Annotated in this window: 34 protein-coding genes and 1 tRNA gene; 20 read left to right on the forward strand and 15 right to left on the reverse strand. The window is 65.0% G+C overall.

Translation table 11 applies throughout. The features are described from left to right. Both RIF85_RS03605 and RIF85_RS03610 read left to right on the forward strand, forming a co-directional pair. Positions 1 to 863: bifunctional 3'-5' exonuclease/DNA polymerase (locus RIF85_RS03605; protein ID WP_309070545.1), on the forward strand; the 863-nt coding region annotated here is incomplete at its 5' end. 79 nt (positions 864 to 942) lie between these two features. After that, positions 943 to 1,401 carry an SRPBCC family protein gene (locus RIF85_RS03610; RefSeq protein WP_309070546.1) on the forward strand — a complete coding sequence of 153 codons (459 nt, stop codon included), beginning with the start codon at positions 943 to 945 and terminating at the stop codon, positions 1,399 to 1,401. Here the strand turns inward: RIF85_RS03610 and RIF85_RS03615 are convergent. From RIF85_RS03615 to RIF85_RS03625, 3 genes are read right to left on the reverse strand one after another with little or no spacing between them, the layout of a single operon-like run. Next, positions 1,398 to 2,081 (reverse strand): CoA pyrophosphatase, encoded by a 684-nt coding sequence (locus RIF85_RS03615; protein WP_309070547.1) that lies wholly within the window; start codon positions 2,079 to 2,081, stop codon positions 1,398 to 1,400. The two genes, RIF85_RS03610 and RIF85_RS03615, sit on opposite strands and share 4 nt — an antisense overlap. Continuing rightward, positions 2,078 to 2,857: an endonuclease III gene (nth, locus tag RIF85_RS03620; protein ID WP_309070548.1), complete on the reverse strand. Its 780-nt coding sequence runs from the start codon at positions 2,855 to 2,857 to the stop codon at positions 2,078 to 2,080. The genes RIF85_RS03615 and nth overlap by 4 nt, the downstream gene beginning before the upstream one ends. Positions 2,858 to 2,902: 45 nt before the next feature. After that, positions 2,903 to 4,210 (reverse strand): hypothetical protein, encoded by a 1,308-nt coding sequence (locus RIF85_RS03625; RefSeq protein WP_309070549.1) that lies wholly within the window; start codon positions 4,208 to 4,210, stop codon positions 2,903 to 2,905. Between the two features lie 299 nt (positions 4,211 to 4,509). On the opposite strand from RIF85_RS03625, the gene acs reads away from it, so the two are divergent. The 4 genes from acs (at position 4,510) to RIF85_RS03645 (ending at position 10,205) form a co-directional block, all read left to right on the forward strand. After that, positions 4,510 to 6,492, forward strand: a complete 1,983-nt coding sequence (gene acs / locus RIF85_RS03630; protein ID WP_309070550.1) for an acetate--CoA ligase — start codon at positions 4,510 to 4,512, stop codon at positions 6,490 to 6,492. Between the two features lie 138 nt (positions 6,493 to 6,630). Beyond that, positions 6,631 to 7,929, forward strand: a complete 1,299-nt coding sequence (locus RIF85_RS03635) for an MFS transporter (protein WP_309070551.1) — start codon at positions 6,631 to 6,633, stop codon at positions 7,927 to 7,929. A gap of 52 nt (positions 7,930 to 7,981) precedes the next feature. Then, positions 7,982 to 8,458 carry a type II 3-dehydroquinate dehydratase gene (gene aroQ, locus RIF85_RS03640; protein ID WP_309070552.1) on the forward strand — a complete coding sequence of 159 codons (477 nt, stop codon included), beginning with the start codon at positions 7,982 to 7,984 and terminating at the stop codon, positions 8,456 to 8,458. Between the two features lie 4 nt (positions 8,459 to 8,462). Further along, the gene (locus tag RIF85_RS03645) at positions 8,463 to 10,205 is read left to right on the forward strand and encodes an ABC transporter ATP-binding protein (protein ID WP_309070553.1); all 1,743 of its coding nucleotides are present in this window, start codon (positions 8,463 to 8,465) and stop codon (positions 10,203 to 10,205) included. 77 nt (positions 10,206 to 10,282) lie between these two features. On the opposite strand, the gene RIF85_RS03650 is transcribed toward RIF85_RS03645, so the two are convergent. The 4 genes from RIF85_RS03650 to RIF85_RS03665 form a co-directional block, all read right to left on the reverse strand. Then, entirely contained in the window at positions 10,283 to 11,230 is a 948-nt protein-coding gene (locus RIF85_RS03650) for an ABC transporter permease (RefSeq protein ID WP_309070554.1), read from the reverse strand. Next, complete coding sequence (locus tag RIF85_RS03655) at positions 11,227 to 12,231, reverse strand: ABC transporter permease (protein ID WP_309070555.1); 1,005 nt, start codon at positions 12,229 to 12,231, stop codon at positions 11,227 to 11,229. The genes RIF85_RS03650 and RIF85_RS03655 overlap by 4 nt, the downstream gene beginning before the upstream one ends. Before the next feature lie 88 nt (positions 12,232 to 12,319). Then, the gene (locus RIF85_RS03660; protein WP_309070556.1) at positions 12,320 to 14,014 is read right to left on the reverse strand and encodes an ABC transporter substrate-binding protein; all 1,695 of its coding nucleotides are present in this window, start codon (positions 14,012 to 14,014) and stop codon (positions 12,320 to 12,322) included. Between the two features lie 178 nt (positions 14,015 to 14,192). Further along, positions 14,193 to 15,377, reverse strand: a complete 1,185-nt coding sequence (locus RIF85_RS03665; protein WP_309070557.1) for a MarP family serine protease — start codon at positions 15,375 to 15,377, stop codon at positions 14,193 to 14,195. A 220-nt stretch (positions 15,378 to 15,597) separates the two neighbouring features. Here RIF85_RS03665 and RIF85_RS03670 point away from each other — a divergent pair, with 220 nt between their 5' ends. After that, the gene (locus RIF85_RS03670; protein WP_026544229.1) at positions 15,598 to 16,275 is read left to right on the forward strand and encodes a Crp/Fnr family transcriptional regulator; all 678 of its coding nucleotides are present in this window, start codon (positions 15,598 to 15,600) and stop codon (positions 16,273 to 16,275) included. Positions 16,276 to 16,380: 105 nt separating this feature from the next. Here RIF85_RS03670 and RIF85_RS03675 read toward each other — a convergent pair whose 3' ends face one another. The 3 genes from RIF85_RS03675 to RIF85_RS03685 are packed head-to-tail and all read right to left on the reverse strand — an operon-like array spanning position 16,381 to position 17,937. Then, the gene (locus tag RIF85_RS03675) at positions 16,381 to 17,292 is read right to left on the reverse strand and encodes an NUDIX hydrolase (protein WP_309070558.1); all 912 of its coding nucleotides are present in this window, start codon (positions 17,290 to 17,292) and stop codon (positions 16,381 to 16,383) included. 4 nt (positions 17,293 to 17,296) lie between these two features. Next, positions 17,297 to 17,779, reverse strand: coding sequence for a RidA family protein (locus tag RIF85_RS03680; RefSeq protein ID WP_309070559.1), 483 nt, complete (start codon positions 17,777 to 17,779; stop codon positions 17,297 to 17,299). Next, the gene (locus RIF85_RS03685) at positions 17,779 to 17,937 is read right to left on the reverse strand and encodes a DUF4177 domain-containing protein (RefSeq protein ID WP_309070560.1); all 159 of its coding nucleotides are present in this window, start codon (positions 17,935 to 17,937) and stop codon (positions 17,779 to 17,781) included. The genes RIF85_RS03680 and RIF85_RS03685 overlap by 1 nt, the downstream gene beginning before the upstream one ends. Positions 17,938 to 17,974: 37 nt before the next feature. On the opposite strand from RIF85_RS03685, the gene RIF85_RS03690 reads away from it, so the two are divergent. The 5 genes from RIF85_RS03690 (at position 17,975) to RIF85_RS03710 (ending at position 25,236) form a co-directional block, all read left to right on the forward strand. Then, positions 17,975 to 20,308, forward strand: a complete 2,334-nt coding sequence (locus RIF85_RS03690) for a transglycosylase domain-containing protein (RefSeq protein WP_309070561.1) — start codon at positions 17,975 to 17,977, stop codon at positions 20,306 to 20,308. 2 nt (positions 20,309 to 20,310) lie between these two features. Continuing rightward, entirely contained in the window at positions 20,311 to 21,243 is a 933-nt protein-coding gene (locus RIF85_RS03695) for a metallophosphoesterase (protein WP_309070562.1), read from the forward strand. A 116-nt stretch (positions 21,244 to 21,359) separates the two neighbouring features. Next, the gene (locus tag RIF85_RS03700; protein ID WP_309070563.1) at positions 21,360 to 23,186 is read left to right on the forward strand and encodes an ABC transporter ATP-binding protein; all 1,827 of its coding nucleotides are present in this window, start codon (positions 21,360 to 21,362) and stop codon (positions 23,184 to 23,186) included. Next, the gene (locus tag RIF85_RS03705; protein WP_309070564.1) at positions 23,183 to 25,054 is read left to right on the forward strand and encodes an ABC transporter ATP-binding protein; all 1,872 of its coding nucleotides are present in this window, start codon (positions 23,183 to 23,185) and stop codon (positions 25,052 to 25,054) included. The genes RIF85_RS03700 and RIF85_RS03705 overlap by 4 nt, the downstream gene beginning before the upstream one ends. 105 nt (positions 25,055 to 25,159) lie before the next feature. Then, positions 25,160 to 25,236, forward strand: a tRNA-Pro gene (locus RIF85_RS03710). A 97-nt stretch (positions 25,237 to 25,333) separates the two neighbouring features. On the opposite strand, the gene RIF85_RS03715 is transcribed toward RIF85_RS03710, so the two are convergent. Both RIF85_RS03715 and purD read right to left on the reverse strand, forming a co-directional pair. Further along, positions 25,334 to 26,200, reverse strand: coding sequence for a phosphoribosylaminoimidazolesuccinocarboxamide synthase (locus RIF85_RS03715; protein WP_309070565.1), 867 nt, complete (start codon positions 26,198 to 26,200; stop codon positions 25,334 to 25,336). Between the two features lie 2 nt (positions 26,201 to 26,202). Then, entirely contained in the window at positions 26,203 to 27,504 is a 1,302-nt protein-coding gene (gene purD, locus RIF85_RS03720; RefSeq protein WP_309070566.1) for a phosphoribosylamine--glycine ligase, read from the reverse strand. Between the two features lie 135 nt (positions 27,505 to 27,639). Here purD and RIF85_RS03725 point away from each other — a divergent pair, with 135 nt between their 5' ends. The 7 genes from RIF85_RS03725 (at position 27,640) to purM (ending at position 35,206) form a co-directional block, all read left to right on the forward strand. Further along, positions 27,640 to 29,241, forward strand: a complete 1,602-nt coding sequence (locus RIF85_RS03725; protein ID WP_309070567.1) for a molybdopterin-dependent oxidoreductase — start codon at positions 27,640 to 27,642, stop codon at positions 29,239 to 29,241. Positions 29,242 to 29,328: 87 nt separating this feature from the next. Continuing rightward, a complete protein-coding gene (locus tag RIF85_RS03730) occupies positions 29,329 to 30,333 on the forward strand; it encodes an asparaginase (RefSeq protein ID WP_309070568.1) in 1,005 nt (334 codons plus the stop codon). Continuing rightward, on the forward strand, positions 30,330 to 30,716 hold the full coding sequence (locus RIF85_RS03735) for a sterol carrier family protein (RefSeq protein WP_309070577.1): 387 nt from the start codon (positions 30,330 to 30,332) through the stop codon (positions 30,714 to 30,716). The genes RIF85_RS03730 and RIF85_RS03735 overlap by 4 nt, the downstream gene beginning before the upstream one ends. Continuing rightward, positions 30,713 to 32,161, forward strand: a complete 1,449-nt coding sequence (locus tag RIF85_RS03740) for a DUF2079 domain-containing protein (RefSeq protein WP_309070569.1) — start codon at positions 30,713 to 30,715, stop codon at positions 32,159 to 32,161. The genes RIF85_RS03735 and RIF85_RS03740 overlap by 4 nt, the downstream gene beginning before the upstream one ends. Before the next feature lie 18 nt (positions 32,162 to 32,179). After that, positions 32,180 to 32,470, forward strand: coding sequence for a hypothetical protein (locus RIF85_RS03745; RefSeq protein WP_309070570.1), 291 nt, complete (start codon positions 32,180 to 32,182; stop codon positions 32,468 to 32,470). A gap of 52 nt (positions 32,471 to 32,522) precedes the next feature. Further along, entirely contained in the window at positions 32,523 to 34,082 is a 1,560-nt protein-coding gene (gene purF / locus RIF85_RS03750) for an amidophosphoribosyltransferase (protein WP_309070571.1), read from the forward strand. Next, the gene (gene purM / locus RIF85_RS03755; RefSeq protein ID WP_309070572.1) at positions 34,079 to 35,206 is read left to right on the forward strand and encodes a phosphoribosylformylglycinamidine cyclo-ligase; all 1,128 of its coding nucleotides are present in this window, start codon (positions 34,079 to 34,081) and stop codon (positions 35,204 to 35,206) included. The genes purF and purM overlap by 4 nt, the downstream gene beginning before the upstream one ends. Before the next feature lie 203 nt (positions 35,207 to 35,409). On the opposite strand, the gene RIF85_RS03760 is transcribed toward purM, so the two are convergent. Further along, a complete protein-coding gene (locus RIF85_RS03760; RefSeq protein ID WP_309070573.1) occupies positions 35,410 to 35,637 on the reverse strand; it encodes a DUF3073 domain-containing protein in 228 nt (75 codons plus the stop codon). A gap of 277 nt (positions 35,638 to 35,914) precedes the next feature. Here RIF85_RS03760 and RIF85_RS03765 point away from each other — a divergent pair, with 277 nt between their 5' ends. Beyond that, positions 35,915 to 37,399 carry a septum formation family protein gene (locus tag RIF85_RS03765; RefSeq protein ID WP_309070574.1) on the forward strand — a complete coding sequence of 495 codons (1,485 nt, stop codon included), beginning with the start codon at positions 35,915 to 35,917 and terminating at the stop codon, positions 37,397 to 37,399. A 31-nt stretch (positions 37,400 to 37,430) separates the two neighbouring features. Here RIF85_RS03765 and clpB read toward each other — a convergent pair whose 3' ends face one another. Together clpB and RIF85_RS03775 are read right to left on the reverse strand one after the other, a co-directional pair. Then, positions 37,431 to 40,028 (reverse strand): ATP-dependent chaperone ClpB, encoded by a 2,598-nt coding sequence (gene clpB, locus RIF85_RS03770; RefSeq protein ID WP_309070575.1) that lies wholly within the window; start codon positions 40,026 to 40,028, stop codon positions 37,431 to 37,433. A gap of 136 nt (positions 40,029 to 40,164) precedes the next feature. Next, a partial coding sequence (locus RIF85_RS03775) for an aldo/keto reductase (protein WP_309070576.1) occupies positions 40,165 to 40,737 on the reverse strand: 573 nt, incomplete at its 5' end.

Consider the following 40,737-nt stretch of genomic DNA (forward strand, 5'->3'; position numbering starts at 1 on the left):
TGATGGCAGCGAACGGCTGGACCTGGCTGGACACCTGGGTTCGCGACGGCAGGTTCCGACCGGAGTACGTTGTGGGCGGCAGCATGTCCGGACGGTGGGCGTCCCGCGGCGGCGGCGCGCTGCAGATCCCCCACCAGGTACGCGATGCCGTCCGCGCGGACCCCGGCCATGTGCTCATCGTCGCGGATGCAGCCCAACTCGAACCGCGCGTACTCGCCGTGCTCGGCAAGGATTCCGCGCTGGCGACAGCGGGACGCGGCCTGGATCTGTACCAGGGCATCGCCGATCAGGGATTCGGTGGGGACCGGGCCAAGGCGAAGGTGGCCATGCTCGGAGCCATGTACGGCGCAACCACCGGCGAATCCGGCCGCCTCATGCCACAGCTCACCCGCACTTATCCGCAGGCGATCTCTGTGGTGGAGGCCGCTGCGCGCACGGGCGAGGGAGGCGGCGTCGTCGCGAGTTTCCTCGGCCGCGGCTGCCCTCCGCCGTCGGAACGCTGGCTCGCCGCCCAGCGCACCAGCAGCGCCGCCGAGCAGCAGCGCGCGGATGCGCTTGCCCGGTCGCGGGGCCGTTTCACACGCAATTTCGTGGTTCAGGCGACGGCCGCGGAATGGGCCCTGTGCTGGCTGGCTGAATTACGACGGCGGTTGCGTGCCGCCCCGCCCGGCTTTGCTCAAGCGCACATTGTGTTCTTCCTGCATGACGAGGTCATGCTGCATGTACCCCGTGAGCTTGCGGGCGAGGTTTCCACCATGGTGAACGAGTCGGCGCGCGCCGCTACCCACCTGATGTTCGGTCGGATTCCGGTCGAGTTCCCCGTGAACGTCGTGATGGCGGACTCATACGCCGACGCAAAATAGCTGATTCACAAAGACAGATTCACAACAAGCAGGGCGCGCGAACCTGCGAATCGTCAGGGGCGGTGGCTAGGCTCGACGCATGGATCACAGCACCAGCCTCACCCAGCACATCAACGCTTCCCCCGAAACGGTCTGGTCCGTTATCTCAGACATCCCAGGCTCGGCAGCAACCCTATCCGGGGTTCAGTCGGTGCAGATGCTCAGTGACGGACCGTACGGGAAGGGCACCCGGTGGAAGGAAACCCGCACCATGATGGGCCGCTCGGAAACCGTCGAGATGTGGGTGGAGCAGGCGGACCCGCCGCGCAGCACAACGGTCAAGGCACTTCAGAACGGTGCGGACTACACCACGCACTTCACGCTCGCGGAACGCAATGGCGGAACTGATCTGACCCTGACTTTCGGTGCCCAGGTCGTCGAGCCCACCATGGCCGGCCGAATCATGCTCGCCCTGTTCGGCAAGATCGGGATGAAGATGACGCGCAAGGCACTGGCCAAGGACCTGGCCGAGATCGCGGCGAAAGCCGAATCGCTCTAGAGCGGCGCGTCGCGCTCGCGGGACTCATCCCAGGGCTGCGTCCAGCCCAACCCATCGAACAAGCGTGACAGTAACAGTCCGGTGAACCCCCAGATCGTGATGTCATCGACCATGAATGCCGGTGTGCTGTGCCTGCGCCCGTTGCGCCGCACAACTGCGGTGAACCGTGCCTCGGGCGAGAGAAGCTCCGCCACCGGCGCACGGAAAACGTGTGATGATTCGGCGTGGTCCACTACCCGCACGGGCGTCGGCGAGGCCCACCAGCCGAGCACGGGCGTCACGAGGTAATTGCTGAGCGGGAGCCCCACTTCCGGCAGCTCCCCCAGGACTTCGACGCCCGCAGGATCGAGGCCTGTCTCCTCCTCAGCTTCCCGCAGGGCTGCAGCGGCGGGATCGGCGTCGTCGTCGTCGATTCGTCCGCCCGGGAACGCCACCTGGCCGGGATGGCTGCGCAATGTGCCGGCGCGGGTCACAAACAGGACGTCCAGGTCATCCGGCACAGCTGCCGAGTGGATACGTGCAGGACGGTCATCAAGGTGTCCGAAGAGAATGAGGACAGCGGCCGGCCTGGCGGTTGCAATATCTATCCCGACTACCTGCCATGACTCCGTCTTGTCCCTGCCCGGGCCGATGGGCGCCGCGCTCTCGGCGAAGGCCTTGAGTTGGGAGTACGCGCTCATGCGCTCAGGGTATGGCCGGCAGCCAGCAACTCGGCGCGCGAAGCGCCCTCCACCATACGGCGGTGGAGCTCCTCGCGGCCCGGGGCGAGCTCGTACTTCAGGAGCTTCCGTGCCTTGTCCGGGTCGACCTCTCCTTCGCCGTAGGACGGGCACAGCGAGGCCACCGGGCACACACCGCACGCGGGCTTCTTGGCATGGCAGATACGGCGGCCGTGGAAGATTACCCGGTGCGAGAGCATAGTCCAGTCCCTGCGCTCGAAGAGAGCGGCGACGTCGAACTCCACCTTCACTGGGTCCTCCTCCGTGGTCCAGCCGAAGCGGCGGGAGAGGCGGCCGAAGTGCGTGTCCACCGAAATGCCCGGTACGCCGAACGCGTTGGCCAGCACCACGTTCGCCGTTTTACGGCCTACTCCGGGAAGGGTCACCAGATCCTCCAGGCGACCGGGCACCTCACCGTCGAAATCGTCGACGATGCGGGTGGCCAACGCGAGCAGGCTGCGGGACTTCGCCCGGAAAAAGCCGGTGGGGCGAATCATCTCCTGCAACTCATCTTCCGCAGCTTCAGCGAGGCTCCGGGCGTCCGGGTATCGCGCAAACAGGGCCGGGGTGGTCAGATTCACCCGCACGTCGGTGGTCTGGGCTGAGAGGACCGTAGCCACCAGCAGCTCGAAGGGGTTCCGGAAATCCAGTTCCGCTACAGCGTATGGGTACGTCTCTGCGAGCACGCGATGGATCCTACGCGCCCGGCGCTTCAGCGCGATCGGCGATACATCCACGATGACCCGGTTTCCCTTTCCGTTTCCGCCCGCCCGTGCCGCCTGCTATCCCTCGCGGGGTGCGCGTTCGATGTTGCGCAGGTCCCGCATGACACCAATGCGGCCAGTGCGCTTGTCCTGAACGAGGAACTCATGCCCGCGGTCCTCGATGCCAACTTCCCAGTCACCGGGCTGGAGCACGAACAAGGGTGCCCCGGTCTGCTCGTCCACTACCGAGCGGGGAGTTCCGACGGCGAACCAGAATGCCTCGAGCACCGGCTCATCATCCTCGGCATCCCGGGTAGCGGAGATGGATTCGGTCCGCGGGTGCGCGGCTTCCTCGGTGCTGCTGTCCGTCTGCCGCACAGTCTGCTGCGCCATGGTCCGCTCCGCGGCCTTCTCAACTGCTGGCTGCGCAACAGTGGCAGCGGGAGCAGCGGCTTCTGCGGCTGCTCCCGAGCTGGACACCGCGTGTGAGCCGGAGCCGCGCGGCGCTTCCGGCTGCGCTGCACCTGCACTGGGAGCTGCAGGCTCCGCCTCCCTTGTCTCGGTGGGGCGGGCGGTGCTCTCAGTGTGCGGAGCGGAGTCCTGCTTGGCTGCGGGAACCTGCGCGTGCTCTGTTGCAGGAGTCTGCGCCTGCCCCGCCGCGGAGCCGTGCGAGGCACCGGAGCCCTGGCCTGCAGCGTAATCAACGACGGCATACCCGGCGCTGTAGCCGGCGCTGCTCGGCCCGCCAGTGACGGACTTGCCTGCCGAAGAATCATTCCATCCCGTCACGGTCTCTGCAGGAACCGGCTTCGGCGGACGCGGCTTGGCGGGCAACGCCTCCCGGGCGATCCGATGGGCGGACGACGACGGACGACCCGCGAAATCCGGCTTGAAGACGCCGAGGTGGGGACCGCCGACCGTTGCGACGAAGAACCCGACCGATCCGAGCAACGCGATGAACGCACCGACCTCGAAAGTGGTAACGGTCTGCAGGAAGAAGAATGCGGCGGCGAACGCTGCGGTCACCGAGGCGAACTGGTCGACAGAGAGCGATCCGACGCGCAGGCTCTTGGCTCCCAGCCGGCGGCCCACGATCAGCGACAGCGCCGCAACCGGAAGCAGGATCCCGATGCCCAGGAAGAAGAGGGAGAACGTGCGCCACAGATTGACGCCGTCCACAAAGGGCAGGATTGTGCCGACGAACATCACCAGCACCGAGACACCGATGACCGTTTCACGCAGGGTGAAGGGCCCTGCTACAGCCTCGGGCCCGCTGTGCCCGGCGGTAGCGGAGGCATCTGCAGGTGTTTCGGACCGGCCTGATTGCTGCACCGGCGAGCTGTGCGCGGTGTCTGCGCCGCCGTCGTACTGGCGCTGTTCGGTCATGTCTGGATTCTCCGTTTCATAACGGCGGCTTCTGCCGCAGTCAGGTGCCGAGGGCGTTGAGCCGGATTCGGATTTCTTTGATAACCCTAGTCAACGCCTACTTCCTTTCCTACCAATGATGGGACATGTCGGCGTCCCGCGCTCACCGCTCATCGCAGAATCAGTGCCTTTCGCATCTACAGTGTGACCACCAGCACACCGATCGGGTGGCGCCCCCACTAATGTGGGACACAGCACATCAGCGGCTTGAATTGTCTGTTCGGGTCCGCCTCCGCACTGAATGGCCGAAGGGGTTCACAATGTCTGAAGACACCCAGGTTTCCACGGGTGACGCATTCGAAAATCTGCTGCATGAGGAGCGACGCTTCCCGCCGAGCGAGGACTTCGCGGCCAGCGCCATCGCGACGGCCGAGCTGTATGAGCAGGGGAAACAGGGCCCCGAGTTCTGGGCGAGCCAGGCCCGGGAGTTGCTGACCTGGCACCAGGATTTCTCACAGGCCCTGGACTGGTCTGAGGCGCCGTTCGCCAAGTGGTTCGTCGGCGGAAAGGTCAATGCCGCGTACAACGCTCTGGACCGCCATGTGGAGCAGGGCCGCGGCGACCGTGTGGCGATCCATTTCGAGGGCGAACCCGGTGACACGCTTACCTACACCTACGCAGAGCTGACAACGGCGGTGAAGAAGGCCGCCAACGCCTTCGAGTCCCTGGGCGTGACCAAGGGCGACCGCGTTGCCGTCTACCTGCCCATGATCCCTGAGGCCGTCATCACCATGCTGGCCTGCGCCCGCATCGGCGCGGTCCACTCCGTGGTCTTCGGAGGATTCTCGGCCGATGCCCTGCGCAGCCGGATCGACGACGCCGAAGCGAAGCTGGTGGTCACCTCCGACGGCACCTACCGCAGGGGTAAGCCGAGCTCCCTCAAACCCGCCGTGGACAGCGCACTGGAGCGCCCCGGCCATACCGTCGAGAACGTCGTCGTGGTCAAGCGCAACGGGGAACCGGTGGAGTGGGTGGAAGGCCGCGACCGCTGGTGGCACGACGTCGTCGGTGAGGCCTCCGATGAGCACACCGCCGAGGGCCACGATTCCGAACACCCACTCTTCATCCTCTACACCTCGGGCACCACCGGTAAGCCCAAGGGCATCCTGCACACCACCGGCGGGTTCCTGACCCAGACCGCATTCACCCAGAAGTACACCTTCGACCTGCACCCTGAGACCGATGTCTTCTGGTGCACGGCCGACATCGGCTGGGTGACAGGGCACAGCTACGTCGCGTACTCACCGCTGGTCAACGGCGCCACCCAGCTCATCTATGAGGGCACGCCGGACACCCCCCACCAGGGCCGCTGGTGGGAGCTCGTGGAGAAGTACAAGGTGTCGATCCTTTACACCGCGCCCACCGCCATCCGCACGTTCATGAAGTGGGGGCGCGACATTCCCGCGAAGTTCGACCTCTCCTCCATCCGCGTCCTCGGTTCGGTGGGTGAACCCATCAACCCCGAGGCGTGGATGTGGTACCGGGAAATCATCGGCGGCAACGGCGGGCGATCAGAAACCCGCGCACCGATCGTCGACACGTGGTGGCAGACCGAAACCGGCGCGCACATGATCTCCCCGCTCCCCGGCGTGACTGCCTGCAAGCCGGGATCGGCGCAGGTGGCCATGCCCGGCATCGCGGTGGATGTGGTGGACGAGATGGGTCAGTCCGTACCCAACGGCTCCGGCGGCTACCTCGTGATCCGTGAGCCCTGGCCGTCCATGCTCCGCGGGATCTGGGGTGACCCGCAGCGGTTCAAGGACACCTACTGGTCCCGGTTCGACAACATGTATTTCGCGGGAGACGGCGCAAAGCGCGACGAGGACGGCGACATCTGGCTGCTCGGCCGGGTGGACGACGTCATGAATGTCTCGGGCCACCGCCTGTCGACGACGGAAATCGAGTCCGCGCTTGTGAGCCATCCGTCGGTGGCGGAGGCCGCCGTCGTCGGTGCTTCCGACGAAACCACCGGCGAGGCTGTGGTCGCCTTCGTGATCCTGCGCGGTTCCGCTGCCCAGGACGACGACGTCGTCACCACCCTGCGCAACCACGTCGCCAAGGAGATCGGACCAATCGCGAAGCCACGCAACATCCTGGTGGTGCCGGAGCTGCCCAAGACACGCTCGGGCAAGATCATGCGGCGCCTGCTCAAGGACGTGGCGGAGGGCCGGGAGGTCGGCGACGCCACCACCCTGTCCGATCCGACGATCATGCAGCAGATCGCGGCATCGCTGAGAAAGTAGTCTCTTTCGCTCCCTGCTGTCCGGCTGCCGCTTTTCAAGCGGCAGCCGGACAGGAACTGTGATGCAGGTCTACCGACACTGTGATGTTGACCGGAATTGCTGGCCGCTCGGGTCTGGCTGCGAGGACAATTCTGAACCGTGTCCACCTCTACCGCACCCCGCCCGACGCCGGCCACCCGCCCCGGAATGGCCCGAAAGACAGCCGCTGCGTCCTTCGTCGGAACCGCCCTTGAATCCTACGACTTCTATGTCTTCGGCACCGCTGCCGCACTCGTCTTCAATGAGGTCTTCTTCGCGGAGCAGGATCCGCTCGCCGGAACCCTGTCCGCATTCCTGATCTTCGCGATGGGCTTCGTCGCCCGCCCGCTGGGTGCCATCCTCTTCGGTCATCTCGGGGACCGGATCGGCCGGAAAAAGACGCTCATCTGGACCATCCTGCTGATGGGACTGGCCACCGGCGCCGTCGGGCTTCTTCCCGATTACAGTGTGATCGGCGTCTGGGCACCCATCATCCTGACAATCCTCCGCCTGCTGCAGGGCCTGTCGCTGGGCGGCGAGTGGGGCGGCTCCATCCTGATTGCCACTGAACACGCAAGCGGACGCAAGCGCGCGCTGTACGCCGCAATCCCCCAGCTGGGCTCCCCCGTCGGCACCATGCTGATCTCACTGATCTTCCTCATCCTCACGGTGATGGTTCCGGACATCATGACGACCTGGGGCTGGCGCATCCCGTTCCTGCTCGCCTTCCCGTTCCTCGCCGTCGCCCTCTACCTGCGGCTCGCGATTGACGAGACACCGGTTTTCCAGACGACCAGGAAGGTACGCGTTCCGCTGCTGAGCGTCCTGCGCTCCCAGCCCGTCGCCGTTGTTGTTGCTGTTGCGTCAGCGGTGCTGGGTATCGGCTCCTACTTCCTCATGGTGTCCTACACCCAGGCGTACGGGACCGAGCGGTTGGGTCTGTCGGAAGCCACCGTCCTCAACGCCGCGCTGATCGGTTCGCTGCTGCAGCTCGCCACCATTCCCGCGTTCGGCTGGCTGGCCACGCGGATCGGCTCGGCGAAAGTAGTCGCGGGCGGCGCTCTCGGAACGGCACTGATCAGTTTCCCGCTCTACTGGGTCATCAGCATCGCGGATGCGCCCCTGTACGTAGCGGCGATCCTGCTCGGCGGCATCCTGCCGACCGCAAGCTGGGCGGCGCTCGGAGGGCTCATGGCGGATCTGTTCGATCCGAGCACAAGCTTCACCGCCCTGTCGTTCTCGTACAGCATCGCCGCTATTGTGGCCGGCTTTGCTCCGTCCATCACCCAGATGTTCGGAGAGGCCACTGACGGCGCCTGGTGGCATCCCGGTGTCGTGCTGGCCCTCATGAGCCTCGTGACTCTCGCGGGTGCGACGGCGGCAGTGCGCCTCCGCCGGCCGGCGCCCGCGCTGGGCTGACATCCCGGGCAACGCCGCGGGCTAAGCCTGGGCGATCAGGCATAGTTAAGCCATGGCGACCACTACCCTGCTGATCCTCAACGGCCCCAACCTGAACCTGCTTGGTACCCGCGAGCCCGGGGTCTACGGATCACACAGCCTGGACGACGTCGAGAAGCTGTGTGAGTCGGCCGCGGGTGCCCACGGTTGGGCGGTCACGTGCACCCAGTCCAACCACGAGGGTGAGCTTGTCGACGCCATCCACGCCGCTGCGGGAACTGCCGATGGGATCGTCATCAACGCCGCCGCGTACACCCACACCTCAGTCGCCCTCCGGGATGCAATCAGTGCAGTCGGCCTGCCCACGGTCGAGGTGCACATCAGTAACGTGCACAAGCGTGAGGAGTTTCGGCACCACTCCTACCTGTCTGCGGTGGTTGACGCCGTCATCGTGGGAGCCGGGGTGGACGGTTATCGGTTGGCCATCGATCATCTTGTGCGGAAACTGACGCGGCATGACCTGATGCAGGGCGGTTATGAGGGACGATAGTCCCATGACGCACATCACACCCATGGATGCCTCAGGCAGTGCCGCCGATCCCGCCGAGAATGCCCCCATGCTCCAGGTGAAGAACCTGGCGGTCAGCTTTCGAACCACCTACGGCGAAGTGCATGCCGTAGAGGACGCCAGCTTCACCCTCCATCGGGGGAAGACCCTGGCGATCGTGGGTGAGTCCGGTTCCGGCAAGTCGACGACGGCGATGGCCTGTATCGGGCTGCTCCCCGGCAACGGGCGGGTCACCGGGGGAAGCATCCTGTTCGAAGGCCGTGATCTGGTGCCGCTCCCCGAGTCGGCCATGCGCACAATCCGGGGACGCTCAATCGGACTGGTGCCGCAGGACCCGATGTCCAACCTCAACCCGGTGGCGAAAATCGGGACCCAGGTAGCTGAGACCCTGCTGGTGCACGGGCTCGCGGACAAGAAGAACGTCAAGGATCGCGTGGTCGAGGTGCTCTCAGCTGCAGGCCTCCCGGACGCACGTGAACGAGCCAAGCAGTACCCCCACGAGTTCTCCGGCGGCATGCGCCAACGCGCCCTGATCGCCATCGGCATGGCCTGCCGCCCGCGGCTCCTGATCGCCGACGAGCCCACCAGCGCTCTGGACGTCACGGTGCAGCGCACCATCCTCGACCAGATCGACACCATGACGGAGCAGCTCGGCACGTCGGTCCTCCTGATCACCCATGACCTGGGGCTCGCGGCGGAGCGCGCATCGGAACTGGTGGTAATGCACCGCGGCCGCGTCGTGGAAACAGGTCCGGCGGCACAGCTCCTCAACGACCCCAGGCACCCCTACACGCAGTCGCTGGTTCGTGCCGCGCCGAGCGTGGCGGCGATCAGGCTGCGTCCCGGCGCCTATGCAGACGACGCCGGGAAGCGCGTCGCCGTGGCGCAGGCCGCCTTCGAGGAACACCAGGCTGAAGCCGACGCTGCAGTAGACGCCGCTCCGACCAACAACATCGTCGAGATCCGGGACCTGACGAAGATCTACAAGCGACGCGGCAGTTCCGAGGACTTTTACGCCGCGAAGAACGTCACTCTGGACATCCCGCGCGGGCAGACCGTTGCCATCGTCGGCGAGTCCGGCTCCGGCAAGACCACGACGGCGCGCATGCTCCTCAAACTCATCGAGCCAACCTCCGGCACCATGACCTTCGACGGGATGGACGTGGCGACGCTCGACAAGAAGCAGCTCGACGACTTCCGGCAGCGCGTCCAACCGGTATTCCAGGACCCGTACTCGTCACTGAACCCGATGTTCACGATTGAACGGATTGTCGAGGAACCCCTGAACGCCTACAAGCGGGGCTCCCGGACAGAGCGCGCTGCCCGCGTGCGCGAGCTCATGGACCAGGTATCCCTGCCGCACAACGCGCTGCGGCGCTACCCCTCCGAGCTCTCCGGCGGGCAACGCCAGCGTGTCGCGATCGCCCGGGCCCTGGCGCTCAAGCCCGAGCTGATCATCTGCGATGAGCCGGTCTCCGCGCTCGACGTGCTGGTTCAGGCCCAGATCCTGAAGCTTCTGGGAGACCTGCAATCGGAGCTCGGATTGAGCTACCTGTTCATCTCCCACGACCTCGCGGTGGTCCGGCTCATCTCCGACTACGTGTGCGTCATGAAGGACGGTGAGCTGGTCGAAGCGGCCAGCTCCGAGGAGGTCTTCCAGAACCCACGCCACCCGTACACGCGAAAGCTCCTCGCCTCGATCCCAGGCAACGAGCTCAACATCGCCTGACCCTCACGGAAGCAGAGTACGACGGCGGCCGGTCACCTTCGGAGCGAAGGTAACCGGCCGCCGTCGTATTTGAGGGGTTACTTCTGGCGGGTCTTCGGGTCCAGCGCCTCGCGCAGTGACTCCCCCAGCAGCGTGAAGCCGAGTGCCGTGATGGCAATGCACGCGCCGGGCAGGAAGGCCAGGTACGGCGATGACGCCAGTTCAGCCTGGGCGTAGGTGAGCATGCGACCCCATTCGGCTGTCTGCGGAAGTCCGCCGCCGAGCCCCAGGAAGGACAGGGCGGCCGCGTCGATCACCGCCGTTGCGAGAGACAGCGTAGCCTGCACGATCACCGGGCCCACGCTGTTGGGCAGCAGGTGGCTCATGGTGATGGTGCGCTTGCTCAGGCCGAGGGTCTGCGCCGCGAGGATGTAGTCTGATCCGCGCTGCGAGAGCATGGACGAACGGAGCAGACGGGCGAAGATCGGTAGTTGGGAGACACCGATGGCGATCATGATCGCGTACGGCCCCTGACCAAGGATCGCCGCGATGCTCACCGCGAGCAGCAGGTTGGGAACGGACAGCAGGATGTCCACGAAACGCATGATGACGCTGTCCACCCAGCCGCCCAGACCGCCGGCCAGCAGGCCGAGCAGCATACCGCCGGCAAGGCCGATCGCCGTCGAGATCACACCGATCAGCAGGGACGCCTGGGCGCCCCAGATGAGCTTGGAGAGCACGTCGCCGCCGAACCGGTCCAGGCCGAGCGGATACTCCGGGAGCTCCCCCGGCCCCGGAATATTGGTTGGCCTGATCTCGGTACGGCCAGGCAGTTCTTCGCCGCCGAAGGGAGCGAGGATCGGTGCAAGCGCCGCCACGAGCAGGAACAAGCCGATGATCACCGCTCCGGCGATGGCCTGGGGATTACGGCGCAGTCTGCGGAATGCATCCTTCCAGAGGCCGGTACCTCCGCCTTCGGCGAGTGCCGGGTCTGCTGTGGCCGGGGAGACCTCCCCGCCGGCCGCGGGAGGCAGGGTATTGCTCATTGCACACGCACCCTTGGATCGATGATGGTGTAGGAAATGTCAACGATGAGGTTGATCAGGGCGTACAGGACAGCGATAAAGATGATGAACCCCTGCAGTACCGGGTAGTCGAGTTCGAAGATGGCATCTCGAAGGAACCTGCCGATGCCATTGAAGGCGAACACCGTTTCGGTGAGGACCGCACCCGAAATCAGGAGGCCGGTCTGCAGCCCGATGGTGGTGACAACCGGCAGCATCGCGTTGCGAAGGATGAACCTGCCCCGGATGGTCTTCTCCATCAGACCCTTCGCGCGTGCGGTCCGCACGTAATCGGCGTTCTGCACCTCCAGCACCGAAGCGCGCGTGATGCGGACGATGATGGCCAGGGGAATCGTTCCAAGGGCAAGACCCGGGAGGATGAGGTGCAGGAAGGCGTCCCAGGCGGCGTCGAACTCGCCCGTCAGCAGTCCGTCCAGGACATAGAAGTCCGTGACATGCGTGGCATTGATTCTGGGGTTCTGCCGGCCGTCCGGCGGCAGAATGGGCCACTGGATAGCAAACAGGTATTTCAGGATGAAGGCCAAGAAGAACACCGGAATGGTGATTCCGATCAGGCTGAGGACCACCGAGCCGTGGTCGGCGAGCTTCCCGTAGTGCCGTGCAGCGAGGTAGCCCAAGGGGATACCGATGCCGATCGCGAAGATCAGGGCCACCACGCTGAGTTCGATGGTGGCCGGGAAACGGGTGGCGAACTCCTCCAGGACGGGACGGCCCGTGATGATCGATGTACCGAAATCACCCTGGAGCAGTTTGCCCATATAGGTGAAGTACTGCGTCAGCAGCGGCTGGTCGAAGCCGTAGAGTTCGTTGACCCTGGCGACCGCCTCGGGGGTCGCCCGCTCACCCAGCAGGGCCGTAGCAGGCCCACCCGGCAGGCTGCGCACCCAGAGGAAGAGCAGGACTGACAGACCGAAGAGGGTGGGAACCAGCAGGGCGAGACGTTTACCTATGACGCGAAGCACGATGTCCTTTCAACAGTGCGGCACCGAGTGAACGAGAGCAAACAAAAGCGGAGGGACCCGCTTGGGGCCGGTCCCTCCGCCAGAGTTGTTACTCGTTCAGTTCGATCATGTTGAAGACTTCATCGTTGACCGGGCTCGCAGGGTAGGAATCCACCCGGGGAGCGAAGGCCAGCGACGGCGCGGGGTGCGCCAGCGGGATCGCCGGGTTGAACTGGGCGATCTGCTCGTTGATCTCCTTGTACAACTCCGTCTGCTCCTCACGGTCAGTCATGCCGCGGGCCTCGCTGAGAGCCTCGAACAGTTCCGGATTGTCGAAGCCGAACTCCGGCTTCTCCTGACCGAAGAAGACGCCGATGAAGTTGTCGGTGTCGTTGTAGTCGCCGGTCCAGCCGAGGAGGTGGATACCGTGGTTCTCGGTGCCCTGAATGCGGTCAAGGTAGTCCGGGGTCCAGACGTCAGGCGCCGGCGTCACGGTGATGCCGACTTCACCCAGCTGTGCGCTGAGGTTGGTGAATGCCTGCTCCGGGGTGGGCATGTACGGCCGCGATACATCAGTCGGGTAGTTGAACTGAACCTCGAAGCCGTCCGGGTACCCAGCTTCGGCCAGAAGTTCCTTGGCCCGCTCCGGGTCGTACTCATAGGTGGTGACGTCCTCGTTGTAGCCGTCAACTACATCGGGGATGAACTGGGTTGCCACCTTGGTTCCCTCAGGAAGGGTCTGATCGATCAGGGCCTGCTTGTCGATTGCGTGGTGGATTGCCTGGCGCACCAGCGGATCGCTCAGCTCCTCGACCGTGTGGTTGAGACCGAGGTAGAGGATCGTGAACGGATCACGCGCGATGATCTTGTAGCCCTCTTCCTCCAGTACCGGAATGTCGGCCGGCGACACGAGGTCGAAACCGTCGATGGTTCCCGCCTGGAGAGCCTGGGTGCGTGCCTGCGGATCGTCGATGATTCGGAAGATTACCGTCTGCACCTGGCCCTGCTCACCCCAGTACTCTTCATTGGCCGAGACGGTGAGGTCCTCGCCGACGTTCCAGGAATCGAACTTGAACGGCCCGGTGCCGACGGGGTGGCCCTGTGCGTACTCACTCAACTGGGGAGCCTCGGCAGAACCACCGATGTCGTCAGCGCCGAACTCCTCCAGCGCCGTTGGGCTCTGCATGGCGAACGCGGGAAGGGACAGTGCCGGGATGAACCCTGCGAACGGCTTGGCCAGGGTAACGGTGGCCTCGAGGTCACCGTTCACCTCACAGGATTCGTAAACTGCGGCATCCGGCGAATCAGCGAACCCGCGGAAGAGGTTGTTGTAGTAGTAGGACACTGACGGGGCCTGCGCCAGACCGGTGAAGTTGTACCACCGATCGAAGTTGAAGCAGACAGCCTCTGCGTTGAATTCGCTGCCGTCGTGGAACGTCACGCCTTCCTTCAACTGGAAGGTGTAGGAAAGGCCGTCTTCAGACGTTTCCCAGGATTCGGCCAACAACGGCGCAGGGTCGGCGGTGCCGGGTTCCACGCCGACAAGACCCTCGAAGATCTGGCGGCTGACGCGGAAGGACTCGCCATCACTCGCGAACGCAGGATCAAGCGAGGCGGGGTCTGACGATGCCGCGAAGACGAAGGTCGAGTCGACCTCGCCCTCCGCACCCGCACCGCCGTCTTCCTCACGCTGGCTTTGGACGCAACCGCTGAGCAGCAATGCACTGATGGCTGCTCCTGCGGTGAAGGCGGCAGCGCGCTTCCTTGTGGGAAACACCCCCCGCGCCGAATTGCTTGTGAACATTGAGCGCTCCTGATGATCTGTGATCTGGCGGGCACGTCAATGTGCCCGAGCGGCGCACGGGTGTGCCGTGTTGCCTAATGTGACGAGCCTAACTCTCAGCTGCGAGCTACGCAGTATTTCCCGCCAGCAAGCCATCACGATTTGGTTAAGCGAGTTCACCTGGTTGAGCGGATTCCCGCTAGCGCTCCGTGCACTGTCCCGCGGACACAGGCTCGTTGAGACCTGATGCCTGCTCGACGACGGGGCGGAGCTCGTCGAGCGTGAGGGCATATCCGACGGGGACATCCGACGTCGACTTCGCGAAGATGACCCCCGCGACGCGCCCCTGCAGGTCCAGAAGCGGTCCTCCCGAGTTCCCTTGCTGGACGTTGGCGGCAAGGGTGTAGACGTCAACTGCTGTGGGATCGGCACCGTAAATGTTCTCGACGAGCACATCCGACCGGTTCTGCACGCTTGCCGGCTGGATCTGGAACGGACCGCCTGCGGGATACCCGGCGAATGCAGCAGTATCCCCGGTGTCCAGCGCTTCGCCGAGGGCGAGGGGTGCGCGGTCCAGTCCATCCACGGCGATCACGGCAATATCCCGGACGGGATCGAAATACACCACGCTTCCGGGCACTGCTCCGCCGCCGGGAGCCTCTACGACCGGCTGGTTCACTCCTGCTACCACGTGGGCGTTCGTAACCACCCGGCCGGGCGCCACAATGAACCCGGACCCGGTCTGGTTCTGTCCACACTGAAATGCCGTTCCGGCGATGCGCAGTACCGACTGAGAAGCAGCCGCAAGCTCGGGAGTGTCGACCGACGCGTCAGGCACCGGAGCAGGAGTGGCGGGCGCTACCCCCTCCAGCAGCGTAGGTATGCCGTCAGCGACGGCGATTGAGCGCACCTCTGCCATCCAGGCACGAACGGGCGAGGGCGTTACGGTGTCGATGGTGGTGATCACCTTCGATGAGGCGATCGACTGGGACAGTAACGGCACACCCATGGTGCTGATGCTGAACGCAAGCATGGCAAGCACCAACGCAGCCACGACGACGTTGGTTACGCCTCCCAGCAACCGGTCGATGACGCGGATAGGCACGGAACCTGCCCTGCTGCTCAGCGCGCGGCCCAACCCTGCACCGAGTGCCTGGCCGATTATGACGAGAATCAGCGCTGTAGCGATGACTGCTGCCAGCCGCCAGGCGTCATCCGTCACCCAGGCGCTCACCAGTGGGATGGCGAAGAAGGCCGCCACGGCACCAGCAGCGAACCCGATGATGCCGCCGAGCGTGACCAGGAAACCGTTCTTGAGCCCGGTGATCAGGTACCCGATCAGCACCAGGATCAGAATGATGTCCAGGAGCGTAAAGCCGAACACGCCACTCCCCTTCCAGGAAGCGCCGTACTTCCCCTGCTGACCTTCGATTCTACGGTCCGGGCCTGACAATCAGCCGGGAACGTGTCCCGGGAAACGTGTTGGAGTGATTTCCCCTACCCCAGCGGCGAACACGCGTGTAGCAGGTGTCACAACGTCTCTGCGTACGGCAAGATGGAAAAAACGGAAACTTGCTGGTTCTGCACCATACATAGGAGATTTCATGGATATCGAGGTTCTGCGCAGGGCGCCCCTTTTCGCTTCGCTCGGCGACGAGGTCTTTGCGGCACTCACCGACGAACTGACAGAGGTGGATCTGTCCCGCGGCGCATCGGTCTTCCGGGAGGGCGACCAGGGCGACCAGCTCTACTTCATAGTCTCCGGCAAGATCAAGCTCGGCCGCACCGCTCAGGACGGTCGCGAGAACCTGCTGGCAATCCTCGGCCCCGGCGAACTCTTCGGCGAAATGGCACTCTTCGACCCAAGTCCCCGAACCGCCACGGCCACCGCTGTCTCCGAAACGCGCCTCGCGGGCCTGAAGAACGAGAACCTGCGCGCACTGCTGGAAACCCGCCCCGAGGTATCCGCCCAGCTGCTGCAGGCGTTGGCCCGCCGGTTGCGCCGTACGAACGAGTCACTGGCAGACCTGGTCTTCTCCGACGTTCCCGGGCGCGTGGCCAAAGCCCTGCTGGATCTCGCGGACCGCTTCGGCCGTCCGGCAACAGACGGCATCCTTGTCGCCCACGAACTCACGCAGGAAGAGCTTGCCCAGCTGGTGGGCGCCTCCCGCGAGACCGTGAACAAGGCCCTGGCCGAGTTCGTTCAGCGCGGCTGGCTGCGCCTGGAGGCCCGCGCCGTCGTCATTCTCGACATCCAGCGCCTGCGCCAGCGGAGCCGCTAAGCCTCGTCCCTCCCCGACTTACGACGGCGGGTGGTCGCCCATGGTAGTCAGCTGCAGCTGCGCCGGTGACCGCCCGCCGTCGGCGTCTTTGCAAGGGAAACGAGGCTAGCGGCCGCGCTGTTCGGAACCTTCAGTGGCGGTTGAACACTCGACTTCTACCTTGGGTTCGCCGTCCGTTTCGATCAGGCGGGGCGAGAACACCTTCATGGGCCTCTTGTGGGACAGATAGGCAATACACCCCCGCGAAGAACCGATCTTCTCGAGGATGAGTTCGACGGCGGGCACAGTCAGTTCGCTCAGCGTCTTGCCGACAGTGTTTGGCTGACCAACATCATCACCGAGCGTAGTGGTGTTGCGCTGCCTGATTTCGTCCGCCGACCACCGCCACTGCCCCCACACGCCCTTGCTGGCAAGCAGGGTGGGTTCCTGATTCACAGGCTGCGCGGCCGCAAAGTAGCGGGTGTCGAAACGCCGGTGCGCAAAGTCAGGGCTGAGCCAGGCGGACAGGGGTTTGATGAGATCTGTCCGCAGACCCAAACCCCGTTTGCCGAGAATTTCGGCGAAAGTCTTCTCCCCGGCAGCCATCGCCTCACGCGCCTCCATCCACTGAGGATGTCGGGTTCCCTCCACGAGGCTCGAGGGGTCCGGGCCTGCGAGCAGTACACCGGTCTCTTCGAACAGCTCCCGAATCGCGGCAACCACGAAGCGGCGGGCCACGTGATGATCCGGTGTGGCCAAAGCAGCCGCCCATTGCGCGGGCGAGGGACCGAACCAGGCAACCGGATCGTCGTCGTGCTCTTCCACGCTGCCTCCCGGGAAGGCGACTACGCCGAGCGGAGACTCCCCCCGCCGATAGGAGAGGTAGACCTCCGTGCCCACCGGAGCGTCGCGGATCAGCACGACCGACGATGCTGGCCGTGGCTTCATGGGGGTGCGTTCGCCGTGGTCGATCCAACTACGGGCGGCGCCCTGCTGCTCATCCGGGACTGGAAAGAGCCTGGTGCTTGAACGGTTCACGAAACTAGACGAACTCCGCGATGATTTCGACTTCTACGGGCGCATCCAATGGTAGTACCGCAACGCCGACGGCGGAACGCGCGTGGGCGCCGGCCTCGCCGAACACGCTTCCAAGCAGCTCGGAAGCTCCGTTGATCACTCCAGGCTGACCGGTGAAGCTCGGCTCCGATGCAACGAAACCGACGACCTTGACGATCCGGGTTACCCGGTCGAGGTCCCCGATCTGCGACTTCACGGCAGCGAGGGCGTTGACTGCACAGGTGGCCGCGAATTCCTTGGCCTGGTCCGCATCTATCGCCGCGCCGACTTTTCCTGTTGCTGGGAGTTTGCCGTTAATAAAGGGCAGCTGCCCGGAGGTGTAGACATAGTTGCCGGAGACCACCGCGGGGATGTACGCGGCAACCGGGGCTGCCACCTCCGGAAGCGTGATCCCGAGCTCCTGGAGCCTGCTTTCGACGGCGGAGACTGCCCCGTTAGCGCTGGTCATCACGCGTTCTTCTGCCGCTTGAGGTACGCGACCAGGCCCTTGCCGTCAGGCCCCGGAACAACCTGCACAAGCTCCCAGCCGTCCTCGCCCCACTGGTCGAGGATCTGCTTCGTTGCGTGGATGATGAGCGGAATTGTGGCGTACTCCCATTTGGTCATGACTCACAGGGTAGCGTGTGCTAGTAAACTGGAGTACATGGCTGCTCGTAAATCCCCTTTCTTTGACACGGCAACCACCCTGGGGAAAATCATTGCATTCCTAGGAATCAGTGGATTGAGTGGGGTGCTTGCTGCAGGTCTTCTTGTCCCCGTAGCTGCGGCCGCCGGTACCGGCGCGTCCGCATCCATCCAGTTCTTCGAGAATCTTCCGGCTGAGCTCGAGCGTGGCGCGCTCGCCCAGCCCTCCAAGATCGTGGCTTCTGACGGATCCCTGATCGCGACCCTGTATGAGGAGAACCGCCAGCCTGTAACGCTGGAGCAGGTGTCCGAAAACATGACGGACGCGCTGATCGCCATCGAGGATGACCAGTTCTACAACCACGGCGGTGTGGACCTGCAGGGCATCATCAGTGCGGCCATCAGCAACATCAGCAGCGACACCACACGCGGTGCATCCACCATCACGCAGCAGTACGTCAACAACGTACTGATCGACGCGAGCATGCAGAGCGGCGGCGACATCACGTTCAGCGGCCAGAAGACGCTGGGCGACAAACTTCGTGAAGCCAAGCTCGCCATCGCGGTGGAGAAGGAACTGAGCAAGGACGAGATCCTCGCGGGCTACCTGAACATTGTGCCGTTCACCGGCAACACCTACGGGGTCCAGGCTGCGTCGAAGTACTTCTTCAACGTCGAAGCCAAAGACCTGAACGTTCAGCAGGCGGCACTGCTTGCCGGCGTGGTCAACGGTCCCACCTTCTACAGCCCCGAGCTTTACCCCGAGCGCGCACTGGAGCGGCGCAACCTGGTAATCGGCCGCATGCTGGAGACCGGCAAGATCACGCAGGAAGAGTACGACGCCGCGGTGGCCTCCGACCTTGGTCTGGCAATCACGCCGGTTCTGAACGGCTGTGTCGGGGCCGAACAGGCACCGTACTTCTGCGACTATGTCACCCACCTGATCCTCAACGATGCGGCCTACGGTGAGACCCGCGAGGACCGCGAGAACCTGCTGTACCGCGGCGGCCTGACGATCAAGACAACCCTGGACCCGCGCGCACAGGCTGCGGCCCAGACCGCAATCAACGAGACCGCGAACCGCGAGACCACCGACGCCGCCGTGGGCCACTCCATGGTGAGCCTGAAGCCGGGCACCGGAGACATCCTGGTGATGGCACAGAACACCCGGTTCATGCCCGGTGAAACTCCAGGCGACTCAGTGCTCAACTTCAATGTGGACCAGTACGCCGGCGGCGACCCGAACCGGCCCTTGGGCGGCCTGGGCGGATTCCAGCCCGGATCGACGTTCAAGCCCTTCGTTGTTGCCGCCTGGCTCGAGGACGGCCGGTCGCTGAACACCGTCGTCGACGGAAGCAAGAAGAAGTACGAGCAGGGTGAGACGTGGGAAGCCAGTTGCCTGCCCGGCGGTGAGTACGTCCTGCCCGACGCTGAGGGTTACGAGCCGCAGAACTACGGCGACATCAACTACGGCAACTACACCGTTCTCGAAGGCCTGGCGCAGTCCTACAACACCGTGACCATGTACACGGCTAAGGAAGTCGACCTGTGCAAGCCGTTTGAAATTGCCACCAAGCTCGGCGTCCACGACGGTAAGAGCGCCAGCGGCGAATACACACCGCTCCAGGTGCAGCCTTCCGCACTCATCGGTGGCGGCAGCGAGGTTTCCCCGATGTCGATGGCTACCGCCTTCGCCGGTCTGGCGGCCGAGGGCCTCACCTGCCAGCCGCGGGCACTGACCGAAGTAACGGCCGTTGACGGCAGCACTTTCCCGGTTCCGCAGCCTTCCTGCGAGCAGGTCATACCCAAGGAACTGGCCCGCGGCGTCAACTACGCCACCCAGGAAGTGATCGAGCGGGGCTCCGGCCAGTTGCTCGAATTCGGCGATATCCCCATGGCGGGCAAGACCGGAACCAACGACGCCCGCTCGCAGACCTGGTTCATGGGTTACAACTCCGCGATGGCCACCGCCAGCTGGGTAGGTAACTGGAAAGCCAACAGCGGCACGTTGTCCGAGCTGCAGATCGGTGGACGGATCTACGAGGAGATCGACGGCGCGTTCGTGGCGGCCCCTTCGTGGGCGCGCTACATGCAGCAGATCCGGGGTTCGTACCAGCCGAAGCCATTCGCTGATCCGCCGTCCAACATGCTGAACAGCGGCCGTTCCATTGAGCCGTCGCAGCCCTCGAACAACAATGGCAATAACGCCAACAACGCGGGCAACTTCCAGCCCATCGTTCCCCCGGCCCCCGAAGGAAGCACTCAACCTGTGACGCCGCCGGACAATTCAGGCAACAATGGGAACGGTAACGGCAATGGGAACGGGAACGGCAATGGCGGAGGCAACGGCTGATCGTGGTGACATCTAAAGGGGGCTTGCGCAACGGCGCTGCCGTTGCGCTTGGTTTGACCACGGCGGCCGGGGTTGCCACTGCCGGATATGCGGCCTTTGTTGAACGAAACCTGTTCGGGCTCCGCGAGGAAGTTCTTCCGATACTGCCCGCCGGCAGCCGGCCTTTGAGGGTCCTGCACCTTTCGGACATCCATATGGTCCCCCGGCAAGCCGCGAAGGCGAAGTGGTTGAAGGGGCTGGCTGAACTCCAGCCTGATCTGGTGGTCAACACCGGTGACAATCTCAGTCATCCCAAGGCTCTCGCTCCACTGTTGGATGCCCTTGAGCCTCTCCTGGACTTCCCCGGCGTTTTCGTTCCGGGCTCCAACGACTACTACGCTCCGCGCCTACAAAATCCGTTCAGATACCTGGGCGGCCCGTCCTCGACTGCGGGCCAGCAGCTCAAGGAACTGCCGTGGCAGCAGATGTTCGCCCGGTTCGGGTCCGCCGGCTGGGTCGACCTCACCAACCGGTCGCAGTCCATTGGCCTGAAGGGTACCCGCCTGGACTTCAGCGGCGTCGACGATCCCCACCTCAACCGGGACCGGTTCGTCGGTTTCCCGAACGGAAGCAGCACAGCGCACGAGGCGCCGTACCTGCGGGTCGGCGTCGCGCATGCTCCCTACCAGCGTGTTTTGGACACTTTCACCGACGGTGGGGCCCAGCTCATCCTTGCCGGCCACACGCACGGCGGGCAGGTCTGCATTCCCGGGTACGGCGCGTTGGTCAGCAACTGTGACCTGCCCACCTGGCGCGCCCGCGGCCTCACGCAGTGGGAGAACAACGGCAGGACCGTACCGCTTAATGTCTCTGCCGGCATTGGAACGTCCCGCTTTGCTCCAGTCCGTTTCGCCTGTCGCCCCGAAGCAGTATTGCTGACGCTTACGCCTCGCTGACAGCGGACTTCCCACCCGCCACCGGATGCGGCGTGCGGCACAGCTGACATAGGATTGGTTGCTGGGGGACACAAATTCTTCGCTCCCTCCTATCTTCAACCTGTCGAGAGAAGAGCATGCCGAAGCAAACTACGCTGTGGGAGTCTCTCAGCCGTCTTTACCCGCACCTGAAGCCGATCATGCCGCGGCTGATGCTCGGGCTTTTCGCCGCGCTCGGTGCAAGCATCATGGTCCTCGCCATTCCCCAGGTCTTTCGGGTACTCGTCAATGACGCGCTCGCTGAAGGGCAGGCCACTTCCACGGTCTGGATAGCTTCCGGGATTGTGCTCGTCCTCGGCGTGCTTGAGGCTGCCTTTGTGGCCATGCGACGATTCTTCGTCATCAACCCCGCCACCACCGTCGAAACCAACCTGCGCACATCCTTCTACCGGCACCTGCAGAACCTGGCCGTGGCATTTCATGACCGCTGGGGAAGCGGTCAGTTGTTGTCCCGGGCGATGTCAGACCTCAACCTCATGCGACGCTGGATGGCTTTCGGCGCCATCATGCTCGTAGTCGACGCGCTCACCGTGACCGCCGGCGTCGCAATCATGTTCTTCATGAGTTGGCCGCTTGCTCTCATCTTCCTCGCTGCCGCTGTCCCCGTGATGGTCTACGGGTTCCGGTTTCGTACCTCCTACAGCAGGGTGTCGCGCAAGAGCCAGGACCAGGCCGGCGACCTTGCAACCTCGGTTGAGGAATCCGTTCACGGCATCCGCGTTTTGAAGGCCTTCGGTCGCAGCCGGGAAGCTCTGGACGCGTTCAGTGACCAGGCGGAGGAGCTCCGAGAGACCGAGATTCACAAGGCGAAGAGTCTTGCCTGGTTCTCTTTCATCGTCACGCTGCTCCCCGAACTCGCACTTGGGGCCTCCCTGGTGACCGGGATCCTCCTGGCGGTGAACGGCGAGGTGTCCATCGGCGGCCTGGTTGCCTTCTTCGCCACGGCCGGCGTGGTGATCGGCCGGGTCGAGTTCATTGGCCCGTTGCTCGCCATGACCTTCACGGCCAAGACAGCCATCGACCGCCATTACGAGGTCATGGAATCAGAGAACACCATTACTGACCCGCAGAACGCTCGCACGCTGACGAACCCGCGAGGCGAGGTGACCTTCGACGACGTTCACTTCCGTTACCCGGATGCCGAGGACGCGTCAGTGTCCGTCATCGACGGCGTCGACCTCACCCTTCGGGCCGGGGAAACCATGGCGCTTGTGGGCGTTACCGGCTGCGGCAAGAGCACCCTCCTCCAACTGGTGCCCCGGCTTTACGATGTCACCGGCGGCTCCCTCCGGATCGACGGCGTCGATGTGCGCGAGCTGTCCCTGGAGGAGCTGCGCCGCCACGTGGCCGTAGCCTTCGAGGACACCACGCTGTTCTCTAATTCCGTCCGTGAGAACGTGCTGATGGGCGCGGACGCCCACAACGACGACGAGGCAGAGACCATCCTCGCTGAGGCCCTTGATGTCGCGCAGGCGCACTTCGTCTACTCCCTGCCCGACGGCGTCGACACGCTGATCGGTGAAGAAGGCCTCAGCCTTTCAGGTGGCCAGCGGCAGCGCCTGGCGCTCGCTCGGGCAATCGCTGCGAAGCCGCGGGTCCTCGTCCTGGACGATCCGCTGTCGGCTCTCGATGTGCGGACCGAGGAACTGGTGGAGGAGCGGCTCCGGGAGGTGCTCTCTGAGACCACTACGCTGATCGTCGCGCACAGGCCATCGACAGTGGCGCTTGCGGACCGGGTGGCCCTCATGGAGAACGGACGCATTGCCGACGTCGGCAGCCATACCGAACTGCTGGAGCGCAGCGACCACTACCGCTACGTCATCGCGAGTCTCAACGAGGAGCCAGTGGATCTGGACAGCGAACTCGAAGAGCTGGGGCACAACGACCAGGGGGCTCACGCATGAGCAGCTCAGCCAGGGAGAACAAGCAGAACAAGCGCAGCCAGGGAGACGAGGCGCCGTCGTCGGGCATTTCCTCCGGTGTCTCCAACGAGGACGACGTCATCCTTGACCGGGCACAGAACAAGTCAGTGCGGTCACGGTCTTTCAAGCTTCTTGGCTCCCTGATTCGCCCGAACCGCAGGCAGTTCATCTGGACGGCGTTCCTGGTGATCTTCTCGCAAATCGCGCGGGTCTCCGGGCCGGCTATCATCGCCTTCGGCATCGATCACGCGCTGCCCTCGCTGATGCAGGGAGACTCCGCCCTGCTCTGGGCCACGGGAATCACTTACCTGCTGGCGGCCGTGCTCGCTGCCGTGCTCACCGCCGGCTATGTCCTCGCGGCGGCAAGGTTGAGCCAGGAGATGCTGCTGGACCTGCGGCTGCGCGTCTTCCGGCACACCCAGCGGTTGAGCCTTGAGTTCCACGAGAAGTACACTTCCGGCCGCATCATCTCCCGCCAGACGTCGGACCTCGAGGCGTTGCGCGAACTGCTCGATTCCGGTGTGAGTTCCCTTGCGTCCGGCCTGATGTACATGATCTTCACCGCCGTCACCATCTTCGTTCTCGACTGGCCCACCGGGCTGCTGATCCTCGTGGCAGCGATCCCGATGACATTCCTCGCGCGCTGGTATCAGAAGCACTCGCAGATCGCCTACCGCTCTTCCCGGGTGGTGTCCGCACGGCTGATCGTGCACTTCATCGAGACGATGACCGGTATCAGGGCTGTCAAGGCGTTCCGGCGCGAGAAGGTCAACGCAGACCGCTATGACGAGCTGGCCGAAGATTACCGCCGCGTGACCGTGCGCTCGATCAACCTCAACGGGGTCTTCCAGCCGGGTCTTGTGTTGATCGGCAACGTGACAGTGGCCGCGGTGCTGCTGTTCGGTGGCTTCCGGGTACTTGGTGGGTCCCTGGAGGTGGGTGCACTCCTCGCACTGCTCCTCTACAGCAAGCGGTTCTTCCAGCCTGTGGACCAGATGGCGATGTTCTACAACTCGTTCCAGTCGGCGGCGGCGGCGCTGGAGAAGGTGTCCGGGCTCCTGGAGGAAGTGCCCACCGTGCGCCCGCCGAAAAACCCTGTGCCGTTGAAAAATGCCCAGGGCAGAATCGAGTTCGACGGCGTCGAGTTCCGTTACGGCGATGGTCCGGTGATTCTTCCGCGCATGGACCTCACCATTCCTGCCGGGCAGACGGTGGCCCTTGTGGGCCAAACCGGTGCCGGCAAGTCGACTCTTGCGAAAGTCATTGCCCGGTTCTACGACGTCTCCGAGGGCCGCGTTCTGCTTGACGGTATCGACCTTCGCCAGTTGTCCCCACGTGACCTTCGCAGCGCCGTCGTCATGGTCACCCAGGAGGCTTTCCTCTTCAGCGGCAGCGTGGCGGACAATATTGCGCTCGGCAAACCGCAGGCGAGCCGGGAAGAGATCGAGCGGGCTGCACAGGCGGTGGGAGCGCACGAGTTCATCACCTCGCTTCCCGAGGGTTACGACACCGACGTGAACAAGCGCGGCGGCCGGGTCTCCTCGGGTCAACGTCAGCTGATCAGTTTTGCCCGGGCATTCCTGGCTGATCCCGCCGTGCTGATCCTGGATGAAGCGACGTCGTCGCTGGACATTCCCAGCGAACGCCTTGTACAGCAGGGCCTGCAGAAACTGTTGGGTAACCGGACCGCGCTAATCATCGCCCACCGCCTCTCGACGGTGGAGATCGCCGACCGCGTCCTGGTGGTGCACGACGGCGCGGTGGTCGAAGACGGAACACCTGCCGACCTCATCAGCGGCAACGGCCGGTTCGCGACCCTGCATGCCGCGTGGCGGGACTCGCTGGTCTAACCGGTTAGTCTGAAGCAGGATTCTCCGTTATCCTTGAGAGGTTGCTTTCACGGATACGTAGAACTTTCACCGATGAGTTAGTACGGATACGTTGAACAGCAGAATCGGGGTGTGGCGCAGCTTGGTAGCGCGCGTCGTTCGGGACGACGAGGCCGCAGGTTCAAATCCTGTCACCCCGACCATTCAGCAAAGAAGGCACCACCTACTGGTGGTGCCTTCTTTCGTTCGTCCTGCCCGGTCGCCATGCCAACCAGGCCTATCTGGTCAGGCCCTGGTTGGTCAGACGAAAGTCCGCCCGGTCAGCCGCTCGAATGCCTCGATGTACCGTGCACGGGTCTTCTCGACCACCTCGGCGGGCAGCGCCGGAGGTTCCGAGACCCGGTCCCAGCCGGCCGCATCAGACGTGAGCCAGTCCCGGACGAACTGCTTGTCGAAGGAGGGCTGCGCCTTCCCCGGAGAGTACAGCGCGGCATCCCAGAACCGGGAAGAGTCGGGCGTCAGGACCTCGTCACCGAGCGTGACCTCTCCCGAACTCGACATCCCGAACTCCACCTTGGTGTCGGCCACGATGATGCCGCGGTCACGCGCAATGGACTCCGCCCGCGAGTAGATGTCGAGCGTCAGGGAACGCAGCTTCGCGGCGAGGTCATCTCCCACCATCATGACGACGGCGTCGTAGGTGATGTTTTCGTCGTGCTCCCCCACTTCGGCCTTCGCCGACGGGGTGAACAGCGGCGTCTCGAGCCGCGACCCGTCCACCAGGCCCTCGGGCAACGGCAACTCGCATACGGTGCGCGAAGCGTTGTACTCCTGCAGGCCCGAGCCGGTGAGGTAACCGCGCGCGATGCACTCCACCGGGTACATCTCGAGCCGCTGGCAGATCATGGCCCGCCCTGCGACTTCTGCGGGAACGTCGGTGGACAGGACGTGGTTGGGGATGCCCGACAGCTGCTCGAACCACCACAGGCTCAGCTGGGTGAGGACACGCCCCTTGTCGGGGATCTCCGATGACAGCACGAAGTCATAGGCGCTGATCCGGTCGCTGGCGACCACCAGCACGCGGTCGTCCTCGCCCGTCTCGGGCTCGTACAGGTCACGGACCTTCCCGGAGTAGATGTGCCGCCAACCGGCCAGTTCCTGCACCATGGCTACGCCCCGCCCGTCGTTGTGCTCGCCTGTGAAACGACGACGTCGCCGCTGGCCGCTTTCGCCGCGATATCCGTACGGTACTGCCCGCCTTCGAGCTCAAGGCGCCCGACGCCGTCGTACGCTTTGCCCCTCGCCTCCGCGAGATCCTTTCCCAGCCCGACGACGGCGAGTACGCGCCCGCCCGCGGACACGACCGAGCCGTCCCCGGCCAGTGCGGTACCGGCGTGCAGCACGTGCACGCCCTCCAGCGCGGACGCATCCTCCAGCCCGCGGATCGGATCCCCGGTGCGCGGGGTGTCCGGGTAATCGGCCGAGGCCAGTACGACGGCGACAGCTGATTCAGGGGACCAGTGCAGGTTATCCACGTTCCCAAGTTCACCCTTCGCAGCCGCGAGGAGGACGCCTCCCAGCGGGGTCTTCAGCCGGGCGAGTACGGCCTGGGTCTCGGGGTCGCCGAACCGCGCGTTGAACTCGATGACGCGCAGCCCGCGGGAGGTCAGCGCAAGACCGCAGTAGAGGACACCGGTGAACGGGGTGCCGCGGCGGGCCATTTCGTCGATAGTGGGTTGCGCAACGCGCTCGATGACCTCGTCGACGAGGCCGGCGGGGACCCACTCCAGCGGAGAGTACGCCCCCATGCCGCCGGTGTTCGGGCCCTCGTCGTTGTCGAAGATGCGCTTGAAGTCCTGCGCCGGTGCAAGCGGGACCACGGTGGAACCGTCCGAGAGCACAAAGAGGGACACCTCGGGTCCGTCGAGGTACTCCTCGATGACCACGGAACCGCCGGCGTCGAAGCATGCCTGCGCATGCTCAAGGGCGATGGTGCGGTCAGAGGTAACAACCACTCCCTTGCCCGCGGCCAGGCCATCGTCCTTGACAACGTAGGGGGCGCCGAAGGCATCCAGTGCTTCTTCAGCCTCAGCGGCGGTCGAAGCGACCTTCGCCATCGCCGTTGGAACCGAGGCTGCGGCCATGACCTGCTTCGCGAACGCCTTCGACGCCTCGAGCTGCGCGGCGGCCTTCGTCGGTCCGAAAACGGAGATACCAGCTTCGATCAGCGCATCCGCCACGCCGGCAGCCAGAGGCGCTTCCGGTCCGATGACCACGAGATCCGAACCCAGGCGATTGGCGAGCTCCGTGACCGCGACGGGATCGTTCGCGTTGATGGCGCAAACCGGCACGTCCTGGGCGATTCCGGCGTTCCCGGGAGCAGCGTGCACCTCGCTCACGAAAGGATCGGCCAGGAGCGCTCGGACAATGGCGTGTTCGCGGCCTCCGGGGCCAATCACAAGAACCTTCACAGTAGTTCAGGGTACTGGGTTCCTCCTATGCCCAACTACCGCGCGGGGCTACTGTGAATGCAGTGTGAAGCTGCACGCACCGCCCGCGGGCTTCACCCGACCAATACAGCGGGCCCGTCTCTCCGAACCCTCAGTATGAAAGCCGTTCGCACGTCCAGTCGTAGCGCCCCGTCGCTCAAAGCCCTCCCGATGCTTGCCGGAATCCTCGCGGCGGGGTTGGTGCTGGGCGTCGCCGAACTGGTCGGGGCGTTCTTCTCTTCCAGATCAGCGCCGCTGATCGCGCTGGGGTCCACCTTCATCGACTTCACGCCGTCCTGGCTGAAGGACTTCGCGATCGACACCTTCGGCACCAATGACAAGGCAGCACTGTTCGTCGGCATGGCGGTCACCATCGTCGTCCTCGCTGCGATCCTCGGCTACCTCGCCTGGCGACGCTGGATCCTGGGTGTCGCCGGTGTCCTGGTCATGGGCGCGGTGATGGTTGCCGCCGTGATCTCCCGTGCCGGCGCTGCATCGCAGGATGCTGTGCCGTCCATCATCGGCACGCTGGCAGGGCTGGCCGCGCTCCGGTGGATGATTCGGATGCTGCACCGCACCTCCCCCATCGTCGACACCAACGATGACGGCGCCTTCAGTACCGGCGGATCCCACTCTGTTGGGGGCAAGGCCGGCGTCAGCAGGCGCGGGTTCTTCGCAGCGGCGGGGGTCACCGCCGTGGTCGCTGCCGCTGCGGCAGTTGGCGGCGCCGTCGTCAGCGGAGTGCGCAACACCGTGAATGTGGCCCGGGAGCGCCTGAGCTTCCCGGCACCGGCCAGTCCCGCGCTGCCGGTGCCGGCAGGGGTAGACGTTGACCTGTATGGAGTTGACCGTTGGCTCACTCCCAATTCCGAGTTCTACCGCATCGACACGGCCCTGCAGGTGCCCACCATCGACGTCGACACCTGGGAACTACGCATTCACGGCATGGTCGAGGAGGAAGTCCGGGTGACGTTCCAGGACCTGCTCGACTCAGAGCTGATCGAACGGCACATCACGCTCACCTGCGTCTCCAACCCGGTGGGTGGGGAATTGGCGGGCAATGCCAAATGGCTCGGCTATCCCATCCGCAAACTTCTCGAGCGCGCCCGTCCCACCGACGGCGCGGACATGGTCCTCTCCACGAGCACGGACGGCTTCAGTGCCTCAACTCCCCTGCCGATCCTGCAGGATGACCGTGATGCCATCCTTGCTGTTGCCATGAATGACGAGCCGCTCCCCCTCGAACACGGCTACCCCGTGCGCATGGTTGTTCCGGGACTCTACGGATACGTATCCGCGACCAAGTGGGTCGTGGACCTCGAAGTGACCCGGTTCGCGGACGCCACCGCCTACTGGACCGACCGCGGCTGGTCCGAGCGCGGTCCCATCAAGACGCAGTCCCGCGTCGAGGTTCCGCGGGCTTTCGCGAAGGTCCCCGCAGGAACTGCCCGGGTGGGCGGCACTGCCTGGGCGCAGCACCGCGGCATCGAAAGGGTGGAGGTGCAGATTGACGACGGCCCGTGGGAAGAGGCCACCCTCGCCGCCGAGTACACCGTGGACACCTGGCGCCAGTGGTCGCATGAAGTCCAGCTTGAACCGGGCTCGCACCAGATCCGCTGCCGTGCCTATGACGTCGAGGGCGTGCAGACGGAGGAGCGCGCAGACACTGTTCCGGACGGCGCCTCGGGCTGGCACACTGTCCAGTTCACCGCGGAGTAGCGTTCCTTACAACAACACTAGGCTTGTGCCCACCGGATGACCGTTCTCTCCGGTGGGCATGAGGTACATATGCGCAATACTGGAACCATGCCCTCCACCTTCACCTCCTCCAGCGCGGTTGACCTCGCGGTCCTGGAGCGTAACGGCTTCATCGAATCCCGCCACATCGGCTCTGCCGTAGTACTAGCGGCGGACGGCTCAATCGTCACTGAGCTCGGAGATGTGGATGCGCCGATCTTTCCCCGATCCACCCTGAAGCCCTTCCAAGCGCTCGCGGCAATGCAGGCGGGCGTACCGTTGCGGGGTGCGCAGGTGGCCCTGGCTGCCGCCAGCCATGTGGGCAGTCACGAACATATGGACGTGGTGCGGTCCATGTTGAGCGCAGCAGGAGTCACCGAGGACGACCTCCAGTGCCCGCCGGACTGGCCCCAGGACGAGGAAGCCCGCAACTGGCTCATCCGCGCCGACAAGGGCCGGCAGCGCGTGGCCTTCAACTGCTCCGGCAAGCACGCCGCGTTCCTCTGGGCCTGCACCGAGAACTCGTGGGACCACAAGACCTACCTCGACCGTGAGCACCCCCTGCAGCGGCGCATCGCCGAGGTCATCGAGGAGTACACCGAGGAAACCGTAGAGCACTGGGCCGTAGACGGCTGCGGTGCCCCGCTCGGTGCGGTGTCCCTGAAAGGCCTCGCCCGGGGCATCGGCAAGATCGCGAAGGCTCCTGGGGACAAGAACGCCGATGCCCGCGCAGCCACCATCGCGACGGCCATGCTTGATTACCCCTGGGCGGTCCACGGTCACGGCCGGGAGAACTCGATCGTCATGGAGGACCTCGGCATTCTTGCCAAAAACGGCGCCGAGGGTGTGCTTGTCATGGCTGCTCCGACCGGCGTCTCCATGGCCCTGAAAATCCTGGACGGAAACATCCGCGCGACCACCCTTGTTGGCCTAACCCTCCTCGCCGCGTCAGGTGCGCTAGAGGCCGAAGCGGTGGCGCCCGTGCTGGAGAAGGTTGTGCAGCCTGTGCTCGGCGGCGGCGTTCCCGTGGGCAAGCTTCGCCTGGCCGCTCCCGTCATGGCGCTGCTGGACTGACCATGGCACGACGGCGTATCCCTGCCGCAGCCGGAGACGCTGCGGTCCGCGCGGTAGCCGCCGGCAGTGCCGAGCGGACCGAACGAACGACGGCGGTGCGTTACTCCCTCGAAGAGCTCTCCGCCCGCGCACCAGGCAACAGCGTCGAGGTGCGGGTGCCGCCCCTCGGCGTGACGCAGTGCGTCGAGGGGCCCCGCCATACCCGGGGAACGCCGCCGAACGTCATCGAAACCGACGCGGAGACCTGGCTCGCCCTGATCACCGGGACGCTGGACTGGGCCGAGGCAGTCTCATCCGGGGCGGTACTGGCCTCCGGGCAGAGGGCCGACCTCTCAGCGCTCCTGCCACTCTTCCCGCAGATTCAGGCGCCGGACCCGTCATGATTCTGGAGCGTCCGCGGCCTGCCCTCCCCAACTTCCTGGTCCGGGGGGCACGGGGTGCGGTCTCCGCCGTCAGGCGCCAACCGGTCGAGGCCTGGGCTGTCGCCGGGATCATCACTGCCCTGTACACGGTTTTCTCCATTGCGCAATGGAACAGGTTCGACACGCCCTCCTGGGACCTCGGCATTTTCACCCAGCTCGCCAAGGCCTATGCCAGCCTGGATGCGCCCATCGTGCCGATCAAGGGCCACGGGTTCAACCTGCTCGGCGACCACTTCCATCCGCTGCTGATCATTCTGGGCCCGGTCTACGCGCTCTTTCCCTCCGGCCTGACCCTGCTCATCCTGCAGAACGTGCTCGTGGGCTGGTCGGTGCTTGTCATCACGCGCCTGGCCGTTCGGCACATCGGCCGACTGCCCGGACTGTTCCTCGGGGCGGCTTACGGTCTGTCCTGGGGCGTCCAGTCCGCCGTCGCTGTTCAGTTCCACGAAGTGGCGCTGGCTCTGCCGTTGCTGGCCCTGGCGTTGGAGGCCTACATCGAGGGACGGCTGCGCACCGCCGTCGTCGCGTGCGGCCTGCTGGTGTTCGTCAAGGAGGACATGGGACTGACCGTGTTCGCGTTCGGGCTGGTTCTCGCCTGGCGTTTCCGGGACCGCTACCGGGCCGGCCTGGCGCTGGCGCTCTGGGGCCTGGGCTGGCTGGTCCTGTCGGTGGGGCTCATCCTTCCGGCGCTGAACACGGGTGGCACGTACGACTACTCCGACCGCATCGACGTGGCCGCACTCCTGGCGAACCCGGTGGACACGCTCTTCATCATGCTGACCGCCGTGGAGAAGTACGAGACGCTGTGGCTCCTCCTGCTTGCCGGCGGCTTCCTGTTCCTCCGCTCCCCGCTCACGCTGGTGATGCTGCCCACCCTGATGTGGCGTTTCGCTGCGGAAAACCCGTCCTATTGGGGCCCGGACTGGCACTACAACGCGGTGCTGATGCCGGTCCTTTTCGGCGCGCTCGTGCATGCGATCCTCATTGCCCGCCGGAGCAGGCGAGGCTGGCTGCGTTCCTATAGTGCCGCCGTCGTACCTGTTGTGACGGTGGTGGCGTTCATGCTGCTTCCCGGCCAGCCGCTGGGAGCGCTGGCGAAACCCGAGACCTACCAGCAGTCACCACGCTGGGATGCTGCCCACCGGATGATGGACCGGATCCCTGCGGGCTCAACCGTGGAGTCCGGCGTGGTGCTCATGCCGTACCTGGTGCCGGAGACCGAGGTGTACTGGATCGGAAACGAGAATCCCCCGCCGGACTACCTCATCGTCGACGACCAGGACTGGAGCTGGGGCCCCACCCGCCCCACAAGCGCCGAGCAGCACGCGGAGGAGACCTATGCCGGTGAGAACTACACCCTGATCGTGAATGAGGCCGGATACCAGTTGGTCAAGCGCGAGACCTGATCCCGGTAGCCTTGAACCATGAGTTCGCAGCAGCATCCAGAGCGCCGTCAGGTCACCATCCGACGGGCCCCGAAGTTCGCCCCGTTCATGGGATTGGGAGCGCTGATCGGGTTCATCGCCGCGCTGATCGTGGCATACACCGGGCCGGCTGATCCGACCCTCACCCGCGAATCGGTCCTCGGGTTCTTCACCGTGGTCTTCGCCATCCCGGGCCTGCTGATCGGTGGCCTCATCGCGCTGCTGCTCGACCGGATCAGTGTGCGGCGCATGAAACAGGCGACGGCGGAGCGCACCGACGACGACGAGTGACATCGTGTGCGGCGGGAAAACGGGCACTATCACGCCGTGAGAGAATGGAGCAATGGTGCGCGGTGACGGAAAGCTTTCCCACGATCTTCTCCCCGGCGAAAAAGGACCCCAGGATGCCTGTGGCGTCTTCGGCGTGTGGGCCCCCGGCGAGGAAGTCGCCAAACTGACGTATTACGGGCTGTACGCCCTGCAGCACCGCGGCCAGGAGTCCGCGGGCATCGCCACGAGCGACGGCACCCGCATCAACGTCTACAAGGACATGGGGCTGGTCTCGCAGGTCTTCGACGAAGCCACCCTGAACACCCTCACCGGTCACATCTCGGTCGGTCATTGCCGCTACTCCACCACCGGCTCCTCCAATTGGGCGAACGCACAGCCCACGCTGGGCGCCACCGCCGTCGGCACCGTAGCCCTTGCCCACAACGGAAACCTCACCAACTCCGCCGACCTCTACCAGATGATCCTCGACCGCCAGGGCAAGCCTCGCAGCGGCGAGATGGCACAGGGCAATACTTCGGACACCGCCCTGGTCACCACCCTGCTGGCCGGCGATGACGGCCGGTCACTGGAAGACACCGCCATGGACCTGCTGCCTACCATCGAGGGCGCGTTCTGCTTCGTGTTCATGGATGAGGGCACGCTCTATGCCGCACGCGATGCCTACGGAGTTCGCCCGCTGGTGCTCGGCCGCCTGGAGCGCGGCTGGGTTGTTGCCTCCGAGCAGGCGGCACTCGCCACGGTAGGTGCCAGCTTCATCCGTGAGATCGAGCCCGGCGAGTTCATCGCCATCGATGAAAGCGGCGTACGCTCCCGCCGTTTCGCCCAGACAACATCGGCCGGCTGCGTTTTCGAGTACGTCTACCTCGCCCGCCCCGACGCCGCGATCGCGGGCCGCTCGGTGTATGACTCCCGCGTGGAGATGGGCCGCCAGCTCGCCCGGGAGAACCAGGCAGAGGCCGACGTCGTCATCCCCGTCCCTGAATCCGGTACCCCGGCCGCCGTCGGTTTCGCGGAAGAGTCCGGCATCCCGTTCGCGCACGGATTCGTGAAGAACGCCTACGTGGGGCGCACCTTCATCCAGCCCAGCCAGACGCTGCGCCAGTTGGGCATCCGGTTGAAGCTCAATGCGCTGGAATCGGTGATCCGCGGCAAGCGGATTGTCGTGGTCGACGATTCCATTGTTCGCGGCAATACCCAGCGCGCCGTCGTCCGTATGCTGCGTGAGGCCGGTGCGGCCGAGGTACACGTCAAAATTTCTTCGCCGCCGGTACGCTGGCCCTGTTTCTACGGCATCGACTTCGCGTCCCGCGCGGAGCTGATCGCCAACGGCGCTGCCGTCGACGAGATCAGCAAGTCCATCGGCGCTGACAGCCTCGCCTACATCTCCGAAGACGGCATGATCGAAGCCACCAGGCAGCCTCGGGAGCGGCTCTGCACCGCGTGCTTCACGGGCAACTACCCAATCGAACTGCCCGAGGAAGACCGGCGCGGCAAGAACCTTCTCGAGCGGGTCGATCCCGCGGAGAAGCCCGGAGCGACCGGGTGCGATCCGGGTCCCGGCAGTGAACTCGAAACCCTTCTGACCGAAGCTGACAAGAAAGAGCGGGTATGACCTCTTCTGACCCCATCACCTATGCAAGCGCCGGAGTAGACGTCGAAGCCGGCGACCGGGCGGTGGAGCTCATGAAGGACGCCATCAAGGCGACCCACTCCGCCAATGTGGTGGGCGGCGTCGGAGGTTTCGCAGGGCTCTATGACGTCTCCAAGCTGCTGACCTACCGCAAGCCACTGCTTGCCACCTCCACGGACGGCGTGGGAACCAAGGTTGCCATCGCGCAGGCCATGGACATCCACGACACCATCGGCTTCGACCTCGTGGGCATGGTGGTGGACGACATCGTGGTGGTCGGTGCAGAGCCCCTCTACATGACCGACTACATCGCCTGCGGCAAGGTCGTTCCCGAACGCATCGCCGCGATTGTGCGCGGTATCGCTTCGGCCTGTTCGGTCGCCGGCACGGCCCTGGTCGGTGGGGAGACCGCAGAGCATCCGGGCCTCCTGGGCGAACACGAGTACGACGTCGCCGGTGCCGCCACGGGCGTGGTGGAAGCGGACGCCCTGCTCGGCCCGGACCGCGTTCAGGAGGGGGACGTCATCATCGGCATGGCTTCCTCCGGCCTGCACTCAAACGGCTACTCACTGGTCCGACGCGTCATCAACCAGGCCGGCTGGGCGCTTGACCGGCAGGTGTCCGAGCTCGGCCGCACGCTCGGCGAGGAACTCCTTGAGCCGACGCGCGTGTATGCCTCCGACTGCCTGGATTTGGCCCGTGCCTTCCCCCTCGATTCCGACGGCGCCGTGCACGGCTTCAGCCACGTCACCGGCGGTGGCCTCGCTGCTAACCTTGCCCGGGTGCTTCCCCGGGGGCTTGAGGCGACCGTGGATCGTTCCACCTGGTCCCTCCCGCCCGTCTTCAGTCTGGTCTCCGAACTCGGCAGCGTTCCGCTGCCGGACCTGGAGCGGACGCTGAACCTCGGCGTCGGGATGGTTGCGGTGGTCTCCGCTGCCGGCGCTGACGACGCCGTCGCTCGGCTCAATGAGCGTGGCGTCCCGTCCTGGGTCATGGGCCAGGTTGGAAGCGCGTCCGGCGAGAGCACCGATGGCCCGGACTATGTGCAGGGCGCCAAGGGCGTTGACGGCGGCGCGGTACGGCTGGTCGGCGCGTACGCCTCCTAGGTTCAACACGCAAAAGTGCCGGGAAGGTGCAGAATCGTGGGGATCAACCCACGATCCTGCACCTTACCGGCACTTTTGGCTCAACGGTTCGCTGTCAGGTGTGCTGACCGCGGGCACAACAAGAACCAGCGGCCTGACAAAGTATGTCCTGGCCGCTGGTTCTCAACGTATTAAGCGAGCGCTCAGCTCTGCGAGAAGGGGAATTAACCGATACGGCGAGTGCCGCCGTCGTCCTCTTCATCATCAAACTGGTCTGCGTATTTATCCTCGTACGCCGAATAATCCGGCTCAACCGGATCATCATGGCGTGAGGCGCGACTACCGGGGCCTGTGAGCTCACGCTGCAGCGCCGAGTAGTCTGTGGCCGGGCTGAAGTACTTCATGTCCCGTGCCTGCTTGGTGGCTTTCGCCTTCTGACGGCCGCGCCCCATGGCGTGACCCCCTTTTGTGCGTCGATCCGGAGGTGGTCGCTTTGGCCTTGGAAATAAAGGTGGAGCGAGGCCCCGGAGTATCCGGTCAATGTGTCGTACGTATAGATTACATGGTTTCTCAGGCACCAACGCCCGGACCGCCCGCGCGGTTCCCGCAACATGTCACAGGATCGGCGCACGCCATGCGGGAAAGTACCATTGTTGGCTAGAGTCGTGGGGTGATTTGGACCAGATGTCAGCCCACCGCAGTGGTGGGCACGCGAGGGGGCAGTTCTCTATGAGCGATCAGCCGGACAAGCCGGAGGACGGCGATTCCGCACCGGGTGAGCCGCCGGTACCGGAGCCGGAACTGCTCAAGGCCGAGGAGGTCCGCCTCTCCGACCCCGATGTGTCCGACGACGCCGTCGAGCCGACCCTCAGCACCTCCGCCGATGAGGTCCGCCTGACCGAACCTTCCCTTGGGGCGGCCGAGATCAGCGACGACGCCGCCGAAGCCGCCTCCCTGGACGAAGCCGCAGCTGAGGCCGAGTCTGTTGCCAGGGAAGCCGAAAACGTCGGCACCCTGATCAGTGGCCCTCGACCCGCCAATGACCCGGCTGAGGCTGCGGCACCAGCGGGCACTGCACCCGCCGGCGGCGCTGCGGGCGATGCTGCCGGGGATGCGGCGCGCGAGCCGCAGGAGTCGGCCGAGCCAACACCCCTCGTCGCACCAAACGTTCCCGTGCCGCACGATTCCGCACCAGAGGCAGCCACAGACGGGGAGGGCTCAGACGTGGCACACGGTTCGAGCGACGCTTCCGACGCCGCCGAGACCCCCGCCGATGACACCGCCGGCCAGGGGCTGACGAGCTATGCCGCGGGCGACGCACCCACCTGGATCGGGCAGAACGCCGATCAGTCCCGCTGGGATGAGCTGTTCCAGGTCGGGCAGTCCCCAGCCGCGGGAGAACCGGCCCATCCGGATGCTCCCTCGGATCCCGACGATACGTCCGAACCGGAGACGCCCCCCGAAGCCGAGAAGCTTGAGCCGGAGGGGCCCCCATCGGCCGCTGCTCCCGACGCACCCTGGACGTCAGCCGCTCCGGACGCACGCTGGGCAGCTCCTACCCCGCCTCCCTCCGAGCACGCCCCGGGAATGGCGGCATCGCCGGTTGGCGGACCCTACGGTCTTCCGCCCGCCGGCCCGGACGAGGCCGCGCCTACCCGCATCCGTGCGCGATCCGCGAGAAGCGCTCCCCGCCGATCCAACCGGAAGTTGTTGATTACTCTCGGTGTGGTCGGCCTTGCGGTGTTAGCCCTGCTGATCTTCGCCATCATGAACATCGTCAATGCGCTGCGGTCCGATGACCCGGGCGCCGAGGCATCCTCCAGCACCACCCCAGGCGCTGACGGAATCATTGCCGAGAACATCTCACCGCTTGACCTTGAGTCGGGCGCCTGCGTTCTCGGTTTTGACTCGGCGGATGTCAGTGCGGACGTCACGACCGTCACCTGCACCACCCCCCATAACGCCCAGCTGCTCGCGACCACCAGCCTGCCTGATGATGCGGACTTCCCCGGGGAAGCCGCACTGAATGCGAGCGGCGATGAACTGTGCAACTCGGTGCCGATCGACCAGAACGCGGCGGCAGATTTCCCGAACCTCACGCTCACCCAGGTCACTCCCACCACGGGCACCTGGGCGGACGGTGACCGGCGTATCGACTGCTTCGTGGTATCTGACGAGGGGAACGTCATCACGGACAGTCTCCTCGCGGAGTAGCCCCTTATGGGCCGCTCCGCGAGGAGTCCGGCTACGCGGTGACGGTTGCCACAGCGAGGCCTTCTGTGCTGTCAGCGGCCCGATCAACGCGCACCTTGTCGCCGTCGTTGATTGCGCCGGACAGCAAACCTCGGGCAAGGCGGTCTCCGATCTCACGCTGGACCAGTCGGCGAAGCGGCCGGGCGCCGTACGCCGGATCGAAACCGGTGAGCGCAAGCCACTCCCGCGCGGCGTCCGTGACGTCGAGCGTGAGCCGGCGCTCCTGGAGTCGGGCGGCAAGGGACTGTACCTGCAGGTCCACGATCCGTGAGAGCTCCTCAATGCTCAGCGCATCGAACATGATGACGTCGTCGAGCCGGTTGAGGAACTCGGGCTTGAAGCTGACGTTCACCACCGACATGACCGCATCCCTGCGGGCAGACTCGTCCAGCGTCGGGTCGACCAGGAACTGGGATCCGAGGTTGGACGTCATCACGAGGATGACGTTGCGGAAGTCCACGGTCCGGCCCTGGCCATCGGTGAGCCGACCGTCGTCGAGCACCTGCAGGAGGATGTCAAAAGCCTCTGGATGCGCCTTCTCGACCTCATCAAGCAGCACCACGCTGTACGGACGGCGCCTCACCGCCTCTGTGAGCTGACCGCCTTCCTCGTACCCGACGTAGCCGGGAGGTGCACCCACCAGCCGCGCCACTGCATGCTTCTCCGAGTACTCCGACATATCGATGCGGATCATGGCGCGCTCATCATCGAACAGGAAGTCCGCGAGCGCCTTGGCAAGCTCGGTCTTGCCGACGCCGGTGGGGCCAAGGAACAGGAAGGAACCGGTGGGTCGGTCCGGATCCGAGATACCTGCGCGGGCACGCCGGACGGCGTCGGAGACGGACGCTACTGCCTTCTTCTGGCCGATCAGGCGGTTTCCGAGGTTCTCCTCCATGTGCAGCAGCTTCTGGCTCTCGCCCTGCAGCATCCGGCCGGCAGGAATGCCCGTCCACGCCGAGATGACCTCCGCGATGTCCGACGCGGTGACCTCTTCCGCGACCATCAGCTCGGGTGAATCAGCAGATCCTTGCTCCTCAGCCTGGGCGGCCTCGAGCTCGCGCTGCACGTGCGGGATCTCGCCGTAGAGAATGCGGGAAGCTGTCTCCAGGTCACCATCACGCTGTGCCCGGTCAGCCTGCGAGCGCAGCTCATCCAGCGACGCCTTCAGGTCGCCCACCCGGTTCAGACCAGCCTTCTCCGCCTCCCAGCGCGCGTTCAGCGCGGCAAGCTGTTCCTTGCGGTCAGCCATGTCGGCGCGCAGCGCCTCAAGGCGCTCCACGGACGCTTCATCGGTTTCCCCTTCGAGGGCCAACTCTTCCATGGTCAACCGGTCGACGGCGCGGCGTAGCTGGTCGATCTCCTCCGGCGCGGAGTCAATCTCCATCCGCAGCCGGGACGCGGCCTCGTCCACCAGGTCGATTGCCTTGTCCGGGAGCTGCCGCCCGGTGATGTAGCGGTTGGACAGTGTGGCTGCGGCCACGAGTGCCGAGTCGGCGATGGATACCTTGTGGTGGGCCTCGTAGCGCTCCTTGAGCCCACGGAGAATGCCAATGGTGTCCTGAACGCTGGGCTCCCCGACATAAACCTGCTGGAACCGGCGTTCCAGCGCCGCGTCCTTTTCGATGTTCTCGCGGTACTCGTCGAGGGTCGTAGCGCCGATCAGGCGCAGCTCGCCGCGGGCGAGCATGGGCTTGAGCATGTTACCGGCGTCCATGGAGCCCTCCGAGGCGCCGGCACCGACGACGGTGTGCAGCTCATCGATGAAGGTGACGATCTGACCGTTGGACGCCTTGATCTCCTCAAGCACTGCCTTGAGCCGTTCCTCGAATTCGCCGCGGTACTTGGCTCCCGCAATCATCGAGCCGAGATCCAGGCTGATGAGGGTCTTCCCGCGCAGGGACTCCGGCACATCCCCGGCGACCATGCGCTGGGCGAGGCCCTCCACGACGGCGGTCTTACCGACACCGGGTTCACCGATCAGCACAGGGTTGTTCTTGGTACGGCGCGAGAGCACCTGCACCACGCGCCGGATTTCCGTGTCGCGGCCGATCACCGGATCCAGCTTGCCGGAGCGGGCGATCTCGGTCAGGTCCACGCCAAACTTCTCCAAAGCCTGGAAGGTGTTCTCCGGATCGGGGCTGGTGACCCGCCGGTCCCCCCGCACTCCGGGAAGCGCGGCGAGGAGCGCCTCGCGGGAGGCACCTTCCTCACGCAGGATCCTGCCTGCGGCACCTGAATCAGCGGCGATGCCGAGCAGGAGGTGTTCGGTGGAGACGTAGGAATCGCCCAGCGACTCGGCCTCTTGCTGCGCGGCGGTAATCACCTGCAGCATAGGCCGCGAGAACTGGGCCTGAGCCACGGAAGAACCCGACGACGACGGAAGCGCCTTGATCGCCGCGCTTGCCTTAACGCTCACGCTGTCCGCGCTGACACCTGTTGCCGACAGCAGAGCCACGGCAACGCCGTCACGCTGGTCCATCAGCGCTTTCAGCGTATGGGCCGGCTCCACCTGGGGGTTGCCCGCGGTGGAGGCATTCATGGCGGAAGCGGACAGGGCTTCCTGGCTTTTGGTGGTGAATTTGGTGTCCATGCTGGCCTCCCTGCAGTGGAATGACGACTAACAGCGGAATTTGTGATTAAGTTGAGTGTACTACGCTCAACTTTAGTCCTGTAGGCAGCCTGGCTGTTTTTCACTTCAGGCGAACCTGAGCATGCCGCGGTGGGGCTCAGGCTTCCCTGCCTTTCGACACCCAGTTCGGATCAGCGCTTCGCTCCCCCACCACGAGGTCGGCGGCCGCGTCCAGCACGTCACAGTCAGATTCAGAAAGCGTGATCGAGGCGGCGCCCACGTTCTCGTCGATGCGCTCCGGCCTGCGGGTGCCGGGAATCGGCACCACGGGCAAACCAAACTTCGAGCCCTGCACTGCCAGCCAGGCGAGCGCCACCTGGGCGGCGGTGGCACCCGCTGCGGCGGCCACCGACTGCACAGCTTCCACCACCGCGGCATTGGCCTGCAGGGCGTCTGCGCTGAACCTGGGCACCCGATGGCGGAAGTCACCCTCGGACAACGACTGCGCCTGCACGGTCCCGGTCAGGAAACCCCGGCCAAGCGGCGAGTAGGGCACGAATCCGACACCTAGTTCGGCGGCTGCGGGCACCACGCGTCCTTCAACATCCCGGCTCCAGATCGACCACTCGCTCTGCACGGCGGCAATGGGATGGACAGCATGGGCAGCGGCAAGTTCGTCCGCGGTGACCTCGGACAGGCCGAGGAAACGCACCTTGCCGGCGGCCACGAG

The sequence above is a fragment of the Arthrobacter sp. genome, from assembly GCF_031179385.1.
Taxonomy (GTDB): Bacteria; Actinomycetota; Actinomycetes; order Actinomycetales; family Micrococcaceae; genus Arthrobacter_D.

Coding starts and splice junctions, on each gene's coding strand:
- RIF85_RS03610 (WP_309070546.1), top strand. CDS start 943: ATGGATCACAGCACCAGCCTCACCCAGCACATCAACGCTTCCCCCGAA.
- RIF85_RS03615 (WP_309070547.1), bottom strand. CDS start 2,081: ATGAGCGCGTACTCCCAACTCAAGGCCTTCGCCGAGAGCGCGGCGCCC.
- RIF85_RS03625 (WP_309070549.1), bottom strand. CDS start 4,210: ATGACCGAACAGCGCCAGTACGACGGCGGCGCAGACACCGCGCACAGC.
- acs (WP_309070550.1), top strand. CDS start 4,510: ATGTCTGAAGACACCCAGGTTTCCACGGGTGACGCATTCGAAAATCTG.
- aroQ (WP_309070552.1), top strand. CDS start 7,982: ATGGCGACCACTACCCTGCTGATCCTCAACGGCCCCAACCTGAACCTG.
- RIF85_RS03645 (WP_309070553.1), top strand. CDS start 8,463: ATGACGCACATCACACCCATGGATGCCTCAGGCAGTGCCGCCGATCCC.
- RIF85_RS03650 (WP_309070554.1), bottom strand. CDS start 11,230: ATGAGCAATACCCTGCCTCCCGCGGCCGGCGGGGAGGTCTCCCCGGCC.
- RIF85_RS03660 (WP_309070556.1), bottom strand. CDS start 14,014: ATGTTCACAAGCAATTCGGCGCGGGGGGTGTTTCCCACAAGGAAGCGC.
- RIF85_RS03670 (WP_026544229.1), top strand. CDS start 15,598: ATGGATATCGAGGTTCTGCGCAGGGCGCCCCTTTTCGCTTCGCTCGGC.
- RIF85_RS03680 (WP_309070559.1), bottom strand. CDS start 17,779: ATGACCAGCGCTAACGGGGCAGTCTCCGCCGTCGAAAGCAGGCTCCAG.
- RIF85_RS03685 (WP_309070560.1), bottom strand. CDS start 17,937: ATGACCAAATGGGAGTACGCCACAATTCCGCTCATCATCCACGCAACG.
- RIF85_RS03690 (WP_309070561.1), top strand. CDS start 17,975: ATGGCTGCTCGTAAATCCCCTTTCTTTGACACGGCAACCACCCTGGGG.
- RIF85_RS03700 (WP_309070563.1), top strand. CDS start 21,360: ATGCCGAAGCAAACTACGCTGTGGGAGTCTCTCAGCCGTCTTTACCCG.
- RIF85_RS03705 (WP_309070564.1), top strand. CDS start 23,183: ATGAGCAGCTCAGCCAGGGAGAACAAGCAGAACAAGCGCAGCCAGGGA.
- RIF85_RS03715 (WP_309070565.1), bottom strand. CDS start 26,200: ATGGTGCAGGAACTGGCCGGTTGGCGGCACATCTACTCCGGGAAGGTC.
- RIF85_RS03725 (WP_309070567.1), top strand. CDS start 27,640: ATGAAAGCCGTTCGCACGTCCAGTCGTAGCGCCCCGTCGCTCAAAGCC.
- RIF85_RS03730 (WP_309070568.1), top strand. CDS start 29,329: ATGCCCTCCACCTTCACCTCCTCCAGCGCGGTTGACCTCGCGGTCCTG.
- RIF85_RS03740 (WP_309070569.1), top strand. CDS start 30,713: ATGATTCTGGAGCGTCCGCGGCCTGCCCTCCCCAACTTCCTGGTCCGG.
- RIF85_RS03745 (WP_309070570.1), top strand. CDS start 32,180: ATGAGTTCGCAGCAGCATCCAGAGCGCCGTCAGGTCACCATCCGACGG.
- purF (WP_309070571.1), top strand. CDS start 32,523: ATGGTGCGCGGTGACGGAAAGCTTTCCCACGATCTTCTCCCCGGCGAA.
- purM (WP_309070572.1), top strand. CDS start 34,079: ATGACCTCTTCTGACCCCATCACCTATGCAAGCGCCGGAGTAGACGTC.
- RIF85_RS03760 (WP_309070573.1), bottom strand. CDS start 35,637: ATGGGGCGCGGCCGTCAGAAGGCGAAAGCCACCAAGCAGGCACGGGAC.
- RIF85_RS03765 (WP_309070574.1), top strand. CDS start 35,915: ATGAGCGATCAGCCGGACAAGCCGGAGGACGGCGATTCCGCACCGGGT.
- clpB (WP_309070575.1), bottom strand. CDS start 40,028: ATGGACACCAAATTCACCACCAAAAGCCAGGAAGCCCTGTCCGCTTCC.